The organism is Streptomyces sp. NPDC002889 (assembly GCF_042888425.1).
GTDB lineage: Bacteria > Actinomycetota > Actinomycetes > Streptomycetales > Streptomycetaceae > Streptomyces.
This window is the reverse complement of sequence record NZ_JBIAPT010000006.1, coordinates 129,384-187,054: the sequence shown is the minus strand read 5'-3', so window position 1 is coordinate 187,054 and position 57,671 is coordinate 129,384. Positions and strand designations below refer to the sequence as shown.

General features: G+C 71.0%; 41 protein-coding genes, 1 pseudogene and 1 riboswitch (1 of these 43 only partly in view). Of the genes and pseudogenes, 35 read left to right on the top strand and 7 right to left on the bottom strand.

Annotated elements, in window-relative coordinates:
* The first annotated feature begins 169 nt into the window (after positions 1 to 169).
* From ACFYWI_RS11175 to ACFYWI_RS11130, 10 genes and pseudogenes are all read left to right on the top strand, one after another.
* Positions 170 to 322: a hypothetical protein gene (locus tag ACFYWI_RS11175; RefSeq protein WP_389228774.1), complete on the top strand. Its 153-nt coding sequence runs from the start codon at positions 170 to 172 to the stop codon at positions 320 to 322.
* A 68-nt stretch (positions 323 to 390) separates the two neighbouring features.
* Complete coding sequence (locus ACFYWI_RS11170; protein WP_389229256.1) at positions 391 to 1,665, top strand: MFS transporter; 1,275 nt, start codon at positions 391 to 393, stop codon at positions 1,663 to 1,665.
* Positions 1,610 to 4,894 carry a type I polyketide synthase gene (locus ACFYWI_RS11165; RefSeq protein ID WP_389228771.1) on the top strand — a complete coding sequence of 1,095 codons (3,285 nt, stop codon included), beginning with the start codon at positions 1,610 to 1,612 and terminating at the stop codon, positions 4,892 to 4,894. The genes ACFYWI_RS11170 and ACFYWI_RS11165 overlap by 56 nt, the downstream gene beginning before the upstream one ends.
* A gap of 329 nt (positions 4,895 to 5,223) precedes the next feature.
* The gene (locus tag ACFYWI_RS11160; RefSeq protein WP_389228768.1) at positions 5,224 to 9,558 is read left to right on the top strand and encodes a MupA/Atu3671 family FMN-dependent luciferase-like monooxygenase; all 4,335 of its coding nucleotides are present in this window, start codon (positions 5,224 to 5,226) and stop codon (positions 9,556 to 9,558) included.
* Positions 9,555 to 11,123, top strand: coding sequence for a condensation domain-containing protein (locus tag ACFYWI_RS11155; protein ID WP_389228765.1), 1,569 nt, complete (start codon positions 9,555 to 9,557; stop codon positions 11,121 to 11,123). The genes ACFYWI_RS11160 and ACFYWI_RS11155 overlap by 4 nt, the downstream gene beginning before the upstream one ends.
* On the top strand, positions 11,120 to 12,412 hold the full coding sequence (locus ACFYWI_RS11150; RefSeq protein ID WP_389228762.1) for a M18 family aminopeptidase: 1,293 nt from the start codon (positions 11,120 to 11,122) through the stop codon (positions 12,410 to 12,412). Before ACFYWI_RS11155 ends, ACFYWI_RS11150 begins: the two co-directional genes overlap by 4 nt.
* 135 nt (positions 12,413 to 12,547) lie before the next feature.
* Entirely contained in the window at positions 12,548 to 13,213 is a 666-nt protein-coding gene (locus ACFYWI_RS11145) for a thioesterase II family protein (RefSeq protein WP_389229253.1), read from the top strand.
* Positions 13,210 to 14,040: an SDR family oxidoreductase gene (locus tag ACFYWI_RS11140; protein ID WP_389228759.1), complete on the top strand. Its 831-nt coding sequence runs from the start codon at positions 13,210 to 13,212 to the stop codon at positions 14,038 to 14,040. Before ACFYWI_RS11145 ends, ACFYWI_RS11140 begins: the two co-directional genes overlap by 4 nt.
* 100 nt (positions 14,041 to 14,140) lie before the next feature.
* Positions 14,141 to 14,968, top strand: a complete 828-nt coding sequence (locus ACFYWI_RS11135; protein WP_389228756.1) for a hypothetical protein — start codon at positions 14,141 to 14,143, stop codon at positions 14,966 to 14,968.
* A gap of 5 nt (positions 14,969 to 14,973) precedes the next feature.
* A pseudogene (locus ACFYWI_RS11130) lies at positions 14,974 to 15,798 on the top strand (non-ribosomal peptide synthetase); the annotation flags it as partial.
* Between the two features lie 13 nt (positions 15,799 to 15,811).
* Here the strand turns inward: ACFYWI_RS11130 and ACFYWI_RS11125 are convergent.
* The gene (locus ACFYWI_RS11125; RefSeq protein WP_389228753.1) at positions 15,812 to 16,366 is read right to left on the bottom strand and encodes a DUF7010 family protein; all 555 of its coding nucleotides are present in this window, start codon (positions 16,364 to 16,366) and stop codon (positions 15,812 to 15,814) included.
* A gap of 122 nt (positions 16,367 to 16,488) precedes the next feature.
* Positions 16,489 to 17,184, bottom strand: coding sequence for a type 1 glutamine amidotransferase domain-containing protein (locus ACFYWI_RS11120; protein WP_389228750.1), 696 nt, complete (start codon positions 17,182 to 17,184; stop codon positions 16,489 to 16,491).
* A 92-nt stretch (positions 17,185 to 17,276) separates the two neighbouring features.
* On the opposite strand from ACFYWI_RS11120, the gene ACFYWI_RS11115 reads away from it, so the two are divergent.
* The 3 genes from ACFYWI_RS11115 (at position 17,277) to gdhA (ending at position 20,059) form a co-directional block, all read left to right on the top strand.
* On the top strand, positions 17,277 to 18,245 hold the full coding sequence (locus tag ACFYWI_RS11115; protein WP_389228747.1) for a LysR family transcriptional regulator: 969 nt from the start codon (positions 17,277 to 17,279) through the stop codon (positions 18,243 to 18,245).
* Positions 18,246 to 18,315: 70 nt separating this feature from the next.
* On the top strand, positions 18,316 to 18,438 hold the full coding sequence (locus tag ACFYWI_RS11110) for a hypothetical protein (protein ID WP_389228744.1): 123 nt from the start codon (positions 18,316 to 18,318) through the stop codon (positions 18,436 to 18,438).
* Positions 18,439 to 18,703: 265 nt separating this feature from the next.
* A complete protein-coding gene (gene gdhA, locus ACFYWI_RS11105) occupies positions 18,704 to 20,059 on the top strand; it encodes an NADP-specific glutamate dehydrogenase (protein ID WP_389228741.1) in 1,356 nt (451 codons plus the stop codon).
* Between the two features lie 112 nt (positions 20,060 to 20,171).
* On the opposite strand, the gene ACFYWI_RS11100 is transcribed toward gdhA, so the two are convergent.
* From ACFYWI_RS11100 to ACFYWI_RS11090, 3 genes are all read right to left on the bottom strand, one after another.
* Positions 20,172 to 20,891 carry a DUF1775 domain-containing protein gene (locus tag ACFYWI_RS11100; RefSeq protein WP_389228738.1) on the bottom strand — a complete coding sequence of 240 codons (720 nt, stop codon included), beginning with the start codon at positions 20,889 to 20,891 and terminating at the stop codon, positions 20,172 to 20,174.
* 40 nt (positions 20,892 to 20,931) lie between these two features.
* Entirely contained in the window at positions 20,932 to 21,606 is a 675-nt protein-coding gene (locus ACFYWI_RS11095) for a hypothetical protein (RefSeq protein ID WP_389228735.1), read from the bottom strand.
* A 114-nt stretch (positions 21,607 to 21,720) separates the two neighbouring features.
* Positions 21,721 to 23,130 (bottom strand): short-chain fatty acyl-CoA regulator family protein, encoded by a 1,410-nt coding sequence (locus tag ACFYWI_RS11090; protein WP_389228732.1) that lies wholly within the window; start codon positions 23,128 to 23,130, stop codon positions 21,721 to 21,723.
* Between the two features lie 329 nt (positions 23,131 to 23,459).
* Here ACFYWI_RS11090 and aceA point away from each other — a divergent pair, with 329 nt between their 5' ends.
* The 6 genes from aceA to ACFYWI_RS11060 all read left to right on the top strand — a co-directional run bounded on the left by aceA (position 23,460) and on the right by ACFYWI_RS11060 (position 32,304).
* Positions 23,460 to 24,752, top strand: a complete 1,293-nt coding sequence (gene aceA / locus ACFYWI_RS11085) for an isocitrate lyase (protein ID WP_389228729.1) — start codon at positions 23,460 to 23,462, stop codon at positions 24,750 to 24,752.
* A 156-nt stretch (positions 24,753 to 24,908) separates the two neighbouring features.
* Positions 24,909 to 26,501, top strand: a complete 1,593-nt coding sequence (gene aceB, locus ACFYWI_RS11080) for a malate synthase A (RefSeq protein ID WP_389228726.1) — start codon at positions 24,909 to 24,911, stop codon at positions 26,499 to 26,501.
* On the top strand, positions 26,498 to 27,367 hold the full coding sequence (locus ACFYWI_RS11075) for a 3-hydroxybutyryl-CoA dehydrogenase (RefSeq protein WP_389228723.1): 870 nt from the start codon (positions 26,498 to 26,500) through the stop codon (positions 27,365 to 27,367). The genes aceB and ACFYWI_RS11075 overlap by 4 nt, the downstream gene beginning before the upstream one ends.
* Before the next feature lie 171 nt (positions 27,368 to 27,538).
* Positions 27,539 to 27,761, top strand: a riboswitch (cobalamin riboswitch).
* A gap of 163 nt (positions 27,762 to 27,924) precedes the next feature.
* Positions 27,925 to 30,249: a 5-methyltetrahydropteroyltriglutamate--homocysteine S-methyltransferase gene (gene metE, locus ACFYWI_RS11070; RefSeq protein WP_389228720.1), complete on the top strand. Its 2,325-nt coding sequence runs from the start codon at positions 27,925 to 27,927 to the stop codon at positions 30,247 to 30,249.
* A 217-nt stretch (positions 30,250 to 30,466) separates the two neighbouring features.
* A complete protein-coding gene (locus tag ACFYWI_RS11065; RefSeq protein ID WP_389228716.1) occupies positions 30,467 to 31,729 on the top strand; it encodes a sulfite oxidase in 1,263 nt (420 codons plus the stop codon).
* A 302-nt stretch (positions 31,730 to 32,031) separates the two neighbouring features.
* Positions 32,032 to 32,304: a hypothetical protein gene (locus ACFYWI_RS11060; RefSeq protein WP_389228713.1), complete on the top strand. Its 273-nt coding sequence runs from the start codon at positions 32,032 to 32,034 to the stop codon at positions 32,302 to 32,304.
* 3 nt (positions 32,305 to 32,307) lie between these two features.
* Here ACFYWI_RS11060 and ACFYWI_RS11055 read toward each other — a convergent pair whose 3' ends face one another.
* Positions 32,308 to 33,237, bottom strand: coding sequence for a carbohydrate kinase family protein (locus tag ACFYWI_RS11055; protein WP_389228710.1), 930 nt, complete (start codon positions 33,235 to 33,237; stop codon positions 32,308 to 32,310).
* 8 nt (positions 33,238 to 33,245) lie between these two features.
* Positions 33,246 to 34,280 (bottom strand): LacI family DNA-binding transcriptional regulator, encoded by a 1,035-nt coding sequence (locus ACFYWI_RS11050; RefSeq protein WP_389228707.1) that lies wholly within the window; start codon positions 34,278 to 34,280, stop codon positions 33,246 to 33,248.
* Between the two features lie 354 nt (positions 34,281 to 34,634).
* On the opposite strand from ACFYWI_RS11050, the gene ACFYWI_RS11045 reads away from it, so the two are divergent.
* From ACFYWI_RS11045 to ACFYWI_RS10970, 16 genes are all read left to right on the top strand, one after another.
* Complete coding sequence (locus tag ACFYWI_RS11045) at positions 34,635 to 35,909, top strand: extracellular solute-binding protein (RefSeq protein ID WP_389228704.1); 1,275 nt, start codon at positions 34,635 to 34,637, stop codon at positions 35,907 to 35,909.
* 99 nt (positions 35,910 to 36,008) lie between these two features.
* The gene (locus ACFYWI_RS11040) at positions 36,009 to 37,010 is read left to right on the top strand and encodes a carbohydrate ABC transporter permease (RefSeq protein WP_389228701.1); all 1,002 of its coding nucleotides are present in this window, start codon (positions 36,009 to 36,011) and stop codon (positions 37,008 to 37,010) included.
* Positions 37,011 to 37,032: 22 nt separating this feature from the next.
* Positions 37,033 to 37,944 carry a sugar ABC transporter permease gene (locus tag ACFYWI_RS11035; protein WP_389228698.1) on the top strand — a complete coding sequence of 304 codons (912 nt, stop codon included), beginning with the start codon at positions 37,033 to 37,035 and terminating at the stop codon, positions 37,942 to 37,944.
* Positions 37,945 to 37,992: 48 nt separating this feature from the next.
* Positions 37,993 to 39,657, top strand: a complete 1,665-nt coding sequence (locus tag ACFYWI_RS11030) for a glycoside hydrolase family 13 protein (protein ID WP_389228695.1) — start codon at positions 37,993 to 37,995, stop codon at positions 39,655 to 39,657.
* Positions 39,645 to 40,712: a LacI family DNA-binding transcriptional regulator gene (locus ACFYWI_RS11025; RefSeq protein ID WP_389228692.1), complete on the top strand. Its 1,068-nt coding sequence runs from the start codon at positions 39,645 to 39,647 to the stop codon at positions 40,710 to 40,712. The genes ACFYWI_RS11030 and ACFYWI_RS11025 overlap by 13 nt, the downstream gene beginning before the upstream one ends.
* A 386-nt stretch (positions 40,713 to 41,098) precedes the next feature.
* A complete protein-coding gene (locus ACFYWI_RS11020) occupies positions 41,099 to 42,790 on the top strand; it encodes a carbohydrate-binding module family 20 domain-containing protein (RefSeq protein ID WP_389228689.1) in 1,692 nt (563 codons plus the stop codon).
* 89 nt (positions 42,791 to 42,879) lie between these two features.
* The gene (gene pulA / locus ACFYWI_RS11015) at positions 42,880 to 48,285 is read left to right on the top strand and encodes a pullulanase-type alpha-1,6-glucosidase (RefSeq protein ID WP_389228686.1); all 5,406 of its coding nucleotides are present in this window, start codon (positions 42,880 to 42,882) and stop codon (positions 48,283 to 48,285) included.
* Positions 48,286 to 48,357: 72 nt separating this feature from the next.
* Positions 48,358 to 48,756 carry a cell division protein SepF gene (locus ACFYWI_RS11010; protein ID WP_389228683.1) on the top strand — a complete coding sequence of 133 codons (399 nt, stop codon included), beginning with the start codon at positions 48,358 to 48,360 and terminating at the stop codon, positions 48,754 to 48,756.
* Positions 48,757 to 48,831: 75 nt separating this feature from the next.
* Positions 48,832 to 49,989, top strand: coding sequence for an ATP-binding protein (locus ACFYWI_RS11005; protein ID WP_389228680.1), 1,158 nt, complete (start codon positions 48,832 to 48,834; stop codon positions 49,987 to 49,989).
* On the top strand, positions 49,986 to 50,333 hold the full coding sequence (locus ACFYWI_RS11000; RefSeq protein WP_389228677.1) for a nucleotide pyrophosphohydrolase: 348 nt from the start codon (positions 49,986 to 49,988) through the stop codon (positions 50,331 to 50,333). The genes ACFYWI_RS11005 and ACFYWI_RS11000 overlap by 4 nt, the downstream gene beginning before the upstream one ends.
* Positions 50,334 to 50,565: 232 nt before the next feature.
* Positions 50,566 to 51,087, top strand: coding sequence for a DUF6099 family protein (locus ACFYWI_RS10995; protein WP_389228674.1), 522 nt, complete (start codon positions 50,566 to 50,568; stop codon positions 51,085 to 51,087).
* A gap of 42 nt (positions 51,088 to 51,129) precedes the next feature.
* On the top strand, positions 51,130 to 52,053 hold the full coding sequence (locus ACFYWI_RS10990) for an LLM class F420-dependent oxidoreductase (RefSeq protein ID WP_389228671.1): 924 nt from the start codon (positions 51,130 to 51,132) through the stop codon (positions 52,051 to 52,053).
* Positions 52,054 to 52,111: 58 nt separating this feature from the next.
* Complete coding sequence (gene mmuM, locus ACFYWI_RS10985) at positions 52,112 to 53,017, top strand: homocysteine S-methyltransferase (protein WP_389228668.1); 906 nt, start codon at positions 52,112 to 52,114, stop codon at positions 53,015 to 53,017.
* Between the two features lie 153 nt (positions 53,018 to 53,170).
* Positions 53,171 to 54,682 carry a 3' terminal RNA ribose 2'-O-methyltransferase Hen1 gene (locus ACFYWI_RS10980; protein WP_389228665.1) on the top strand — a complete coding sequence of 504 codons (1,512 nt, stop codon included), beginning with the start codon at positions 53,171 to 53,173 and terminating at the stop codon, positions 54,680 to 54,682.
* Positions 54,679 to 57,264: a polynucleotide kinase-phosphatase gene (locus ACFYWI_RS10975; protein WP_389228662.1), complete on the top strand. Its 2,586-nt coding sequence runs from the start codon at positions 54,679 to 54,681 to the stop codon at positions 57,262 to 57,264. The genes ACFYWI_RS10980 and ACFYWI_RS10975 overlap by 4 nt, the downstream gene beginning before the upstream one ends.
* A gap of 210 nt (positions 57,265 to 57,474) precedes the next feature.
* On the top strand, positions 57,475 to 57,671 hold the start of the coding sequence (locus tag ACFYWI_RS10970) for an arginine deiminase (RefSeq protein WP_389228659.1). It continues 1,039 nt past the right edge of the window; 197 of the gene's 1,236 nt are visible here — the first part of the coding sequence; its start codon is at positions 57,475 to 57,477; the stop codon falls past the right edge of the window.

The window sequence follows — 57,671 nt, the reverse complement described above, 5'->3', positions numbered from 1 at the left end:
CGCAATTGCACGTCATGTTGGTGGAATGCTCGTGGTTCACAAGTGTGCAGATTACATTTGTGCGTTTGCCCCGCGCTGGGTCGCGCCGGACCTCTCGGCAAGCATGACGTGAAAGTGCTGGGCCGTGCACGAGGTGAAGACCGCACCCGGTGCGTCGAAAGGAGGAAGCATGCGTCACCTGATCCATGTCACAGTCCCCGTCGCCGTGGACGGTGTCGCTGTGCGCGGCTACGGCTCCTTCGACGGCGGCTCGGCCGGTGACGTTCGTGCCGACTCGGCCCGGGGCAGCCGCGTTCCGGCCGAAACCGAATCCCGGTCGTGACGCAGCTATGGCGCTACCGCATGCTGATCTGCGGGTACGCGGTCTCCTCGTACGGGACTTTCCTGAACATGGTGGCGCTGAACCTGTTCGTCTACACGACAACGGGCAGCGCGCTGGCCATGGGCCTGTTCATGGCGGTCCGGCTGGCCGCCGGTTTCGTGGCCGGCCTGGTGGCGGGTTCGCTGCTGGCCCGGGTCGCGGTGAAGCCCCTCATGTTCTGGGCCAATGTCGCCCAGGCGGCGACCATGTTCCTCCTGGTGCTGGCGCCGGAAGGGCTCGGCACGGCCGTCCTGTTCGTCGTCTCGGCCGTGGTGGGCGCCTTCAGCACCCTGTTCATGGTCGCGCTGCGCAGCTCCATCCCCGACATGGTCGGGGCGGACCGGCGCAGCTGGGCCAACTCGCTGATGGTCGGCGGGCGTTCACTGGCCATGGTGGCCGGTTTCGCCTCGGCCGGTGTCGTGGTGCCGCTGCTCGGCTTCACCGCCGCCTTTCTGACGGACGCGGCCAGTTTCCTGCTCTGCGCCGTGACGGTGCTGTGGCTGCCCGCGACGACGGCCCACAGGGCGGACCCGGCGGGGATCGGGACCGTACCGACACAGGACCCGAAGGAGACGCCGGATCGGCACGTGACGCCGGACCAAGAGGACGCGACATCGGGCGGGCGCCGGCTGCCGGTAGCGCTGACGGCTCTGGCGGCGGCGCCGCTGCTCCCCCTGATGGTCGGCCTGCGCGGCGCCGACGCACTCGGATCCTCGTCGCACAACGCGGCCCTGCCGGTGTACTCCAGCGCCCTCGACCCCGACGACCCCGCGGCGTTCGTCAGCCGGTTCTGGCTCTTCTGGGCGGCCGGAAACGTCCTGGCGCAACAGGTGATCCAGCGGTACGTCAAACGGACCGGGCGATCCGTCGGTGCGCTCGGCTTCGGCCTGGGCACCGTGGCGATGTCCTCGGCCTTCATCCTCGGCTTCGCCGGATTCCCGATGGCCGCCACCATCGTGATCGCCGTGGCCGCGGGGGCTGCCGACGGGCTCACCGAGGTCTCCTACACCTCACATCTGCAGACCCTGCCGGAGACTTTGCGCGGGCATGCGTTCGGCATCTCGGCCACCGTCGAGAACCTCGGCTTCGGTGTCGGCATGATCCTCGTTGCCGCCGCCCTGACCGCCGCATCGCCGTTCGCCGTCGTCGCCTGGTCGCACGGCGTCGCCATCGCCGTCGCAGTCGTGTTCCTCCTCGGGTTGCTGAGCCGGAGAAACACGCGGACGGAACAGGACCGGAAGGAAGCTCATGCCGGACAACCGCGTGGCTGTCATCGGGATGGCGCTGAGGTTCCCGGGGGCTGACACACCCGAGCAGTACTGGGCGGACATCAGGGCGGGCGTCTCGCACGTACGCCGCTTCACCGAGGCGGAGCTGGCCGCGTCGGGTCTCGCGCCCGAGGTCCGCCAGGCCCCGGACTTCGTCGGGGCCTCCGCCAGGCTGCCCGGCATCGACCGCTTCGACGCCACGTTCTTCGGAATGAGCCGCCGCGAGGCCACGCTCACCGACCCGCAGCAGCGAATCTTCCTGGAATGCGTCCACCATGCCCTGGAGGACGCCGGATACGCACAGCCCCACCCCACGGTCCGGATCGGCGTTCACGCCAGCACCGGCTACCGCCTCTACTCCCTGCACAGCTATCTGGCCGCGCAGCTCCCGGCCGAGAGCGCCACGGACGACTGGACGGCGGGCAAGCAGATACAGGTGGGCAACTACCCCGACTTCACCGCCAGCCGCACCGCGTTCAGGCTCGGTCTCACCGGCCCCGCCGTCAACGTGGCAACGGCCTGCTCCAGTGCGCTGGTCTCCGTGCACCTCGCCTGCCAGGCACTGCGCTACGGGGACGCGGACCTGATGGTGGTCGGCTCCTCGGCGCTGCATCTGCCGCAGGTGACCGGGCACCGCCACGTCAAGGGATCGACGATCTCCAGGACCGGAGCGGTACGGGCCTTCGACGCGGCGGCCGACGGCACCGTCGGGGGCAACGGCGTGGCGGCCGTCGTGCTCAAGCCACTGGAGCGCGCACGCGCCGACGGCGACACCGTGCACGCGGTGATTCTCGGCTCGGCGGTCACCAACGACGGTGCGGACAAACAGGGGTTCGCGGCGCCGGGCACGGTGGGACAGCGCGACGCGCTGCTCGGCGCCCTGCGCGCCGCGGGCGTGCCCGCGGACTCGATCGCCTATCTGGAGGCGCACGGCACCGGGACGCTGAAGGGGGATCCGATCGAGTTCTCCGCGCTCACCGAGGCCTTCCGGCGTTCCACGGCCCGGACCGGGTTCTGCGCCATCGGCTCCACCAAGCCGGCGATAGGCCATCTCGACAGCTGCGCGGGTCTGGCCGGACTCATCAAGACGATCCTGGTACTGCGCCACGGCGAGATACCACCCCTGGTCAATCTGTCCCGGCCCAATCCGGCGCTCGGCGTCGACGACAGTCCCTTTGTCCTGCCCACCAGGCTCGGCCCCTGGCCCGCGGGCATGACCGGCCCGCGAAGGGCAGGGGTGCACTCCATCGGGATGGGCGGCACCAACGCCCATGTCATTCTCGAGGAGGCACCGGCCCCCGCCCCACGCGGCACGGCGCCTGCCCGGCCCGTCCCCGCGCTGCTCCCGCTGTCCGCGCGGAGCCCGAAGGCCCTGGCCGAGTACGCCCGTTCGCTCCGCGACCATCTTCTCCGTCACCCCGGGACGGAACCCGCCGATCTGCTGCTCACCACCGCGCTGGGACGGCGCCGGCTGAGTCACCGGCTCGTGGTCACCGCAGCGCCCGCCGACCTGGCCGCCGCCCTCGGGACGTACCTGGAGGCCGCACAGCAGGAGGCCGGTACCCGCCGGGAGACCGTCGAGCCCCCCGGTGCCGCGCAAGGAGGGGCCGACCCCGCGCCGTGGGGCTCCGCGTACACCGTCGGCATCGTGCCGCAGGACACCGACGCGGGCCCGCGAACCGCGTTCCTCTTCAGCGGGCAGGGCAGCGGCCGTCCAGGGATGGCCGCCGAGATCGCCGCGCGCTTCCCCGTCGTGGCCGAGACCCTGGCCGAGTGTGCCGAGATCCACCACGACGAGACCGGCACCCGCACCTTCCACGACCGGCTGTGGACCGACACCGAACCCGGCTCGTGGGACACGGAGTTCGCCCAGCCCGCGATCTTCGCCCTGCAGGTCGCCCACGTACGACTGTGGCGGGAGCTGGGGGTGAAGCCCTCGACGGTCGCCGGTCACAGCGTCGGCGAGTACGCGGCTCTGTACGCGGCGGGGGCCCTCACCCTGGAGGACGGCCTGCGACTGCTGTGCCGACGCGGCCGGCTCATGCAACGGGACACCGCACCCGGCGGCATGATCGCCGTGTTCGCGCCGGAGGAACGGGTGCGGTCGCTGCTCCGGGACGTCCCCGGACTGGAGATTGCCGTCGTCAACGGCCCCGGCCACCACGTCGTGGCGGGTTCGAGGCAGGCCGTGGCGGCGGCCTGCGGCCGGCTGAGGGAACACGGGCACGCGGCGGAACCCCTCGCCGTCGACCGGGCCTTTCACACCGCCCTGCTCGACCCCGTGCTCGACGAACTGCGCGGCGCCGTCGAGAAGGCCGGCCTCCGGCCCACCCACACGGCGTTCGTCAGTGGACTTGACGGCGCGGTCCGGCCCGCCGGCTGGCTGCCCGACGCCGACTACCTCGTCCGGCAGGCCCGGCGGACGGCAGACTTCCACGCGGTGCTGCGGACGCTCGACCCGGCTTCGGCGGGCGGCGCCGATGTGCTGCTGGAGATCGGCCCGGACGCCCCGCTGAGCGGGATGGCCCGCCGTGTCCTGCCGACCGCGGTGGCCGTGCCGACCCAGCGCCACGGCAAGGCACTCGACACCCTCTGGGCCGCCGTGGCCGGCCTCTGGTGCACGGGCTCCGACATCGACTGGGCCGCGCTCCTCGAGGGCTGCGACGGCCGCCGGATCCCGCTGCCCACCTATCCGTTCCAGCGCCAGTCGTACTGGACGGGCCCACCACTGGACGAGTTCGACCGCACCACGGAGGACGGCATGACCGAACAGGCTTTACCGGACCGGGTCCTTGAACTGACCGCGCGCCACCTCGGCTACGCGCCCACGGAGATCGGGGCCGAGCAGTCGTTCGTCGCACTCGGCGCGGACTCCCTCCAGCTGATCGGCATGCTCCGGCAGCTGGAGCGCGAGTTCGGTGTCGAACTCGCCATGCGAGAGGTGCTGGAGGAAGCGGGCACGCCGGAGCTGACGGCGCGCCTGATCGCTTCCCGTAAGGCGGCACTTCCGGCGGAGCCGGCCGATGGGGCAGGTGACACGGGCGGGGCCGTGCCCTCGGGCGAAGCCCCCGCCACGCGTGTGCAGGTGGACGCGGAGCCCGTACCGCCCGCCGGTGACGCCGCTCCCGGGTACGCCTCACGAGCCGAGGTCGAGGAACTGGCCCGGCAGATACGTCAGTTGGCCGACGTGCAGACGCAGATGCTGGCCCAGCTCTCCGAAGCGGTCGCCCTGCTCACCGACGGCCGTCGTGCGGCGTCCCGATGAGCGGCCCGGACACGTCGGCCCAGGCGACGGCACGGGCGGTGGAGGCGTCCCGACGGCTGGCCGAGCAGCTGGCCGGGGCCCGGCGAACGTGTACCGCTGCGCCGACGGGCGGCACGCGCACTGCCGGGTCGGAACCCGCCTGCGGCCTGGGGCCCGCCGAGCCGGCACGCGCCTCATGGGCCGCCGAACCCGCCGACGCCCCGGGTACTGCCTCGCCCACACCCCCCTGCGATACCGCCGCGCCGGCCCACGGCCCGGGCATCCCCGAGTCGGAATCCGCCTCAAGGGCTGCCGCACCCTTGGGCGGCGCCGTCCCCGGCCTCGCCGTAATGCACGGTCCGCACGTCACGCTCCCCGTCGGTTCCGGCATGGCCGGGGACGGCGCCGGTGCCGCGCACCGGGCCCACACCGAGGATCTCGTACGCCGCTTCACCGAGCGCACCCGCACCTCCAGGGAACTGGTCCAGCGGCACCGCCCGGTGCTCGCCGACAGCCGTGCCGTGGTGGGCTTCCGCCGCGGCACCAAGGAGATGCTGTACCCGCTCGCGGCCCGCTCCGCGTGCGGCGCACGACTCACCGACGTGGACGGCAACGACTACACCGACATCACGATGGGCTTCGGCGCCCTGCTCTTCGGCCATGAACCGGAGTTCGTGACCGAGGCGGTCCGCCGCCACCTCGCCGACGGGCTGCGGCTCGGCCCCCGCTCCACCGAGACGGGCGAGGCCGCGGAGCTGCTGGCCGGTCTGACCGGCCTGGACCGCGTGGCTTTCGCCAACTCCGGCACCGAGGCCAACTCCGCGGCCGTCCGACTGGCCCGCGCCGCCACCGGCCGCGACCGCGTCGTCATGTTCCGCGGCTCGTACCACGGGCATGTCGACTCCGTGCTGGGCCGCCCGGGGCCGGACGGCCGCCAGGCGGTGCCGCTCTCCCGAGGCATCCCGGACAGCGCCGTCGCCGAGCTGATCGTCCTCGAGTACGGCAGTCAGGAGGCTCTGGAGGCCATCGACGCACTCGGTGACGGCATCGCCACCGTGCTCGTCGAACCGGTCCAGTGCCGCAACCCCGGTCTGAGGCCGGTGGAGTTCCTGCGGTCGCTGCGCGAACTCACCACCCGACGCGGCATCGTGCTCCTCTTCGACGAGATGCTCACGGGTCTGCGCCCCCATCCGCGCGGCGCCCAGCACCACTTCGGGGTCGTGCCCGACCTCGCCACCTACGGCAAGGCGCTGGGCAGCGGCTTCCCGATCGGTGCGATCGCCGGGCGCGCCGACATCATGGACGGTGTCGACGGCGGAGTCTGGCAGTACGGAGACGACAGCCGGCCGATGCGCGAGACCACCTTCTTCGGCGGTACGTACATCCAGCACCCGCTGTCGATGGCCGCCGCCAAGGCGGTGCTGACCCACCTCACGGAGCAGGGGCCAGGGCTCCAGGAGCGGCTCAACGCCCGCACCGGCACGCTCGCCGATGAGCTCAACACGTTCTTCGAGGACGAGGAGTTCCCGCTGGAACTCGCCCACTTCGGCTCGATGTTCCGGTTCACCCACCGTGCCGACATGGACCTGCTCTACTACCACCTGCTGCTGCGGGGCATCTATGTGTGGGAGTGGCGCAGCTTCTACCTGTCCACCGCCCACACCGACTCCGACACCGAGCGGATCAGCGACGCCGTCAAGGGCTCGCTGCGCGAGCTGCGACGGGGAGGATTCTTCCCCGCATCCCGCACGCGCCGACCGGCGGCCGTGTCCGAGCCCCGCGAGCGTCCCGCCCCGGACTTCGGTCTCTACTTCTTCGGCGACTACCCGGAGGACACGCCCTCGCCCGGCAGCGGGGCCGCCGGGAAGCGAGGGCCGGTGGACGACAAATACGGCCATCTCATCGAGACGGCGCGGTTCGCCGACACCCGGGGCTTCAGCACAGTGTGGCTGCCCGAGCGCCATTTCCACTCCTTCGGCGGCCTGTTCCCCAACCCGGCCGTCCTGGCGTCCGCGCTCGCCAGGGAGACCAGCCGTATCCGGCTGAACGCCGGGTCGGTGGTCCTGCCGCTGCACGATCCGGTCAGGGTCGCCGAGGAATGGGCGATGGCCGACAACCTCTCCGGCGGCCGGGTCGGCATCGGCTGCGCCACCGGCTGGCACGCGGGCGACTTCGTACTCCATCCGGACCGCTTCGAACGCCGCAAGGAGATCGCCTTCGAGCAGCTCGAGGAGGTACGGCGGCTGTGGCGCGGCGAACCGCTGCGCAGACGAACCGGCGAGGGCCGGGAGACCGACGTACGGATCCGGCCCCGGCCCGTGCAGGACATGCCGCCGATGTACCTCGCCACTTCCGGGCGGCGCGCCTCCTACGCCGAGGCGGCCCGGCGTGACCTCGGCGTCGTCACGAACCTGATGAACCAGAGCGTCGGCGAACTCGCGGAGAACGTCCGGCACTACCGCGAAGTGCGGGCCGAGCACGGACTCGATCCCGACGCCGGCCGGGTCACGGTACTGGTCCACACCTACCTCGCCGAGGACCACGCGGCGGCGCGCGCGGATGCCCTGGAGCCGATGAGCCGCTACCTCCGGTCCTCGTTGCAGATGCGGTCCGCCGCGACGGCGCTCGGCAGCAGCCCGCAGGACATTGCGACGGCGAGCGAGGACGACCTGGACTACCTGTTCCGGCGGGCTTACGACCGCTATTGCGACCAGCGGGCGCTGATCGGCACGCCCGAGAGCTGCTCCGGTCTCGTCGACGCCCTGCGGGCGGCGGGCGTCGACGAGGTCGCTGCCCTGGTCGACTTCGGCATGGCGCCGCAGCAGTTACGGGCGGGACTCGAGCAGCTGGACACGCTGCGCCGGCGCTACCACGACGACGCGACGCGGGAGGCGCCGGGCGGGACGGTGCGTACGGCTGCGGTGTCACCGGCCGCGGCGCAGGCGGCCGGACCGGACGCGCCCGAAGCGGGACGGATGGCCGGAGGGGACGGGCCCTGGGCGCCCGCCGCTGCACAAGGAGCGTCCGACGCGGCAGTCAGGTCCGTCACGGCCGAGTCCTTCACCCCGGGAGGGTCCCGGCGGCCGGAGGCGGATGCGGCAGCCGTCGTGCCCGGGCGGGCCGTTCCCGCCACCGCGGCGCAGCGGCGGCTCTGGCTCGCCTCGCGGCTCATCGGCAACCCCGCCGCGTACAACGAGATCCAGTCCGTGCGGCTGCGCGGCCGGCTCGACACGGCGGCCCTGCGTACCGCGGTCGACGCACTCGTCGCCCGGCATCCCGCGCTGCACACGGTCTTCCGTACGGGCGACGGGGACGAGCCGGTGCTCCAGGTCGTACGTCCCGGCCTGCGCAGCCCGCTGCGGGTGACCGACGCCCGGGGGCAGAGCGCCGACGGGGCGATCGCCGAGGCACAGCGCGAGGAGAGCGAGCGCCCCTACGACCTGGCCGAAGGGCCGCTGATCACACCCCGGTTGATCCGGCTCGCCGACGACGACCACGTGCTTCTCCTCGGGATGCACCACATCGTCACCGACGCGCACTCGGCCGAGACCGTCGCCGGGGACCTGCAGGAGCTGTACCGGGCAGCGGTCCAGCGGCGGACGCCGGTCTTCGAACGCCCGGCGGCCCTGCCCGGCGTGGACCCCGCGCCCGCCGGCTCCGCCGACGATCTGGCCTGGTGGCGCGAGCACATCGGCGAGAAGCCGCCGGTACTGTCGCTGCCCACGGACCGCCCGCGCGAGCGCACCGTCGGGGGCCGTGGCGGGGCGGTGGCCGTCCGGCTGGGGCGGGAGCGCACCGTGCGGCTCCAGGAGTGGAGCGGCAGGCAGGGCGTCACCCTCTTCGCGACGGTGCTCACCGCGTGGCAGATCGTGCTGCGCCGGTGGTCGGGGCAGGACGACTTCGTCGTCGGCACCACTTTCGGCCGCCGCAGCGAACGCACCCGCGGCTGCGTGGGCTTCCATGTCGCCCTGCTGCCGCTACGGGCCCGTTTGAGCGACGACACCGGACCGACCGAGGCCGTACGGGCCACCAGGGACATCCTGCTGGAGGCCGGTGAGCGGCAGTACGTCGACCTGGACGCCCTGCTGGCCGGCGGTCACCCGGATCCGGGCAACCCGCGCCCGCTGATCACCGTGTCGGCGGACCTCGGCACCGAGACACTCACCCGCCTCGAACTGCCCGGGCTGCGGGCCGAACCCGTCGAGGGCGGCACGACGTCGGCCCCGCTGGAACTCGCCCTGATGGCGATCCGCACAGCCGACGGTCTCGCGCTGCGCATCCGGTACGACGCGGATCTGTTCGACGCCGGCACCGTACGCGACTGCCTGGACGAGCTCGAGGGGGTGCTGGCCGCGCTGACCGACGGCAGCGCCGACCGGGTGGGCGACCTTCTGGCGCCGGCCGGCACCCAGGAGCTTCCGCAGCCGCCCGCGATCGCACCGGCCGCGGCCCTGCGCGAGGTCTGGGAGTCGGTGCTGGGGGTGGAGAACATCCCCGAGAGCGCCAACTTCTTCGACCTCGGAGGCAATTCGATCACCGCCATCCGGCTCGTCAACCGGGTGCGCGACACGTTCGACGTCGATTTTCCACTGGCCGACTTCTTCGCCGACGCGACGCTGCGCGCCATGGTCGAGCGACTGGCCGGTGAGCCCGCCGGTACCGCGCGTGTGCAGGGGGAACTGTGACCGGGCGCACCACGGACGTCGACGACCTGCTGCTCAGGCTGGCAGCACAGGACATCCGGCTGAGCGCCGGTCCGGGCGGCGTCCTGCGCTACGACGCGCCGCGCGCCGCCCTCACCGAGCGCCTGATCGAAGAACTACGCCTGAGCAAGCGCGAGTTGCTTGCCCGCCTCGGGGGCGACACGACGGGGCCGTACCGGGTGGTCGACCGGGCCCCGGTCAGCGACCAGCAGGCCCGGCTCATCGACGGTCACCACCGCGTGCCGCACTCCGAGGTGTGGAACATTCCGACGAGGGTCGGTCTCACCGGGGCCCTGGACCCGGACGCGATGCGGGCGGCCCTCGGCGAGTTGATCGAGCGGCACCATGCCCTGCACACCCGCTTCGTACAGGGAGCCGACGGAGCGTGGTGGCAGGAGGTGGTCGCCCCGCCCGTGCTCGAGCTGCCGGTCGAGGACCTCACCGGCCTCCCCGCCGAGGAACGCGCGCCGCACGCCGCGCAGTTGTGCCGGGCGGCTGCGATGCACAGCTTCGACCTCTCCGAGCCGGTCCTGCCCCACCTGAGGCTGATCCGGATCGAGCAGGACGAGTGGGCCCTGATGCTCGTCCTGCACCACATCTGCGCCGACGGCTGGTCGCTCTCGGTCGTCCTGGCGGAGCTCGCCGAGCTCTACACCGCGGCGGCCGCCGGCGCGCCCCATGGCCTCGCTGCCCCCACGGCCCAGGCGACGGACTACGCACGCCTCTCGCATGCCCGGCACGACCCCGGGGCCGAGGCGCGCAGGGCCGCGCACTGCGCCGCCTATCTGGACGGGGTGCCGTCCCGGACCGGCATCCCCACAGACCGCCCGCGGCCGGAGAAGCCGAGCGGCCGCGGAGGTACGGTCCGCGGCTCGATGTCAGCACGACAGCGCGCGGTGGTCGAGAGGTTCGCCGCAGAGCGGCACACGACGCCGTTCGCCGTCGCCGCGTCCGCTCTCGGGGTCTTCCTGGCACGGCTCTCCGGGGAGCGGGACCTGCTGCTCGGCGTGCCGTACGCCAACCGGGAGGGCACGGCGTTCGAGACGCTCGTCGCCATGACCTCCACGGCCATCATGGTCAGGGTCCAGGTCGACCCGGACGAGACCTGCGCGGCCCTCACCGTCCGTACAGGCTCCGGAGCCCTGGACGCCATGGTCCATGTGCTGCCCACCGCGCGCATCATGCAGGCGATGCGGGACGCCGGCGCGCGCGATGTCCCCGACCGGGTACCCCACATCCTGGCCTTCCAGAACTCGGTCGACACGGACATCGAGATTCCCGGTCTCCGCGTCGAGGTGACGGACCTCGCGCCACCGCTCTCGCGCGCCGAGCTGAGCTTCGGACTCGCACCGCACCGCGACCGCGCACAGGGCTACCGGACCTTCCTCGAGTACTCCGCCGACCTGTGGGACCCGGACACGGCCGAACAGCTCCTCGCCTCCTACACCACCCTGCTGGACGCGTTCTGTTCCCGTCCCGACGCCCGGGTCGGATCTCTCTTGCAGCCCCTTGGAAAGCAGACCCCCGGAAAGGCGGACACCGCATGATCCCGAGCCCTCACCGTACGCACGGCGACGACCTGATCTCCTTCGTCCGGGCCAGCCCTTCGCCCTATCACGCCGTGGCCGAGGGGGCCCGGCGCCTGGAGAAGGCCGGGTTCCGCGCGCTGCGCGAGACCGATGACTGGAGCGATGCGACGGGCGGCTGTTACGTCGTCCGCGGCGGTGCGCTGATCGCCTGGTACGCGCTGCCCGACGCGCCTGCGCACGCCCCGTTCCGGATCGTCGGCGCCCACACCGACTCCCCGAACCTGCGGGTCAAGCCGGCACCGGACACCAGCTCGGTGGGCTGGCGGCAGATCGGCGTGGAGGTCTACGGCGGTGTCCCGCTTAACAGCTGGCTCGACCGCGACCTGGGCATCTCGGGCCGCCTCGCCCTGCGCGACGGGACCAGCCGCCTCGTCTGTGTCGACGAGCCTTTGCTGCGCGTGCCGCAGCTGGCGATCCATCTCGACCGGACCGTCAACGAGGGACTCGCCCTCGAGCGGCAGCGGCACACCGCTCCCATCTGGGGGCTGGGGGGCACCGAGCAGGGGGCCCTGCTGAGCCGGGTGGCCGACGAGGCGGACGTGGACTTCTACGAAGTGCTCGGCTGGGACCTGATGCTCCACGACGTGCAGCCGCCCGGGTATCTGGGGGCCAGGCAGGAGTTCCTGGTCTCCGCCCGCCTGGACAACCTCGTCTCGGTCCACGCCGGGGTGACCGCGCTGGCCTGCGCGGCGGACCGGGAGCCTGCCCGGATCCCCGTTCTCGCCGCCTTCGACCACGAGGAGGTGGGCAGCGGTTCGGAGAGCGGGGCGCAGAGCGCTCTGCTGGAGCGGATCCTGCGGCGTTCGGTCGCCGCCCGGGGCGGCTCGCGGGAGGACTGGCACCGGGCCGTGGGGGGCACCTTCGCGCTCTCCGCCGACATGACGCACGCGGTCCACCCGAACTATCCGGAGCGCCATGACCCGGACCACCGGCCACTGCCCAACGGCGGGCCGGTGGTGAAGGTGAACGTCAACCAGCGCTACGCCACCGACGGCAGGGGCCTCGCCGCCTTCGCCGCCGCCTGCGAGCAGGCAGGCACGCCCTGGCAGTCGTTCGTCTCCAACAACGCTATTCCCTGCGGCACTTCCATCGGTCCCCTGATGGCCACCCGGATGGGCATCTCCACCATCGATGTGGGGGTGCCCGGTCTGTCGATGCACTCCACGCGCGAGCTGTGCGGCACGGAGGACCCCTGGCTGCTGGCCCGCACACTCACCGAATTCATCACGGCCGACCCGGCGGTCTGACGGAGGGCCGGCCCCGACGCAGTCGCCGGCGAGATCACTGCCGCCTTCCCGCCCCCGGACAACGGAGAGACCCCACCTGTGGACGAGACCATCCTGATCTGCCTGCCCTTCGCGGGCGCCGGAGCGTCGTTCTTCATGCCCTGGCAGGCCCAGGCACCCGACGGCATCCGCGTGCTGCCGGTGCAGCTGCCGGGCCGCGAGGAACGCTTCACCGAGCCTCCGCACACCGACGCGGCCACGGCCGTCGACGAGGTGTACGCCCGGTTGGCGGGCAAGCTCCGCGACGGGGCCCCGGTCGCCGTCTTCGGCCACAGCATGGGTGCGGTGCTCGGCTACGAACTCGCCCGCCGGCTGGAGGCAGACCCCCGAGTGCGCTTCGAGCGGCTCGTCGTCAGCGGAGCCCCCGGCCCCTGGACCCGCCGCACCGAGCAGGCGCACACTCTGGCCGACGACGACTTCATGGCCCGGGTCCGCACGTTCGCCGGATACACGCATCCGGCGCTGGACGATCCGGAGATGCGCGAACTGCTGTTGCCCGTGCTGCGTGCGGACGTCCACATGCACGAGACGTATCTGCCGTCCTCGGCCCGGCCGCTCTCCGTGCCGGTGACCTCCGTCCGGGGCCGCGTCGACCAGCTCGTCAGCGCCGTCGAGGCCGCACAGTGGTCGCGCGCGACCACGGGCAAGCTGACGACGCCGGAAGTCGCCGGCGGGCACATGTACCTCACCGGGAGCGCGGACCGGCTGCTGGAGCTGATCGCGGCGGAACTGGGCACCACCGGGGAAGCGGTGCGGCGGTGACCGGGCGACTGTCCGGCAAGGCGGCCCTGATCACCGGAGCGGCCCGCGGTCTTGGGCGTGCCTGCGCCGTCGCCTTTGCCCGTGAAGGAGCGGACCTGATGCTCCTCGACGTGGCGGGCGACCTGCCCGGTGTGCCCTATCCGCTGGGTTCGGCGAGCCAGCTCGCGTACACCGCCGAAGTCTGCCGGGACCAGGGCGTGGCGGTGCACACCCGCCAGGTCGACGTGCGCGACCTGGCGCAGGTGGAGGCGGCGACGGCCGACATGGTGGCCCGCTACGGAAGGGTCGACGTGCTGGTCAACAACGCCGGGATCGCGGCCCCTTCGGGGAAGGCGGCGCATGAGATCGACGAGCACGAATGGCAGCTGATGATCGATGTGGATCTCTCCGGCGCCTGGCGCACCATCCGGGCGGCCGGCGGCCGGATGACCGCACAGGGATCCGGCAGCATCATCAATGTCGCGTCCACCGCGGGGCTCGTCGGCTACCGCCACTTCGCCGGCTATGTCGCCGCCAAGCACGGGCTGATCGGCCTGACGAAGGCCGTCGCGCTCGACTACGCGCCGCGCAAGGTGCGGGTGAACGCCCTGTGCCCCGGTTCGGTCCGCGACGACCCGCAGGTGGAGGGGCGGATGCTCGCGGAGATCGCCAGGTCCCTGGAGGTACCGGTCGCCGAGTACGAGGAGACCTTCGTGCAGGCCCAGCCGATGAACGCCCTCATCGATCCCGGGGACATCGCCGCCGCGGCCGTCTTCCTCGCCTCGGACGAGTCCCGGCAGGTGACCGGCAGCGTTCTGAGCGTCGACGGCGGCTTCACTGCCCGCTGACCCTGGAGAGCCATCGGTGTCATCTTCCGCCGCCCCGTGAGCCCTTGCCCGGCTTCTTCCGGCAGGTACCCCGCCGGCCGCCCACTGCCATGCGCTGACGGTGCGGCTGGCGGCCGACGCCGACGCCGACGGACTCGGCCGTACGCTTCGCTCCGCGTTCCGCCGGTGGTGGCCCGACCACGCAGTGGGGCACACCACCCTGTGGAGCGAGCCGGTGCCCGCCGCCGCCGACAGCGAGCTCGCCGGCCGTCGGCTGCGGGCCGAGACACATCGCCGAGTGGGCGCACCGGGCCCGGTGTTCCGGGCCGTTCTGCTGCGTTACGCCGACGGGCCCGCCGATCTGGTCCTGGTCGCCCACCGCGCCGCTCTGGACGGCCCCTCGCTGCGTCTGATCGCCGACGTGGTGCTCGGCCGGCTCGACGCCTGGCAGGTCACGGTGGCCCCGGCCGTCGTGGGAGGCTCCGCCGGCGGCCCGGTGGCCGCCGGCCGCGGGCCCCGGATCGAATGGGCGACCGGTGACCCGCGCGCCGGGGAGCGCACCGGGGTGGTGAGCGTGCCCCTGCCGCCCGAGGCGTCGCCGGCCCTTCTCGTCGCTGCCGCGGCCGTCGTCCTCGGACGCCACGAGAGCCGGGAGACCCCGCGGATCGGCGTGGTGACCAGTCCGCCCGGCCGCCCGCATCGCGTGCTCGGCGCGCTGGACGAGGTGTGGGTCCATACGGCCGACCTCGGTCAGGCGCGCACTCTGCGAAGGATCTTCCGGCCGCCGTGTGCAGTCGGCCGACGAGTCCGGGTCAGGAGGACCGGGGTGCGGACGGGGCGAAGGCGTGCGACGGGGACGGCCTCGCCGTCGGCGTGCTCCCGTCGGTCCTTCGTCCCGATACCGAGGCGATGCGTGAACTGCGCTGTCAGGAAGCCCCGTTCCCGCTGACGCTGGCGCTGCCCGGCTGGTATCTGTACGTGCTCGACGGGCGGGGCCGTCCGGTGCCGGCGGGCGTGGCGGGCGAGGTCTGCGTCGGCGGCGCGGGCGTGGCCCTGGAGTACCTGGGCCGTCCGGAGCTGACCGCCGAGCGGTTCGTCCCCGATCCGTACCGCGGGGGCCGGATGTACCGCAGCGGCGACCTCGGCAGACTCCTGCCCGACGGCTCGCTGGAGCACCTGGGACGGCTGGACAACCAGGTCAAGGTGCGTGGCTTCCGTATCGAGCTCGACGAGATCCGCACCGTACTGCTGGACGATCCGGTGGTCTCGGCGGCCGCGGTGGTACTCGGCGGCGATCCGCGCGGGGACGCGGCAGGAGTCCGTATCGACGCCTACGCGGTGCTCGACGGAGCGGACACCGAGGCGGTACGGCGGCGGGCGGCGAGGCTGCTGCCCGACTACATGGTGCCCACCACGCTGACCGCCCTCACCGGGCTGCCGCTCACCGCGAACGGAAAGCTCGATCCGAAGGGACTGCCCGAGCCCGCACAGCCGGCCGTCCCGCCTGCCGGGACCCGGGCTCTCCCCGCGCCTGGACGGGAAGCGGCCGGCGCGGACCCGCTGAGCGCCGCCCTGCTCGAGGTCTGGGAAGCCGTGCTCGGGGTTCCCGTGGGGCCGGACGACAACTTCTTCGATCTGGGTGGCAATTCCCTCTACGCGGTGCGCATCGCCGCGGCCCTGCGCGAGCGCGGACTTCCGGCGCTCTCCCTGCGCCGGCTGTATCTGACGCCGACGGTGCGGGCCCTGAGCGCTCGTCCGCGGCCGGATGGCCAAGGGTGAGCCGAGGGCGGCCTCAGCCGCGCACGGCGACGTGGAACGAGGACGCCCACAGAACGACTGCGGCTCCGGCACCGACCACGACCCGCGCGGTCTCCCCGGTCGTGCCGGCCGTCGCGACGACGAAGCCCACGACCGCGACGGCCGTCAGAAAAATGGCCGTCCACGTGTACTGCCGCTGGTCGAAGAGGCGGGCCAGCGGAAAGAAGTGCAGCCCCACGACCAGACAGATGCCGGGCGGGATCAGATCGGGGTGGGCGGACGCGTTGGAGGCGGCGATCACCGCGAGGATCGCCACCACTTCGGCGGCGTTCACCAGGCCGACCCCGCGGTTCCACTTCGCGGGCAGCCGCACCACCCGCGTGATCGGCCGGGTGGCGCCGCGGAAGGCCAGGGCCACGGCCGCGACGGTCAGCGCGGCGGCCACCACTGCGACGGTGACCGAGACAGCCATCGCGGGGATTCCGGAACCGGCGGCGAAGGCCCACACCAGGGCAAAGACCGCGAGGACCGTGGCCCCGCGCCGGCGCAGATTCCGGGTGAGGGTCAGGCACTCCGTGTCCGTGGTCATGGCCGGAGCGTACTGCCCACTGCGTCCGGCTGCTTCCGATCAACTGCCCGCACGCGGTGCCGACCTCGCTGCAAGGCCGCCACCGCGTGTCCGGCGCGAGTGCCGACCGTCCGGGGAAGTCGTCAGCCCAGCGCCTTCAGGACCTTGGCAGCCAGAGGGGCGGAGGAGGCCGGGTTCTGACCGGTGACCAGGTTGCGGTCGACGACCACATGCGGGGCCCACGGCTCGCCTTCCTGGAAGTCGGCGCCGAGCTCCACGAGACGGTCCTGGAGCAGCCACTTGGCCCGGTCGGCGAGACCTGCCTGGGTCTCCTCGGCGTTGGTGAATCCGGTCAGCTTGTAGCCGGCGAACGGCGAGGTGCCGTCGCTGCCCCGGGCCGCGAGCAGCGCGGCCGGGCCGTGACAGACCACGCCGAGCGGCTTGCCCGAGGCCAGCGCCGCGGTGAGCAGATCGCCGGAGCGGGTGTCGACCGCCAGGTCCTCCATCGGGCCGTGGCCGCCGGGGTAGAAGACGGCGTCGTAGTCCGCGAGGTCGACGTCCTCGAGCTTCGCCGGCTGCTGCAGTTCGGTCACCGCCTCGAGGGCACGCGCCACCTTGTCGGCGCCGTCCTGGCCGCCGTTGACCGTGGGGTCCAGACTCGCCCGGTCCACGGTCGGTACGACGCCGCCGGGAGTGGCGACCACGATCCGGTGGCCGGCCGCCGTGAACGCCTCGTAGGGGGAGACGACCTCCTCGGCCCAGAAGCCGCTGGGGTGCTTGGTGCCGTCGGCCAGCGTCCAGAAGTCTGCGCCGGTCACGACGAAAAGTATGTTTGCCATGCCTCGACGGTAGGCCGCCCATCGATAGGAATCCAATAGGGGATTCACTGCCTGCCATTGGAAAACCAATGGCTTGGCGTACAGTGCGCCCTATGAGGCACAAGGATTCCGATGGCTTCGACGGGTCCGCAGGACCACGCAGGGCGGCCGCCGGCGCACCCATGGACCTGAATCTGCTGCGCACCTTCCTCGCCGTCTACAGGTCCGGATCCTTCACCGCAGGGGCCCATCTGCTCGGTCTTTCCCAGCCCACGGTGACCACCCAGATCCGCTCGCTGGAACGGCAGCTGGGGCGTGAGCTGTTCGAGCGGCTGCCGCGCGGAGTGGCCCCCGCCCCGCTCGCCGACGAACTCGCCGCCCGGATTGTCGGCCCGCTCGACGCGCTCGCCGCCGTCACCGGCCAGGCGGGACCGGACGAGGCAGGGACCGCGGAGCCCGTTCATCTCGCCGGCCCCGCCGAGCTGCTGTGCGTACGCGCGCTCCCCGCGCTCGCTCCGCTCGTCCAAGGCGGCGTGAGCGTGCGCGTGACCACGGGGCTCACCGACCCGCTCCTGGACGAACTGCGCTCCGGACGTCACGACCTGCTCATCGCCACCCACCGGCCGCGCGGGCGGGCGCTGACCGCCGTACCGATGACGGACGAGGAGTTCGTCCTGGTCGCCGCACCCGCCTGGGCCGAGAGGATCGGCGGACCCGACCGGACGGCCGTCGACGGGCCCGCGGCGCTGCACGGCATCCCTCTGATCAGCTACGCCGAGGACCTGCCCATCGCCCGCCGCTACTGGCGGCACGTCTTCGGCAGACGCCTCACCGGCCAGGCCGCCGTGACCGTCCCCGACCTGCGGGGCGTGCTCTCCGCGGTCGTGGCGGGTGCCGGTTTCACCGTGCTGCCCCGCTATCTGTGTCTGGACGAACTCGCCTCCGGCGCGCTGGTACTGCTCCACGAACCCCGGGACCCGCCCATCAACACCGGCTACCTCGTCCAGCGCCCCGGCTCCTCCGGGAACCCTCATGTCGCTCTCGTGCGTGACCACCTCCTCCAGGCCGCGCGGACCTGGTAGCGGACCTCTCGTGCCGTCGGGGGCGGCTTGTTCCGGACCTGCCCGGCCGCTCTGGCTCGACACCGCGAGCATGTACGGCGGCACCTACCTCGCCGGCCCCCGCTGGGCCGTCGGAGCCAGGAAGGATGTCCTGACCACGCTGCGCACCAAGCTCGGCGGCGAGCTGACGCAGCTCACGGGCATGAACTCCTGAGCCGATAATCAGGCCCCGAACCCGTCCCGCTGCCCGTCCGGGTTCAGGCCTGAGCGGGTCGCGGACACGGGCCCGGCGCTCCTGGTACTGCTTCGGTCCAACGCGGCTTCAGCGGCGGTGCCACGACGGCCGCGACAGGACGACCGATACGGTCGTCGACTGAACGGCGAGGGCGACCTGGCCGTACTGATCGCCGGCAACGACACCAGGCCCGCCACCACCGCGGCCCGGCCGTCATCCGCCGTCAGGGCAGGAAGGGACATCTGTGACACTGTCATCCTCGACCGACCGACTGGATTCGCTGCGCGCCGAACTCGAGCGCCTCAACCCCGCCCAGCCGGAATTCCATCAGGCAGCACGGGAAGTGCTCGAGAGCCTGGCCCCCGTGTTCGCCGCGCGTCCCGAGTACGCGCAACCAGGGCTCATCGAGCGGATCTGCGAGCCGGAGCGGCAGATCATCTTCCGGGTGCCCTGGCAGGACGATCGCGGTGACGTGCACGTCAACCGGGGATTCAGGGTGGAGTTCAACAGCGCCCTCGGCCCGTACAAGGGCGGCCTGCGGTTCCACCCGTCGGTGAACCTGGGCGTCGTGAAGTTCCTCGGTTTCGAGCAGATCTTCAAGAACGCCCTCACCGGTCTCGGTATCGGCGGGGGCAAGGGTGGCAGCGACTTCGATCCCCGGGGCCGTTCGGACGCCGAAGTCATGCGCTTCTGCCAGTCGTTCATGACCGAACTCCACCGGCACATCGGCGAGCACACCGACATCCCGGCCGGTGACATCGGCGTCGGCGGCCGGGAGATCGGCTATCTCTTCGGCCAGTACCGCCGCATCACCAACCGCTGGGAGGCGGGCGTCCTCACCGGCAAGGGCCAGGGCTGGGGCGGCTCGGCGATCCGCACCGAGGCGACCGGCTACGGCAGCGTGCTCTTCGCCGCCGAGATGCTGCGCATGCGCGGGGAGGAACTCGAGGGCCAGGCAGCCGTGGTCTCCGGCTCCGGCAATGTCGCCATCCACACCATCGAGATGCTCCACCGCCGCGGCGCCCACCCGCTGACCTGCTCCGACTCCGGGGGCTGCATCGTGGACGAGAAGGGTATCGACCTCGAACTCCTCAAGCAGATCAAGGAGGTCGAGCGGACACGGGTCAGCGAGTACGCCAAGCGCCGCGGTTCCTCCGCCCGTTACGTGCCCGGCGGCCGGGTGTGGGACGTGCCCGCGGACCTCGCCTTCCCGTCGGCCACGCAGAACGAGCTCGCCGACGACGACGCGCTCGCCCTCGTACGCAACGGGGTCAAGGCCGTCGCCGAAGGCGCCAACATGCCGACGACCCCGGAAGCGGTGCGCACCCTGCAGGACGCGGGTGTGGCCTTCGGCCCGGGCAAGGCCGCCAATGCGGGCGGTGTCGCCGTCAGCGCCCTGGAGATGCGCCAGAACGCCGCACGCGAGTCATGGACCGCCGCGCGGGTGGAGGCCGAACTCTCCGTGATCATGAGCGACATCCATCGGATCTGCCACGAGACGTCCGAACGTTACGGGGCGCCCGGCGACTATGTGACCGGCGCCAATATCGCGGGGTTCGAGCGGGTCGCCGATGCCGTGCTCGCCCAGGGGCTCATCTGACCCGTCACGCCGGCCGAGTACCGCCGTGCCGTACGGGACCCGCACGGCACGGCGAGAAGGACGCGGCGGCCGGGAGCGGAGTCACCGCTCCCGCCCCGTACCCGCAACTGCTCTACGCCGAGGCGCTGTTACGACGCCGCGACCACAGCGCGACACCCGCACCCACGAGGGCGACGGCCGCGACCGCGCCCACGACGAGGCCGGTGCCGTTCCCGCCGTCGTCCTGCTTCGTCGCCTCCGCCGGCTTCGCAGCGGAAGGTGTCGGCGTGGTGGCGCTCTGCTCGGGCGAGGACTCGGCGCTGGCGCTCGGACTCGGTGTGATCGGCCTGGCGCCCCGCGCGGCGGGCTCCAGCTTCAGTACCGGAGCGGGGTTGTCCGCCTGTTCGCCGTCGCCCGGTGTTTCGATCCATCGCGCGACGTTGCCGTCGCCGTACGTCTCGACGGTCTTGAACACCAGCGACGTCGCATCGGGCAACTGCCGTACGACGATGCTGTGCTCGGCGTCCGTACCCGTCTTCAGGGCGGTGCCGCCCACGGTGTAGCCGTCCTCGGTGGTCGACAGCTTCCAGCCCTTCGGGGCTTCCTCGAGCGCGACCGCATCCGGCTTGATGCCCTCGGGCAGGACGATCCGCAGCTCCTTGATGCCCGCGGTGTCCGACTCGGCCTCGGAGGTGAAGGTCAGGGTGACGTTCTCGGCGAGCGCGCGGGCCTCGGACGCGGTCACGTGGGCGTGCGCGGCCGCTGTGGTCGCCCCGGCGACGACGGTGACCACGGCCGCCGCGGCAACCAGGCCCAGCCGGCGGACGGTCAGGTACATGCGTGGTGTGTTCATGGATGTACGGATCTCTCGGTTCGGCGCGGATCAGCGCGGATCAGCGCATGACAGGGGGAAGGCCGGCGGAGCGCACCGCCGACGGTGGCCCCCTGCGCACCAGGACATGAACGAGCTGCCTCCGCACCCGGGACGGATCGCGGACGACGGGCAGCGGCAGCCCTCTACCCCCGGCCGTGCCTCCCGACCGCAGCGACAGCCGCCCCGCCGCCGCGGCCAGCGCCGCGGTCGCCGATCCGATCAACCGGTCGATGAGGGACGGCAGTTCGGACAGCCGCCGGTCGGCGCGCTGCATCAGCACCGCGACTGTCACGGCCGCCACCGCATGCGCGACGAGCATCATGGAGGCACTGTGATGCGACGGGTACTGCGCACCCGTCGCCCGATGGGTCTCATGGGCCGGCTCTCCGGCCCGGGAGCTCACCGGCAGGGACAGGGCGCGGTGCAGCACCAGTTGCGCGGCGAGGGTCGCCGCCAGCGCCGGCGCGGGTTTTCGGACACGCCCCGCACCCGGCAGGACGGCCAGGAGGACCGCGGCCGTCGCAGCCGTCAGCCGCGCCCACTGCACGGCGTCCCCGGACCCCAGATGATGGCCGACCGTGGCCAGGACCGAGCTGATCACCGTGAAGAGCCCGGCCCTCAGCCACCGCTCGCTCCGCCGGGCGGCCGGCGGGGAGCAGATCACGGAGGCCAGGGATGCTTCGGGTGAGGTCATGCCGCGCCCATCATCCATGTCCCCGCCCGCGCCCACCGCCACAACCCCGCAATACGTATCCGCAGGCCCGGCGGCTCGGCCGCGCGATCCCGCGCGGCGGCCCGGCAAGGCGCCTCAGCGCGGACCGTCCGCCACCGGATACGGCACGAAGGTGCTGCTGCGCTCGTCGATCGCCAGCGGCCGCCCGAGCGGCGGAACCGCACGCTGCGGGCAGTCCACCCGTTCGCAGATACGGCAGCCCATGCCGATCGGGGTGGCGGCGGAGGCGTTGTCGAGGTCGAGCCCGTCGGAGTAGACGAGCCGTCCCGCATGGCGGATCTCGCAGCCGAGCCCGATCGCAAAGGTCTTGCCGGGTTCGCCCCAGCCGCCACGGTGGCGGGTGACGGTGCGGGCGGTCCACAGATGGCGCTGACCGTCGGGCATGGCGGCGATCTGGACATGGATACGGCCGGGCGCTGCGAACGCCTCGTACACATTCCACAAAGGACAGGTGCCGCCGGCCCGGGAGAAGTGGAAGCCGGTGGCGGACTGCCGCTTGGACAGGTTGCCCGCCCGGTCGACCCGGACGAACGAGAACGGCACACCGCGCAGCCGCGGCCGCTGGAGGGTGCTCAGCCGGTGGCAGACGGTCTCGTAGCCCAGCCCGAACCGGTCGGTGAGCCGCTCGATGTCGTAGCGCAGTTCCTCGGCGGCACCGTGGAAAGCGCGGTACGGCAGGATCAGTGCGGCGGCGAAGTAGTTGGCGACCCCGATCCGCGCCAGCGACCAGCTCGCCGAGCCCTCCTCGTGGTCCTGCGAGGCGAGGCGCGACAGCTCGTCGTCGTACTCGAGCAGGGCGAGCTGGGTGGCCATGCGGAAGGCCTGCTGGCCGGGGCGCAGCCGGGCCGACAGATGCAGGACGCGGGCGGCGGGGTCGTAGCGGTGCAGTCGGTCGGAGTCGGCGGCGATGCGTACTCCGTGCTGCTCGGTGAGCCGGGCCGACAGGGCCCGCAGCACCTCGCCGGGGCGGATGCCGAGCGCGCCCGCCAGCTCTTCGGCCGCGGTGTCGGCGTCGTGCAGATAGTTCTGCCGACGGTAGAAGAACTCGCGGATCTCCTCGTGGGGCGAGCGCGGTGCGGTGGGCGGGGTGGCGTCCGCACGGCCCTCGGCGGCCTCGGCCAGTTGCTCGGTCAATTCCTGGTTGCGCCGCCCGAGGTCCAGCAGGACGGCGGCGACCGACGGCAGCCGGGAGACCAGTTCGGACAGATCGCCGGGGGACACCCGGGCCGTGGCGAGATCGTCGGCGAGCGCTTCGCGCAGACCGGCGAGGACACGGCCGGTGTCCCGTTCGGAGAAGAAGCCCGGGTCCACGCCGAACGCCTCGGTCAACCGCAGGAGTACGGGCACGGTCAGCGGCCTGGAGTCGTGCTCCATCTGGTTCAGATAGCTCGGCGAGATGGCCAGCACCCGGGCCAGCTCTGCCTGGCTGAGCCGCCGTTCCTCGCGCAACCGGCGCAGTCTCGCTCCCGCGTACGTCTTGCCCATGGCAGCGAGTGTAGGCCTCAGTGAGCCCAGTCCAGCATTGGCAAGGTTGGCACAATGGAGAGGGAAGATTCGCAAAGGTTGGCATGCGTCCCTGCTTGATGGCACTCAGTGCCACTGTCAGAGTCGTGCTGCGGCCCGCCGGACCCGGCGACCAAGCCGGAACTTCGGGCGCGATTTCATGCCCTGACGTCGCACATCCCGGCATCCCGGCACGGCGACTCCGGCGCATTGCTCACCGCTCCACACACCGGGCGGGGATCGGCGGGCCGCACAGCATACGAAGGAGCATGTCCTTCGCACCCTTTACAGAACATCACCGGGAGACGGTCATGGCGCAGACAGGGACAACGGCGGCTCAGCAGGCCGAGCAGTTGGCGCAGCAATGGGCGACACAGCCGCGCTGGCAGGGTGTGGAACGCACGTACACGGCCGAGGAAGTGGTCCGGCTGAGTGGCAGCGTCCGCGAGGAGCACACCCTGGCCCGGCGCGGCGCCGAGCGGCTGTGGCGGCAGCTGCACGAGCAGGACTACATCCATGCGTTGGGCGCCCTGACCGGTGGCCAGGCCGTGCAGCAGGTGAAGGCGGGCCTGCAGGCGATCTATCTCTCCGGCTGGCAGGTCGCGGCCGATGCCAACCAGGCCGGCCACACCTACCCCGACCAGAGCCTCTACCCGGTCAACTCGGTTCCACAGGTGGTCCGTCGGATCAACAACGCGCTGCTGCGTGCCGACCAGATCGCCACCGCGGAGGGCGGCACGGACACCACGGACTGGCTGGCCCCGATCGTCGCCGACGCCGAGGCCGGCTTCGGCGGACCGCTCAACGCCTTCGAGCTGACCAAGGCCATGATCGCCGCCGGTGCCGCGGGTATCCATTACGAGGACCAGCTGGCCTCCGAGAAGAAGTGCGGACACCTCGGCGGCAAGGTCCTCGTGCCGACGGCCCAGCACATCCGCACCCTCAACGCGGCCCGTCTCGCGGCCGACATCGCCGATGTGCCGACGCTGATCGTGGCTCGTACGGACGCGCTCGCCGCGAACCTGCTGACCAGTGACGTGGATGAGCGCGACGCGCAGTTCGTGACGGGGGAGCGCACCGCCGAGGGCTTCTACCGGGTGCAGAACGGCATGGCTCCGGTCATCGCCCGTGGTCTCGCCTACGCCCCGTACGCCGACCTCATCTGGGTCGAGACCGGCACCCCGGATCTGGCACAGGCCCGCGAGTTCGCCGAGGCCATCCACGCCGAGAACCCCGACCAGATGCTGGCGTACAACTGCTCGCCGTCCTTCAACTGGAAGGCCGCCCTGGACGACGACCAGATCGCCAAGTTCCAGCGGGAGCTGGGCGCGATGGGCTATCGCTTCCAGTTCATCACCCTGGCCGGCTTCCACTCCCTCAACCACGGCATGTTCGACCTGGCCCGCGGCTACGCCGAGCACGGCATGACCGCCTACGTCGACCTGCAGGAGCGCGAGTTCGCCGCACAGGCCCAGGGCTTCACCGCGGTCAAGCACCAACGCGAGGTCGGCACCGGCTACTTCGACCTCGTCTCCACCGCCGTCAACCCCGCCTCCTCAACCACAGCGCTGAGCGGCTCCACCGAGGAAGAGCAGTTCCACTGAGCCCCATCAGTGCCGGTCCCGTCCGCGGCCGGGACCGGCAGCTCCTCCGGCCTCGACGCGAGGCGCGGCACCCGCACGTCAAGCGAACCCGTGTCCAGGTGGGGGCCGGACGGCCGTCCCCGTCCGGCCCGCACCACTCCCGCTGAGGAGTACCTCATGTCCACCACCGCACTGACCGGTCGTATCCAGGTCCTCGGCGCACCCGGCGACCGCTTCGACGAGATCCTCACACCCGAGGCTCTGGACTTCATCGCCCGCCTCGACGCCGCCTTCGCCGGCCGTCGCTTCGAGCTGTTCGCCGAGCGGCGGCGGCTGGCGGGCCGGCTCACCTCCGGCTTCCCGCTCGACTTCTCCCGCGCCACCACGGGCATCCGCAACGACCCCGACTGGCGGGTCGCCCCGCCCGGCCCTGGCCTGACCGACCGCCGCGTGGAGATCACCGGACCGCCCGACCGGCGGACGGTGGCCGATGCCCTGACCTCCGGTGCCCAGGTGTGGATGGCGGACTTCGAGGACGCCACCTCGCCGACCTGGGACAACATTGTCGGCGGTCAGCTCGTCCTGCTCGACGCCGTCGAGCGGCGCATCGGCTTCACCACCCCGGAGTGCGGGAAGCGCCGGTTCGGCGACGACCTCGCCACGATCATGGTCCGCCCCCGCGGCTGGCACCTCACCGAAAAGCATCTGGTGATCGACGGCCGTCCGCTGTCCGCGTCCCTCGTCGACTTCGGCCTGTACTTCTTCCACTGCGCCCAGCGGCAGATCGACGCGGGCCAGGGGCCGTACTTCTACCTCCCCAAGCTGGAGCACCGCGACGAAGCCCGCCTGTGGAACGACGTGTTCGTCCTCGCCCAGGACCTCCTGGACATCCCGCGCGGCACCATCCGCGCGACCGTTCTCATCGAGACCGTCACCGCGGCCCTGGAGATGGAGGAGATCCTCTTCGAACTGCGCGAACACAGCGCAGGACTCAACGCGGGCCGCTGGGACTACCTCTTCAGCCTGATCAAGAACTTCGCCCACCGCCCCGACTTCACCCTTCCCGACCGGGACCGGGTCACCATGACCGCCCCGTTCCTGCGGGCCTACACCGAACTCCTCGTGCGCACCTGCCACAAGCGCGGGGCCCACGCCATCGGCGGCATGGCCGCACACGTGCCCGTCCAGGACGCCACGGCACAGGAATCCGCACTCGCCAGGGTCCGGCTCGACAAGGAACGTGAGGCGGAGGACGGCTTCGACGGCACCTGGGTGGCCCACCCGGCACTCGTCCCCCTCTGCCGCGACATCTTCGACGGCGTCCTCGGCGGCCGGCCCCACCAGCTCGACCGCACGCGCGAAGACGTCGACGTCGGCGCCGATGACCTCCTGGCCGTCCGCCGCACTTCAGGCCCGCCCACGCCGGACGGTGTCCGTTCCAACGTTGCGCTCGCCCTGCGCTACTTCGATGCCTGGCTGCGCGGCCAGGGCGCCGTCCCCCTGGACGGCCACATGGAGGACGCCGCAACCGCCGAAATCGCCCGCAGCCAAGTCTGGCAGTGGCTACGACACGGCGCCGTCGACCGCGACAGCGTTCTCGCGATCCTGGATGAGGAGATCGCGGCGCTCGGCCGGGAGTACCCCTGGGCCCGCGTCGAGGAGGTCCGCGAGATCTTCGAACGCACCGCCCTCGCCAGGACGCTGCCCGAGTTCTTCACCACCGACGCCTACCCCCGCCACCTCGTCCGACGATCGGAAGTACAGTCATGAACGGATCCCTCACACGGGTCGGCGTCGTCGGCGGCGGGCAGATGGGCGCCGGAATCGCCGAAGTCTGCGCCCGCGCCGGGCTGGACACCGTGGTCTGCGAGGCGGACACCACCGCCGCGCGCGGCGCTCGGGAACGGGTGGCTGTCTCCCTCGAACGCGCCGTCCAGCGAGGCAAGCTCGACCGTATCTCCGCCGAGGACGCCCTTGCCCGGCTCGTCTTCAGCGGCAGCCTCGACGACCTGGCCGACCGGCAGCTCGTCGTCGAAGCCGTCGTCGAGAACGCCGAGGCGAAGACCGAGGTCTTTGCCGCGCTCGACAAGATCGTCGAAGATCCGGAGGCGATCCTGGCCACCAACACCTCATCCATCCCGGTCATGCGCCTGGGCATGGCAACGAACCGCGCCGACCGCGTGCTCGGCCTGCACTTCTTCAACCCGGTACCCGTCCTGCCGCTGGTGGAGGTTGTGGCATCCCTGCACACCGCGCCCGACGCGGTGACGGCAGTCGAGGAGTTCGCGACCAGCACGCTGCGCAAGACAGTGGTCCGCTCCCAGGACCGGGCCGGCTTCGTCGTCAACGCCCTGCTCATCCCTTACCTCCTCTCCGCGATCCGTATGGCCGAGTCCGGCTTTGCCACCGCCACCGACGTAGACGCAGGGATGGAGCTCGGCTGCGCCCATCCGATGGGGCCGCTCAAGCTGGCGGACCTGATCGGCCTGGACACCGTCGCGGCCATCGCGGAGTCGCTGTACGACGAGTTCAAGGAACCCCTCTACGCCCCGCCACCGCTGCTCCAGCGGATGGTCGAGGCGGGGCTGCTCGGCCGTAAGTCGGGCCGGGGGTTCCACACCTACGACCGGGGCTGAGGGGCCCGGGTTCGCCGCCGGGGCCGAGGGGCCCAGGCTGCTGTGGAGCGGGGCGCGGAGCGGTGTGACCGAGCTGCCCCGCGCCCTGCTGTGTTGTCCGTGGCTGAGCAGCATGTCTCAGATCACCGCCGGAATGTGAACGGTTGTATCCGCGCTCGAGGGCTGCCCTCTAGGCTGGCAGGCGCAGCTGGTTCGCCCTGTCATCCAGATGGGAGCGTCGTAAGAGGGAACCCGGTGTAAATCCGGGACTGCCCCGCAGCGGTGAGCGGGAACGACCGCCGTCATACGCACTGGGCCCGGCCGGGTCTGGGAAGCGACGGCCAGTAGGAGTCCGCCGGGAGACCGGCAGACGTGCCCGCGAGTCCGAAGACCTGCCCGTTGCCCGTGCGCGACCGATCGCGTGCGGAGATCCTGGCGACCTCGAGGGAGGGTCGGCGTGCATACCAGACGGACGGCCGCGCGAACGGCGCGAGACCGTGCCGTCCGGTTCGTCACCTCTTCGCGTTCTCTGCCCGTCGCCGGGTGCCACAGGAGACATACTCGCGAAGGAGAGTTCCTTGACCAGCAAGTCCGCAGCCGCGGCAGCACGGGCCACCGTGTACGGCTACCCCCGTCAGGGCCAGAACCGTGAACTGAAGAAGGCTGTCGAGGGCTATTGGAAGGGCCGCGTCACCGCCGATGCCCTCCGGGAGACCGCCGCCGGGCTGCGCCGCGCCAACTGGCAGCAGCTGACCGGGGCCGGCATCCACGAGGTGCCGACCGGTGACTTCTCGTACTACGACCACGTCCTGGACATCAGCGTGATGGTGGGTGCGATCCCCGCCCGCCACCGTGCCGCCGTCGAGGCAGGCTCCCTGGACGGCTACTTCGCGATGGCCCGCGGCACCCAGGACGTGGCGCCGCTGGAGATGACCAAGTGGTTCGACACCAACTACCACTACCTGGTCCCCGAACTCGGCCCCGACACCGTCTTCACCGCCGACTCCACCAAGCAGGTCGCCGAGCTGAAGGAGGCCCTCGCGCTCGGTCACACCGCCCGGCCGGTACTGGTCGGACCGGTCACCTATCTGCTGCTGGCCAAGCCCGCACCCGGCGTCGCCGCCGACTTCGAGCCGATCACTCTGCTGGACCGGCTGCTGCCGGTGTACGCGCAGGTGCTCGCCGATCTGCGGGCCGCCGGCGCCGAGTGGGTGCAGCTGGACGAGCCCGCTCTCGTGCAGGACCGCACCCGCGCGGACCTGAACGCCGCCGCCCGCGCCTACCGCGACCTCGGTGGTCTCGACGACCGGCCCAAGCTGTTGGTCGCCTCCTACTTCGACCGTCTCGGCGAAGCCCTGCCCATCCTCGCCAAGGCCCCCGTCGACGGTCTCGCGCTGGACTTCACCGATGCCGCCGCGGCCAATCTCGACGACCTGGCCGCAGTAGGCGGGCTGCCCGGCAAGCGCTTGGTCGCCGGAGTCGTCAACGGCCGCAACATCTGGATCAACGACTTCGAGAAGTCCCTGTCCACTCTCGGTACGCTCCTCGGCCTCGCCGACCGGGTCGATGTCGCGGCCTCCTGCTCCCTGCTGCACGTGCCGCTCGACTCCGCGGCCGAGCGCGACATCGACCCCCAGATCGCCCGCTGGCTCGCCTTCGCCCGCCAGAAGACCGCCGAAATCGTCACCCTCGCCCGCGGCCTTGCCCAGGGCACGGAAACCGTCGCGGCCGAACTCGCCGCCAACCGAGCCGACCTGGCCTCCCGTGCCGGCTCGGCACTCACCCACGACCCCGCGGTCCGCGCCCGGGCATCGGCCGTCACCGACACCGATGGCCGCCGCTACCAGCCGTACCCCGAGAGGGCCGCCGCCCAGCGCGCCCACCTCGGGCTGCCGCTGCTGCCCACGACCACCATCGGCTCCTTCCCCCAGACGACTGAACTGCGCGCCGCCCGGTCCGATCTGCGCGCGGGAAGGATCGACGTCGCCGGCTACGAGGAGCGCATCGAGGCGGAGATCCGCGAGGTCATCTCCTTCCAGGAGAAGACCGGTATCGACGTCCTGGTACACGGTGAGCCCGAACGCAACGACATGGTGCAGTACTTCGCCGAGCAGCTGACGGGGTATCTCGCCACGCAGCACGGCTGGGTCCAGTCCTACGGCACCCGCTGCGTCCGCCCGCCGATCCTGGCCGGTGACATCTCCCGCCCCGAGCCGATGACACTCCGCTGGACGCGTTACGCCCAGTCGCTCACCGACCGCCCGGTCAAGGGAATGCTCACCGGCCCGGTCACCATGCTCGCCTGGTCCTTCGTCCGCGACGACCAGCCGCTGGGCGACACCGCACGCCAGGTCGCGCTCGCCCTGCGCGACGAGGTCAACGACCTGGAAGCGGCGGGCAGTTCGGTCATCCAGGTCGACGAGCCCGCGCTGCGCGAGACGCTCCCGCTCCGGGCCGCCGACCACGGGGCGTACCTGGCCTGGGCGACGGAGGCGTTCCGCCTCACCACGAGTGGCGTACGCCCGGACACCCAGATCCACACCCACATGTGCTACGCCGAGTTCGGGGACATCGTCCAGGCCATCGACGACCTCGACGCCGACGTCATCAGCCTGGAAGCCGCCCGCTCCCACATGCAGGTCGCCGGTGAACTGAGCACGGCGCGTTACCCGCGCGAGGTCGGGCCTGGCGTGTACGACATCCATTCGCCTCGCGTACCGGGCCGGGACGAGGCCGCGGACCTGCTGCGCAAAGGGCTTGCGGCGATCGGGGCCGAGCGGCTGTGGGTCAACCCCGACTGCGGGCTGAAGACCCGTGGCTGGCCGGAGACCAGGGCATCGCTGGAGAACCTGGTCGCGGCAGCCCGCCAGGTGCGTGACGAGGTGGGGGCCACCGGTTCCTGACCGTGCGCTGCCGACCGGGTCGGGGACCGGCCATGTCCCCGGCCCGGCCGGGCCGCCCCGTCCGCCATGGACAGCCCCGTGTTGCGGACGCGTTGCGGCTTCATGGCCTTTGCGGCGGTGCGCTTCCAGGCGTCCGGAAACGGCCTCTACCGTCCGTATCAGGCAGCCGGAACCCTGGGGGTGACGTCCCCGCCCGGCTCGCACCTGTGGAGTGTTCATGTCGTTCGTGCCCCTGTCCGAGTCCGCCTACGACCGCAGGCGGCTTCGCCAGTGGACCCGCGGCAGCGCCAGAACATCCGGGATCGACCGCCGGGACCTGATGAAACTGGTCGCCGCCGCATCCGCGGCGGTACCGCTCGGCCTGGCTGCCGGCCCGGCCGGCGCGGTGCCCGCCGCCGTGGCCGCAGGCATTGTCAAGCCCCTGCCGCCGGAACTGTTCACCATCCGCGGCACCAACGCCGAGACCAACTTCGCCTCCCTGCGGGGCACGGGACTGCACACCCCGGCCGACCGGTTCTTCGTACGCAACCACACCGTGACGCCCCGCATCGAGGCCGCCGACTGGCGACTCGGCGTATGGGGCAGCGGACTGACCGGCCCCGGGGTGCACTTCACCTGTGACGACCTGCGCGCCCTGCCTGCGGTCACCCGTACCGCATTCGTAGAGTGCGCGGGAAACGGCCGCAGCTTCTACACGACCCAGCAGGGGCAGCAGGTCAGCGGCACCGCGTGGACACTCGGAGCCATCGGGGTCGCGCGCTGGCGCGGTGCCCGGCTCGGCGATGTGCTGCGCAGGGCCGGCATCTCCCCGGGCGCCGTGGACGTGCTGCCGCGCGGCCTCGACGACGAGGTCGTCAGCGGCGGGATCAATCTCGGCCGGGTCCGCAGGCCGCTGCCGGTGGCCAAGGCACTGGACGACGTCCTGCTCGCCTACGAGATGAACGGCGAGCCCCTGCCGCCCGATCACGGCCATCCGGTCCGGCTGATCGTCCCCAACTGGGTGGGCATCTCCTCGATCAAATGGGTCGGCGACATCGAGGTGAGCGCCGAACCGCTGTACACCCCGTGGAACACCGACATGTACCGGCTGTTCGGCGCCGGACATCCGGCCGGGGGCAGCGCCCCGCTGACCCGGCAGGGTCTCAAGAGCGCCTTCGAGCTGGCCGCGGGGGCGATCCTTCCCGTCCACCGCGAGGTCGAGCTCACCGGCCGCTCGTGGTCCGGAGGAGCGCCCGTGCGGAAGGTGGAGATCAGCACCGACGGCGGCCGGTACTGGTGCCCGGCGCGGCTGCGCGACACCCCGCGCAGGGGCAGTTGGGTGCGCTGGTCGGCCGGGTGGGTGCCGCGGCGCCGGGGACCGGCCGTACTGCTGGCCCGTGCGACGGACGCGACGGGACGCACCCAGTCCGAGGTGGCGGTGCACAACACCCAGGGCTATCTCTTCGACGCGGTGGTGCGGCACCCGGTGACGGTCGACTGACCGGTGCCCCGGATCCCCTGACGGGCTACGGGCCTGGGTGGCGTCCCTGATTCAATGTGCCGTCGGCCAGAGGCAGGACGCGGCAGATGCGGAAGACCACGACAGGTGTCGCGGCGCCGGCGGCGCGAGCCGGGGCTGGGCGGGGCGGACCGTTGAACCCGGGGACGAGGAAATGATCACTGTTCGATCGTTCGACCGCTGCGACGAGTGGGCCCGGTTCGACCCGGCGACGGGAGATCTCGCACCGGTGCGGCGGCGGGGACCCGGCGGGGGAGTACGGCGAGCTCGCCGGCGTCCGGCTGGTGCTCTACCGGGCCCGGGGCGTTCTCCGGCCGCGCCTCGCGGAGCGGGACGTCGTCGCCGACGGGGATCTGGAGACGCGCCACGAGCGGGACGGTGACCGCTGTCGGCCGACCGTCGGCAGCATGTCCGTCGAGTACCCGGTGCCGGAGACCGTCGTCGACCCGGCCGAGGACCCGACGCCCTTCGTGGCGGCCGAGCACTTCGACCTGGGGCTGTTCGTGGTCAATGTGCTCGGCGACCCGGCCCGCCGGGAGATCGTGTACCGGCGGTGACCGTCACCGGCCGGCGGCACGCGCGCAGGCGGCGCGCAGCCCCGGCCGGTCGATGAACTCGGTGTGCGTGCCGGCCGAGGCGCAGGCGAAGGCCCCGGAGACCGAGCCGGCCAGCACGCACTCCTCCACCTCGCCCCCCTCCAGGAGCGTCTGCAGGAACGCGGTGACGAACGCGTCCCCCGCACCGTTGGTGTCGACGACGGGCCGTTCGGGGCGCACCGCCGGGAAGTGCCGTACGTACTGCTCGCCGCGCACCAGCAGGTGGCAGCCGTCGGCGCCGTCGGTGGCCACCACCAGCCGTGCCCGGCCCTCGTCGAGGATCGTGTGCAGCACGTCGTCGAGCCGGTCGTGGATCGCGGCGGCGCTCAGGAAGACGTAGTCGGACGCGAGGGCATAGGTGCGGTGGTGCGGATTGCGGCCGTCCCAGTCGTGCAGATCGGTGGAGCTGCTCACCCCGAGCCGGCGGATGTCCTCGTACATGTCCCGGTTGTGGCCGACGATCGACAGATGGACATGGCGGGCGCGCTCCAGATACGGCAGGTAGAAGGCGCGCGGCAGCCGTAGATCCGCCGGGTGACGGCCGTCGTAGAAGGAGAAGCGGCGGCCCTGGGGGTCGACGAGGTTGACCCCGCGGGGGGTGCCGTGCGGCGAGTGGACGTGGCTGAAGTCCAGGCCGCTCCGGGCATACGCGGCGAGCACCGCCCGGCCCTGCGCGTCGTCGCCGAGGAAGTCGATGAACTTGGTGGCAAGGCCCAGCGCATGGAAGCCCAGCGCCACACCGTTGCCCGTGTGCGCCACGTAGTCGTGCACCGGGGGTACGAACACCGAGTCCCCGGGCGGCAGTTCAAGAGCCTCCACCCGTACGATCGTGTCCACTCCGGCGCCACCGACCACCAGCATGTCGAGATCGGGTGCCCTCACGTCAGTGTTCATGCCGGTGTTCACTCCGCGACAGCAGCCCGCTTGGCACCGGAGGAGGTCGATCCGCGCACCACCAGCTCCGGCATGAAAACGAACTCGCTGTGCGGGGCAGGCGTACCGCCTATCTCCTCCAGCAGGGCACGGACGGCCGCCTGCCCCATGGCCTGGACGGGCTGGCGGATCGTGGTCAGCGGGGGATCGGTGAACGCTATGAGCGGCGAGTCGTCGAAACCGACCACGGAGATGTCCTTCGGGACGTGCAGCCCCTGCTGGCGGGCGGCCCGGATCGCGCCGAGCGCCATCATGTCGCTGGCGCACACGACGGCGGTGCAGCCCCGGGCGATCAGCGCGGTGGCCGCGGCCTGGCCGCCCTCCAGCGTGTAGAGGGAATGCTGGATCAGCTGCGCGGACTCCTCGGGTGTGAGCCCCAGCCGCTCCTTCATACCGAGCTGGAACCCCTCGATCTTGCGCAGCACCGGAACGAACCGCCTGGGGCCCAGTGCCAGACCGATGCGGGTGTGACCGAGCGAGACCAGATGCGTGACCGCGAGCTGCATCGCCGCCCGGTCGTCGGGGGAGACGAAGGGGGCCTGCACATGCGGAGAAAAGCCGTTGACAAGGACAAAGGGGACGCCCTGGCCGCGCAACTGGTCGTACCGCTGCATATCGGCGGTGGTGTCGGCGTGCAGACCGGACACGAAGATGATCCCGGAAACGCCGCGGTCCACCAGCATCTCGGTGAGCTCGTCCTCCGTGGACCCGCCCGGCGTCTGGGTCGCGAGCACCGGCGTGTAGCCCTGGCGGGTCAGTGCCTGTCCGATGACCTGGGCGAGCGCCGGGAAGATGGGATTGTCCAGCTCGGGGGTTATCAGGCCGATCAGGCCGGCGCTGCGGCGGCGCAGCCGCACGGGCCGCTCGTAGCCGAGGACGTCGAGCGCGGCAAGGACGGACTCGCGGGTGGCCGCGGCCACACCGGGCTTGCCGTTGAGTACGCGGCTGACTGTGGCTTCACTGACCCCCGCCTGGGCTGCGATGTCGGAGAGCCGCGCGGTCATGGGAGGGGACTGTACCTGTCGCGTGTCGGCTTGCCCACCGGATACGGGATCTGCGGCTTCGTGCGACATCGGGGACTTGCGCGCCATGAACGACCCCTTTCGGACGGTCAGGACAGAAACGTAACAGGCCTGCAAACTCTTGCGGAAGGCTTGCGAGGGTCGTCGAGGGCGGCGCAACCTGGGGAAGGCGCAGGTGTCAAGCGATGCACCGGCAACTCTCCGGACACACGGATGTAACGATCAATCGGCCTTGCAGAAATTTGCCGCAAGGTCTTTCGGATAGTTTTCAGCCCTGTTACGTTCCTCGACGAATCGGCGCCGCGATGGAGCGGTCCCCTCGTTGAAGGAGTTCACATGCGACGTGGCATAGCGGCCACCGCGCTGACCGCGACCTTGGCGCTTGCGGTAACGGCTTGCGGCGGCGACAGCGACAACGGTTCGAAGGGCGAAGGCGGCCCCGTCACCATCACCTGGTGGGACACCTCCAATGCCACCAACGAGGCGCCCAACTACAAGGCCCTGATCTCGGAGTTCGAGAAGGCCAACAAGGACATCACCGTCAAGTACGTGAATGTCCCCTTCGACCAGGCGCAGAACAAGTTCCAGACCGCGGCCGGCAGCAAGGGCGCGCCCGACGTGGTCCGTGCCGACGTCGGCTGGACCGCCAACTGGGCGAAGTCCCAGTTCCTCGCGCCGCTGGACGGCACCGAGGCGCTGAAGAACTCCGAGGACATCACCCCGGCCCTGCTCAAGCAGGCCCAGTACGAGGGCAAGACCTACGGTGCGCCGATTGTCACCGACTCGCTCGCGCTCATGTGGAACAAGGAACTGCTGAAGAAGGCCGGCGTCGACAAGGCGCCCACGACCTGGGACGAGCTGAAGAAGGTCTCCAAGGCCGTCGCCTCCAAGACCGACGCCGAGGGCTTCTGGCTGAACAAGGCCGGCTACTACCAGATGCCGTTCCTCTACGGCGAGGGCGTCGACCTGATCGACTCCGAGGGCAAGAAGATCACCGTCAACTCGGACAAGGCCGTCAAGGCCATCGAGACCAGCAAGAGCCTGCTGGCCGCCGACGGTGTCGCCAAGCTCGATGTCTCCGCCGACTCCTACGCCCACATGCAGGACGCCTTCACGACCGGCAAGGTCGCCATGATCGTCCAGGGCCCGTGGGAGCTCACCAACATATACAAGGGCGCTGCCTTCAAGGACGCGGCGAACCTGGGCATCTCCACGGTCCCGGCCGGCTCGGCCGGCAAGGGCGCCCCGATCGGCGGCCACAACCTGTCCGTCTACGCCGGCTCCGACGCCGCCCACCAGAAGGCCGCGCAGAAGTTCGTCGGCTTCATGACCTCCGCCGAGAGCCAGGCGAAGATCGCGCTGAAGAACAGCACCCTGCCGACCCGTACCTCCGCCTACACCGCCGAGGTCAAGGCGCTGCCCGGCTTCGCCGACATGCAGACGGTTCTGGCCGAGGCCGGTAAGGCGCGCGGCTCGGACCCGAGCTACAGCTCCCTGTACACCGACTTCGAGACCAACGTCACCAAGGTCCTCCAGGGCAAGGCCGACGTGAAGAAGGGTCTGGACGACACCGCCGCGGCCTACAAGAAGCTGCTGAAGGACTACTCCTGATCCTCACGGCCGGCCCGCCCCGCCTGACCGGGGCGGGCCGGCCGTGCAGCCGTACCCCCCAACCGACCCCCGCAGGAATCTGCCGAGAAGGTGCCGAAGATGACCGTCGCCGTCGAGGGTGCTACCCGAAAGGGTGGGCGTGGTGACGCCCCGCGCCCCGGGCTCTTCGCCCGTATGAAACTGTCGTACGAGAAGCACTGGTACGCCTGGGCCATGGTGGCTCCGGTCGTCCTCGTGCTCGGCGTGCTGGTGCTCTACCCGCTCATCCGCGGCATCTATCTGTCGATGACCGACGCCACCAGCCTCAACGTGGGCCGGACGATCGGTGTCAACGAGATCCCGGACGCCTTCTCGTTCGTCGGCGCGGACAACTACACGGAGATCCTCTCCGGCTCCGACGGCCAGTTCTGGCCGCACTTCACCTGGACGATCGTGTGGACGATCGTCTGTGTCGCGTTCCACTACGGCATCGGGCTCGGCCTCGCGATGCTGCTCAACCGCAAGCTGCGCGGCCGCACCTTCTACCGGCTCGTCCTGATCCTGCCGTGGGCGGTGCCCACGTTCGTCACCGTCTTCTCCTGGCGGCTGATACTCGCCGACGAGGGCGGCATCCTGAACGCCGCGCTCGGCTGGCTTCATCTGCCGCAGCCCGGCTGGCTCAGCGACGTCTTCTGGCAGCGCACCTCCGCGATCATGGTCAATGTCTGGGTCGGTGTGCCCTTCATGATGGTCTCGCTGCTCGGCGGACTGCAGTCGATCAACACCGATCTGTACGAGGCCGCCGAGATGGACGGCACCACTCCCTGGCAGCGCTTCCGCCATGTCACGCTGCCCGGCCTGCGCTCGGTCAGCTCCACCGTGATCCTTCTCGGCATCATCTGGACGTTCAACCAGTTCGTCGTGATCTTCCTGCTGTTCGGCGCGACCGGTGCACCCGAGGCCCAGATCCTCGTCACATGGGCCTACCGCCTCGGCTTCGGCCAGGATCCGCGCGACTACGCCGGATCGGCGGCCTACGGCGTGATCATCCTGTCGATGCTCATCGTCTTCGCCTCCTTCTACCGGCGCTGGCTCGCCCGCAACGAGCAGACCGCCGCCTGAGACACGAAAGGACGCCACCGACATGAGCATCACGACCGAACGCCCCGCGGCGGCCACCGCGGCGAAGACCGCAGCACCCGGCGGCCGCGGCCGCGAACGCCGCCGCGGACAGCGCAGCTTCGGCGCCTCCGTCGCCATCCACGCCACCCTGATCGTGGCGAGCTTCATCGCCTTCTTCCCGGTCGGCTGGATCGCCTGGATCTCGCTCGGCCCGGACAAGACGGACTTCCTCCACCCGGACGAGATCGCCGGCAAGATCAGCCTCGAGAACTACTCGGCCGTGCTGAACGACACCGAGTTCCTCCAGTGGTTCGTCAACTCGCTGATCGTGGCGCTGGGCACCTGTCTGCTGGGCGTGTTCATCGCCGCCAGCGCCGGCTACGCCGTCTCCCGGATGCGCTTCCCCGGCCACCGCCAGCTGATGTGGACCTTCCTGGTCACCCAGATGTTCCCGGTCGCCATCCTGATGGTCCCGCTCTACAAGATCGTCGCGGACCTGGGTCTGCTGGACACCTACGGGGCGCTCATCCTGGTCTACTGCACCACGGCCGTCCCGTACTGCGCCTGGCTGCTCAAGGGCTACTTCGACACCATCCCGCACGAGATCGACGAGGCCGGCCGGGTCGACGGACTGACCCCCTTCGGCACCTTCTACCGGCTGATCCTGCCGCTCGCCCGGCCGGGCCTGGCGGTGGCCGCCTTCTACACCTTCCTCACCGCGTGGGGCGAGGTCGCCTACGCATCGGTGTTCATGCTCAGCGAGGGCAAGTACACCCTGTCCATCGGTCTGACCACCTTCGTCAGCCAGTACGACACCCAGTGGGACCTGATGGCCGCGACCGCGGTGCTCATCGCCCTGCCGGCGTCGCTCGTCTTCTACCTCGTCCAGCGCCATCTGGTCACCGGCCTCACCGCCGGCGCGGCGAAGTCCTGACGCGCACCCCCACTTGTTCCCGTCCGCCATCTCGTACTCAGGGAAGACATGACCCAGCACCTCGCTGCCCCCACGCACACACTCGACGGCACCCGACCGGGCTGGTGGCGCGACGCGGTGATCTACCAGGTCTATCCGCGCAGCTTCGCCGACGGGAACGGCGACGGCATGGGCGATCTCGACGGTGTACGCAGCCGGCTGCCGTATCTGAAGAACCTCGGCGTCGACGCCGTCTGGCTCAGCCCCTTCTACGCCTCCCCACAGGCCGACGCCGGCTACGACGTCGCCGACTACCGTGCCATCGACCCGATGTTCGGCACCCTCCTCGACGCCGACGCCCTGATCCGCGACGCCCACGAGCTGGGCCTGCGCATCATCGTCGACCTGGTCCCCAACCACTCGTCCGACCAGCACGAGTGGTTCAAGCGCGCGCTCGCCGAGGGCCCCGGCTCCGCACTGCGCGAGCGCTACCACTTCCGCCCCGGCAAGGGCGCGAACGGTCAGCTCCCGCCCAACGACTGGGAATCCATCTTCGGCGGCCCCGCCTGGACGCGCACCGAGAACCCGGACGGCACCCCTGGCGACTGGTATCTGCACCTCTTCGCGCCCGAGCAGCCCGACTTCAACTGGGACCACCCGGCCGTCGCCGACGAGTTCCGCTCGATCCTGCGCTTCTGGCTGGACATGGGCGTCGACGGCTTCCGCGTCGATGTCGCCCACGGCCTGGTCAAGGCCGAGGGTCTGCCCGACATCGGCGGCCACGACCAGCTGAAGCTGCTCGGGAACGACGTCATGCCGTTCTTCGACCAGGACGGCGTGCACGACATCTACCGCGCCTGGCGCAAGATCCTCGACGAGTACCCGGGGGACCGGATCGCCGTCGCCGAGGCCTGGACGCCGACCGTGGAGCGCACGGCGAACTACGTACGCCCCGACGAGCTGCACCAGGCCTTCAACTTCCAGTACCTCGGCACCGCCTGGGACGCCACCGAGCTCCGCTCGGTCATCGACCTCTCGCTCGCGGCGATGCGGCCCGTCGGCGCCCCCGCCACCTGGGTGCTCTCCAACCACGACGTCACCCGGCACGCGACCCGGTTCGCCAACCCGCCCGGTCTCGGCACCCAGATCCGCGACGCCGGGGACCGGGAGCTCGGCCTGCGCCGGGCCCGTGCGGCGACGCTGCTGATGCTGGCGCTGCCCGGCTCCGCGTACCTCTACCAGGGCGAGGAGCTCGGTCTGCCGGACGTCACGGACCTGCCCGACGAGGTGCGCCAGGACCCGTCGTTCTTCCGCGCGGCCGGTCAGGACGGATTCCGCGACGGCTGCCGGGTGCCGATCCCGTGGACCGCCGAGGGCTCCTCGTACGGCTTCGGCAGCGGCGGCAGCTGGCTGCCGCAGCCGGACAGCTGGGGCGGACTCAGTGTCGAGGCGCAGACCGGTGACCCGGACTCGACCCTGGAGCTGTACCGCAGCGCGCTGGCCGTGCGCCGCGAGCAGCCGGGACTCGGCGAGGGGGACGCGGTGAGCTGGCTGGACGCCCCCGAGGGTGTGCTCGCCTTCCGCCGCGAGGGCTTCGTCTGCACCGTGAACACGACCGGCAAGGCGGTCTCCCTGCCGGCGTACGGTCAACTGCTGCTGGCCAGTGCCGCGGTCGCCGTGGACGGCGGCCGGGTGGATCTGCCCGCGGACAGCACGGTGTGGTGGGCGGTGTGACGGTTCCGCTGCCGCGGGGTGCCGACAACGGCACCCCGCGGCTTTCGGACATCGCGGCCCAGGCCGCTGTCAGTGAGGCCACCGTCAGCCGGGTGCTCAACGGCAAGCCCGGAGTCGCGTCCCCGACCAGGCAGCGGGTGCTGGCCGCGCTCGACGTCCTCGGCTATGAACGGCCGGTACGCCTCAAGCGGCGCAGCGCCGGTCTGGTCGGTCTGGTGATCCCTGAGCTCACCAACCCGATCTTTCCGGCGTTTGCCCAGGTCATAGAGCAGGTGCTGGCCGGGCACGGCTACACGCCGGTCCTGTGCACCCAGATGCCGGGCGGTGCCACCGAGGACGAGCTGGTCGAGCAGCTGGTGGAGCGTGGTGTCACCGGCATCGTCTTTCTCTCCGGGCTGCACGCGGACACCACCGCCGACGCCTCGCGCTATGTCCGGCTGTCCTCCCGTGGGGTCCCGTTCGTCCTCATCAACGGTTACAACGAAGCGGTCGACGCGCCGTTCGTCTCGCCCGACGACCGTTCGGCCGCGCGGATGGCCGTCTCGCATCTCGCCGAACTGGGGCATGAGCGCATCGGTCTCGCCATCGGGCCGACCCGCTATGTGCCCTCCCGCCGCAAGGCGGAGGGCTTCACCGACGCCCTGCACACGGTGCTCGGTGTGCCGCGTCAGGAGGCCGAAAACCTCATCCAGCGCACGCTGTTCTCCGTCGAGGGCGGGCAGGCGGCGGCCGGACTGCTGATGGATCAGGGCTGCACCGGGATCGTCTGCGGCAGCGACCTGATGGCGCTGGGTGCGATCCGCGCGGTGCGTTCGCGGGGCCTGGATGTGCCGGGGGATGTGTCCGTGGTCGGTTTCGACGACTCCCCGCTGATCGCATTCACCGACCCGCCGCTGACGACCGTGCGCCAGCCCGTCAAGGCGATGGCGACGGCCGCGGTGAACGCGCTGATCGAGGAGATCCAGGGAAACCCGGTGCACCGCACCGAGTTCGTCTTCCAGCCCGAGCTGGTCGTCCGCGGTTCCACGAGCCAGCGGCACGATCGGCGCAGCTGATCAAGGATGCCCGGGGCCTGCCCTGTTGAGGGCGGCGGGGTCTGAAGTGGCCCCGGGCCTCCCCGGCTTGAGAACCGGTCCGGCCGGCCGGGCGCGTAGGGCCCGGCAGGGCCGGGTCCCCCGGCCGGCCGGACCGGCGTCGTGGGTGAACGTAACACCCCTGCAATGACTTGCGAAAGAGTTTGCGGTCACGAAACGGCCATGTTCCTGCGCCGTCACCGGAGTGTGCTCAAGGGCTTGACCTGTGCGCGGCAGAACCGTACGGTCTCGACCGCAATCAGTTTCAGACTTCTTGCAGCAAGAATCGTCAAAGGCCTTGCGGACATGGCGCGTTGTCGTACGAGGCTTCCCCCTCGCATCCGCACCTCCCCCGAAGAGGAGGATTCATGGCCCGCAGAACCGTGGCCGCTGCACTCGCCACCCTGGCGGGAGCCGCTGTGGCCGTCACGGCCCCCACCTCGGCCCAGGGCACGCCGCCCGGCGAAAAGGACGTCACCGCCGTGATGTTCGAGTGGAACTTCGCCTCGGTGGCCAAGGCCTGCACGGACCAGCTCGGTCCCGCCGGCTACGGCTACGTCCAGGTCTCGCCCCCGCAGGAGCACATCCAGGGCTCGCAGTGGTGGACCTCGTACCAGCCCGTCAGCTACAAGATCGCGGGACGGCTGGGCGACCGCGCGTCGTTCCGGAGCATGGTCAGCAGCTGCCACACGGCAGGCGTCAAGGTCGTCGTCGACACTGTCATCAACCACATGGCCGCCGCCTCCGGGACGGGTACCGGCGGCTCCTCGTACACCAAGTACGGCTACCCCGGCCTGTACTCGTCGCCCGACATGGACGACTGCACCGCCCGGATCAGCAACTACCAGGACCGGGCCGACGTCCAGAACTGCGAGCTGGTCGGTCTCGCCGACCTCGATACCGGCGAGGAGTACGTCCGCACCAGGATCGCCGGCTATATGAACGACCTGCTGAGCCTCGGCGTCGACGGCTTCCGTATCGACGCCGCCAAGCACATGCCCGCCGCCGACCTCGCCGCCATCAGGGCGAAGCTCACCGACACCGGCGTGTACTGGAAGCAGGAAGCCATCCATGGCGCCGGCGAGGCGGTCTCCCCGAGCGAGTACCTCGGCAACGGCGACGTCCAGGAGTTCCGTTACGCCCGCGACCTCAAGCGCGTCTTCACCAGCGAGAACCTCGCTTATCTGAAGAACTTCGGCGAGGGCTGGGGCTACATGGCCTCCGGCAGGTCCGCCGTCTTCGTGGACAACCACGACACCGAGCGCGTCGGCGACACGCTCACCTACAAGGACGGTGCCAACTACACCCTCGCCGGTGTCTTCATGCTGGCCTGGCCGTACGGATCGCCCGATGTCCACTCCGGCTACGAGTGGTCCGACAAGGACGCGGGGCCCCCGGCCGGCGGCAAGGTGAACGCCTGCTACAGCGACGGATGGAAGTGCCAGCACGCCTGGCGCGAAATCTCCTCGATGGTCGCCTTCCGGAATGTGGCCCGCGGCCAGGGCGTCACCAACTGGTGGGACAACGGCGGCGACCAGATCGCCTTCGGACGCGGCGACAAGGCGTACGTCGCCATCAACCACGAGGCCTCGCCGCTGACCCGGACCTTCCAGACCTCGCTGCCCGCCGGCACCTACTGCGACGTGCAGAGCAACCGGACCGTCACGGTGAACGATTCCGGCCGGTTCACGGCGACGCTCGGCCCCGACACCGCGCTCGCCCTGCACACCGGGGCCGTGACCTGCAGCGGCGACTCCACCCCCGCCACCAGTGGCGCGTCGTTCAACGTCAACGCCACCACCGTGGTCGGCCAGGACATCTACGTCACCGGCAACCACTCGGCGCTCGGCAACTGGAACACCGGCAGCGCGCTCAAGCTGGACCCGGCGGGCTACCCCGTCTGGAAGCTCGACGTGACGCTGCCCGCGGGCATGTCGTTCGAGTACAAGTACCTCCGCAAGGACGGCTCGGGCACTGTCACCTGGGAAGGCGGCATCAACCGCACCGCCACCGTCCCGGCCTCGGGCAAGGTCACGCTGAACGACACCTGGCGCGGCTGACACCCGCCTTCGCAACCGCCGCCCCGTCTCCCGTCTGCGCGTACGGGGCGGCACCCCCTCTCCACCACCCTCTCGAGGAGAACCCCGCCTTGATACGCCCCCGCCCGCACCTGCGCAGAACGGTGGCCGCCGTCGCGGCGGTCACCCTCGCGGCGCTGGTCCCCGCCGTCCCGGCGGCAGCCGTGCCCGAGCCGCCCGCGCCGCCGTCGGACCGGGCGCTCGCCGCCCAGCCCGCGCGCCACGATCTGACCCGCGAGCAGTTCTACTTCGTCCTGCCCGACCGGTTCGCCAACGGTGACCCGAAGAACGACCGGGGAGGGCTGACCGGCACCCGCCTCGCCACCGGGTACGACCCCACCGACAAGGGCTTCTACCAGGGCGGCGACCTCAAGGGACTCACCGGCAAGCTCGACTACATCAAGGGGCTCGGCACCACCGCCATCTGGATGGCGCCGATCTTCAAGAACCAGCCGGTGCAGGGTGAGGGCAAGGATGCCTCGGCCGGCTACCACGGCTACTGGATCACCGACTTCACGCAGGTCGACCCGCACTTCGGCACCAACGCGGACCTCGAGAAGCTGATCGACAAGGCCCATGCCAAGGGCATGAAGGTCTTCTTCGACGTCATCACCAACCACACCGCCGATGTCGTCGACTACAAGGAGAAGTCGTACGGCTATCTGTCCAAGGGCGCCTTCCCCTATCTCACCAAGGACGGCGTGCCCTTCGACGACAGCGCCTACGCAGACAGCACCGACGGCGCCAGGGACTTCCCGAAGACGGACCGCGACTCCTTCCCGCGCACGCCCGTCGTCCCCGAGGCCAAGAAGAACCTCAAGGTCCCGTCCTGGCTCAACGACCCGACGATGTACCACAACCGGGGTGACTCGACCTTCGCCGGCGAGTCCTCCGCGCACGGCGACTTCGTCGGCCTCGACGACCTGTGGACCGAGCGTCCCGAGGTCGTCGAGGGCATGGAGAAGATCTACCAGCGCTGGGTGCGCGACTTCGGCATCGACGGCTTCCGTATCGACACCGTCAAGCACGTCAACACCGAGTTCTGGACCCAGTGGGCCACCGCGCTCGACACCTACGCCGCCGAGCGCGGCCGGGACGACTTCTTCATGTTCGGCGAGGTCTATTCCGCCGACCCGGCCATCACCTCGCCATATGTGACCCAAGGCCGGCTCGACGCCACCCTGGACTTCCCGTTCCAGGACGCGGCCCGCACCTACGCCTCCCAGGGCGGCTCCGCGGCCAAGCTCTCGCAGCTGTTCGCGCAGGACTACCGCTACACCACCGACAAGGCCAATGCCTATGAGTCGGTGTCCTTCCTCGGCAACCACGACATGGGCCGCTTCGGCACCTTCCTCAAGCAGGACAACGCCAAGGCCGACGACGCGGAACTCCTCGAGCGCTACCGGCTCGCCAACGAGCTGATGTTCCTGACCCGCGGCAACCCGGTCGTCTACTACGGCGACGAACAGGGCTTCACCGGCGCGGGCGGCGACAAGGACGCCCGCCAGACCCTCTTCGCCTCCAGGACCGCCGACTACCTCGACGACGACCAGCTCGGCACCGAACGCACGCACGCCTCGAGCGCGTACGACGCGAAGCACCCGCTGTACCGGCAGATCGCCGCGCTCTCCGCGCTCACCAAGGCCCACCCGGCGCTGCGCGACGGCATCCAGACCGAGCGCTACGCAGCGGACGGCCAAGGCGTGTACGCCGGCTCCCGTACCGACGCGAAGTCGAGGACCGAGTACGTCGTCGCGGTGAACAACGCGACCGAGCCGAAGACCGTCGACATCCCGACCGGCTCCGCCGCCATGAAGTTCCGTACGATCTACGGCGGTTCCGCAACGGTCGCCAGCGGCTCCGACAAGAAGATCACCGTCACCGTTCCGGCACTGTCCTCGCTGGTGCTGCGAGCGGCCGGCCCGCTCGCGGCTCCGGCGGACAAACCCGCGATCACCCTCAAGGCCCCGGCCGCGGGCGCCACCGGAACCGTCGAGATCGCCGCGGACGTGGACGGCGGACAGCTCGGCCGCGTCGTCTTCGCCGCCCAGGTCGGAAACTCCAAGTGGCAGGTGCTCGGCTCGGCCGACCACGCCCCCTACAAGGTCACCCAGCACATCTCCGACAAGGTCCCGGCCGGAACCACCCTGCGCTACAAGGCCGTTGTGGTGGACAGCGCCGACCGTACGGCAAGCGCCACGGCGGCCACCACCAGCGGCGCGCCCGCCGTGGAGCAGCCGCCGTCCGCCGTCCAACGGGACTACGCGATCGTCCACTACAAGCGCACCGACGACAACTACGCCGACTGGGGCCTGTACACCTGGGGCGACATCGCCGACGGCGAAGGCACCACCTGGCCCGCGGGCAAGCCGTTCACCGGCCGCGACGCCTACGGCGCCTTCGCCTACGTCAAGCTCAAGCCCGGCGCCTCCTCCGTCGGCTTCATCGCCGTCGACAAGGACGGCGTGAAGGACGTCGACGCCGACCGCTCCATCGACCTCTCCAAGACCGGTGAGGTATGGATCGAGCAGGGCAGGCCGGAGGTCAGGAACTCCGCGCCCGAGGGCGCGTACCCGCCCCAGGACACCACCAAGGCGGTCCTGCACTACAAGCGCGCCGACGGGGACCACAGCGGCTGGGGCCTGCACACCTGGACCGGCGCCGCGTCGCCCACCGACTGGTCCAAGCCGCTCGAGCCGGTGCGTACCGACGCCTACGGAGCGGTCTTCGAGGTGCCACTGGCCGCCGGAGCCACCTCGCTCAGCTACATCCTGCACAAGGGCGACGAGAAGGACCTGCCGTCCGATCAGTCGCTCGACCTCAAGGCCAACGGCCACGAGGTGTGGCTGCTCGCCGGGCAGGAGAAGTACCTGCTTCCGCAGCCCAAGGGCGGCGGCGCGGCCCTCGACCTGTCCAAGTCCCACGCCGTCTGGATCGACGCGAACACCCTCGCCTGGAAGGGCAGCGAAGCCGCGGCATCCAGCCAGCTGCTCTACTCCCGCGACGGCTCGATCGCCGTCAAGGACGGAGCACTGACCGGTGACGCCCGCTGGCTGCGGCTGAACAGATCGGAGCTGACCGACGCCCAGAAGGCGAAGTTCCCGCATCTGAAGGCGTACCCCGCCTTCAGCGTCGACCCGCGCGACCGGGACCGGGTCCGGGAGGCGCTCAAGGGCCAGCTGGTGGCCACGCAGCGCTCCGCCACCGGCGCGGTGCTCACCGCCACCGGGGTGCAGATCGCCGGAGTCCTCGACGACCTGTACTCCCCGAAGGCCACCACGGCCGAGCTCGGCGCGACCTTCGACCGCAAGGGTGTGCCCACCCTGCGGCTGTGGGCGCCGACCGCCCAGCAGGCCACGCTCGAGCTCGACGGGAAGACCGTCGCCATGCGCCGCGACCATGCGAGCGGCGTCTGGTCGGTCACGGGAAGCAGGTCCTGGAAGGGAAAGACCTACCGCTACGCGGTGAAGGTGTGGGCGCCCAGCGTCCAGCGGATCGTCACCAACAAGGTCACCGACCCCTACTCGGTCGCGCTGACCGCCGACTCCGAGCGGAGTGTCATCGCCGACCTGCGGGACAAGTCCCTCGCCCCGTCCGGCTGGTCGACGCTCAAGAAGCCGGCCGCGCTCCCGCTGCGGGACGCACAGATCCAGGAGCTGCACATCCGCGACTTCTCGATCGCGGACCCGACGGCCGACAACAAGGGCACGTATCTGGCCTTCGCCGACAAGGACAGCAAGGGCTCGAGGCACCTGCGTGACCTCGCCGCCGCAGGCACGTCGTACGTCCACCTGCTGCCGGCGTTCGACATCGGCACCATCCCCGAGAAGAAGTCCGACCAGCAGCAGCCCGACTGCGACCTGTCGGTCTACGCTCCCGACTCCGACGAGCAGCAGGCGTGCGTGGCCAGGGCCGCGGCCAAGGACGCGTTCAACTGGGGCTACGACCCCTTCCACTACACCGTCCCCGAAGGCTCGTACGCCACCGACCCGGACGGGACCCGGCGCACCGTCGAGTTCCGCCGGATGGTCCAGGCGCTGAACCAGGACGGGCTGCGCACCGTCATGGACGTCGTCTACAACCACACGGTGGCCAGCGGCCAGGCGGACAGGTCCGTGCTCGACAAGGTCGTGCCCGGCTACTACCAGCGGCTGCTCGCCGACGGTACGGTCGCGACCTCCACCTGCTGCGCCAACACCGCGCCCGAGAACGCGATGATGGGCAAGCTCGTCGTCGACTCGATCGTCACCTGGGCCCGGGACTACAAGGTCGACGGCTTCCGCTTCGACCTGATGGGCCACCACCCGAAGGCCAACATCCTCGCGGTGCGTGCCGCGCTCGACGAGCTGACCCTCGCCAAGGACGGAGTGGACGGACGGAAGATCATCCTTTACGGCGAGGGCTGGAACTTCGGCGAAATCGCTGACGACTCCCGCTTCGTCCAGGCCACCCAGAAGAACATGGCGGGCACGGGCATCGCGACCTTCTCCGACCGGGCACGGGACGCGGTCCGCGGTGGTGGCCCGTTCGACGAGGACCCGGGCGTGCAGGGCTTCGCCTCCGGTCTGTACACCGACCCCAACTCCTCGTCGGCGAACGGCACCCGGGAAGCGCAGAAGGCCCGGCTGCTGCACTACCAGGACCTCATCAAGGTGGGCCTGTCCGGGAACCTGGCCGGCTACTCCTTCACGGACACCACCGGCCGTACGGTCAAGGGCTCCGAGGTCGACTACAACGGTTCCCCGGCCGGTTATGCCGCCGTCCCCGGCGACGCGCTCGCCTACGCGGACGCGCATGACAACGAGTCGCTGTACGACGCCCTCGCCTTCAAGCTCCCGGCCGACACCTCCCCGGCGGACCGGGCGAGGATGCAGGTGCTCGCGATGGGCACCGCGGCGCTGTCGCAGGGGCCCGCGCTCTCCCAGGCGGGCACGGACCTGCTGCGTTCCAAGTCGCTGGACCGCAACTCGTACGACAGCGGGGACTGGTTCAACGCGATCCACTGGGACTGCCGCGACGGCAACGGCTTCGGCCGCGGCCTGCCGCCGGAGGCCGACAACAAGTCCAAGTGGGGATACGCCAAGCCGCTGCTGACCGCGCCGGCACTCACCGTGGGCTGTGCACAGATCGACGGCGCCTCCGCCGCCTACCGGGACCTGCTGAGGATCCGCGGCACGGAGCAGGCGTTCAGCCTGAGCACCGCCGGCCAGGTCCAGTCCGCGCTCTCCTTCCCGCTGTCGGGCAAGGGCGAGACCCCGGGCGTGATCACCATGCGGCTCGGTGACCTCGTGGCCGTCTTCAACGCCACGCCGGACCGGCAGACCCAGCGGATCGAGGCGCTCGCCGACCAGGCCTACACCCTTCACCCCGTGCAGCGCTCCGGTGCCGACGAGGTGGCGAAGTCCTCGTCGTACGAGAGGAGTTCGGGGACCTTCACGGTCCCCGCGCGCACCGTGGCGGTCTTCGAACGCGGCTGACCGTCATAAGTCCTCGCCCCCTCACCCGTGTCGCTGTTGGGCCGAACGGGTGAGGGGCGCGAGGATGGACGTATGAGTAGGTACGAGAGGTATGACGTGACCGACGAGCAGTGGGAGGGCCTGGCCCAGGTCGTGCCGCTGCGCGGGCGCAACGAGTGGCCGTCGCGAGTCGATCACCGCACCGTCCCCCAGGAGTACGAGGCCGCGGAGCAGCGTCGCTTCGTGGTCCTCAGGGTGCAGGTCTTCGCCGACGCGCGCGAGGTCGCCGAGTACCTGGTCAACCGCATCCCGGTGCTGCTCGATCTGACGAGCGCCGACACCGAAGTCGCCAAGCGCATCCTGGACTTCAGCAGCGGTGTCGTCTTCGGGCTGGGCAGTGGGATGCACCGGGTGGACCGCAGCGTCTTCCTGCTCGCGCCCGAGGGCACGGAGGTAGAGGGAATCGCGGCGACCGCGGTCCCTCATTCATAGGGGCCGTCCCTCATTCGTAGGAAGGGCACGGCGGCGGAACGGTTCGGCGTACCGGGGCTGCGTACCGTCCCGTTCATGGACCCCACCACAGCTCGCAGCGGCGTGCAGACCGCCCGCCCCACCGTCACCGAACTGCGGCTCTCCGCCTTCAGAGCGCACCGGAACGCCGCGTTCCGACTGGGGCCCCTGACGCTCTTCGCGGGGGCGAGCGGCAGTGGCAAGTCGAGCGTGCTGCAGGCGTACGAGGCCCTGGCGCGGCTGGGTGCGGGGGAGGAGCTGACCGCGGCCTTCCCCGACCCGGCCGGGTGCGTTCCGGAATGGGCGGCGGCCGACCGCCAGGGGCGGCGCGGATTCCGGATCGGCTGCACCGTCGAGGGTCCGGCCGGCACCGTCCGGCTCGATCTGGCCGTGCAGGCCGAACCGGAACTGCGCGTGGTCGGCGAACGGCTGACCGGCGACGGCCGGACCCTGCTGAGCACCGCGCTGCGGGACCCCGGCCGCACCACGGTTCAGGCCGCCTGGCACACCGCCGGATCCGCTGCCGTCACCCGCGCACCGCTGCCGGGCGACCGGCTCGGCACCGCCCTGCTGCCGCTGCGCGTCGCGGGCAAGACCCAGGGGCAGTTGCAGGTGCTCGCCGCCGCGGAACAGGTCGTGCTGGCACTGCGCTCCGCCTTCGTCTGCGATCCGCAGCCGCATCGCATGCGCGGGCCGGTCGCGGCCGGCGCGGCGGGCGCGGGCCGGCTGCGCCGCGGCTGCGACAACCTCGCCGAGGTTCTGCACCGCACCCGCAGCGAATGCGCCATACGGCATGCGCGGCTCGCCGCCGCGGCGCGTGCGGGGTGTGCCGGGGAGGTGGCGGACCTGGCCGTTCAGGAGCTGCCGGACGGTACGGTGCAGGCGCTGCTCGGCCGGGGCGGCAGCCGGGCGGACACACCGGTGGGGCGGCTCGGCGAGGGCGAGTTGAGGTATCTCGGGCTTGCGCTGGTGCTGCTCACCGGGCCGGGGGTGCTGGCGATGGACCAGGTGGACGAGGTGCCGACGGCGTACCAGTCGCTCACGGTGCTCGCCGACGGCTTCGACCGCTGCCTCGACGCGGCGCAGACGCGTGAACTTCTCACTCTGGCCGCGGAGATGTGCGCGCGGGGGCACATCCGGCTGGTCGGAACGCTCGCCGATGCGTCGGGCGCGCGCGGGATCGGCGGTGCGACAGTGGTAGACCTGGTGCCGTGACGACAGACGACGCGCCGGACGAGAGCCCACTGGACGTGGTGGGGCTGCAGCGCAGGCTCGCCGAGTTCGCGGCGGCGCGGCACTGGGAGCCGTACCACACCCCCAAGAACCTGGCGGTCGCGCTGAGCGTCGAGGCCTCCGAACTCGTCGAGATCTTCCAGTGGTTGACGCCGGAGCAGTCGGCGCGGGTGATGGAGGAGGAGGGCACGGCGCACCGGGTGCGGGACGAGGCGGCGGACGTTCTGGCGTATCTCCTGCAGTTCTGCGAGGTACTCGGGATCGACGTGCTGGCGGCACTCTCCGACAAGATCGACCGCAATGAACTGCGCTTCCCGGCGAAGTGACGGCGAGGTGACCGCCGACCGAAGCGGACCGAAGCGGACTGTTGTGGACCGCCCGGGGACCGCTGCGCGGGTGGCCCCCGGCAGATCGTTGTCACTCTATGGAGTTGCCGAGTTTTCCACAATGGCCGTGCTGTCCACAGATTTCGGAATTCCCCTGGCTTTTCGGCTCAAGCGGCTTCACTCTGGGTAATGAACTGAGTGGGCAGAAAGTCGTACGAACGGGGGTGCGTACATGGACGCGGAACGGCTCGTCACGATCAGCCGAGATGCCCTGGCCGAGAGCCGCGAGGTGCCGGACGTCGTGGCCGAGGCCTGGCAGGCCCAGGCTCTCGCACAGGCGATCGGCAGCAAGATCGCCCTGTGCGGGCCGCCGGGACTGAGAGGCGAGGCGCGGGCGCTGAGCGAGATCGGGGGCCGGGCCTGCGGAGTGCTTGATCATCCGATGGTGCGCAGCGGCGGGGTGCGAGCCGCGCAGCTGACCCAAGTGGCCGATATGCACGCTGCGCTGACCGCGCTGCATGCGCTGCTGGGGGAGGTGGGGATGGCGCTCGTCGGCGTGGCCTGCGCCACCGACGACGAAGGTCTCTACTGGCAGTGCATCGAGGCGATAGACGCAGCCGACGAGTCGAGCGACCGGGTGCGCGGCATGCTGCGCAGGCTCGCGGCGCACGAGAGCGACCGGCCTCCTGACACCGTGCGGGGCAGGGCGGGCCCGGCACGGCCGGTCGCGGAGATGGGGCCGGCCGGCCCCTGACGCCCCGCGACGCCGCGAGGGCCGACGGTGCAGGATGGATGTATGGATCTTCGAATCTTCACCGAGCCCCAGCAAGGTGCGAGCTACGGCACCCTGCTGACCGTCGCCAAGGCCGCCGAGGACCTCGGCTTCGACGCCTTCTTCCGCTCCGACCACTATCTGAGCATGGGCGCCTCCGACGGACTGCCCGGCCCGACCGACGCCTGGATCACCCTGGCCGGCCTGGCCCGCGAGACCAAGCGCATCCGCCTCGGCACACTGATGACCGCAGGGACGTTCCGTCTTCCCGGAGTGCTGGCCATCCAGGTGGCACAGGTCGACCAGATGTCCGGCGGCCGGGTCGAACTGGGCCTTGGAGCCGGCTGGTTCGAGGAGGAGCACAGGGCGTACGGCATCCCGTTCCCCCAGGAGAAATTCGCGCGGCTGGAGGAGCAGCTGGCGATCATCACCGGACTGTGGGCCACGGAGGCCGGCAAGACGTTCTCGTACGAGGGCGAGTACTACCAGCTGACCGACTCGCCCGCCCTGCCGAAGCCCGCCCAGCCGAAGGTGCCCGTGCTGATCGGCGGTCACGGGGCGATCCGCACCCCCCGCCTCGCCGCGCAGTACGCCGACGAGTTCAACATCCCGTTCGCGTCGGTCGAGGACAGCGAGCGCCAGTTCGGCCGGGTGCGAGCCGCCGCCCGGGCCGCCGGGCGCGCCGCTGACGAGCTGGTGTACTCGACCGCCCTGGTCGTATGCGTGGGCAAGGACGACGCGGAGGTGGCGCGCCGTGCCGCCGCCATCGGACGGGAGGTGGACGAACTGAAGGCGAACGGACTTGCGGGCTCGCCCGCCGAGGTCGTGGACAAGATCGGGCGCTATGCCGCGATCGGATCGTCCCGGATCTACCTCCAAGTCCTGGACCTCGACGACCTCGACCATCTGGAGCTGATCTCGTCCCAGGTCCAGTCCCAGCTCGGCTGATCCGCCGAGACTCGTCCCGCTGAGGCGCCGTGCGCCGAGGCCGACACGAGGAGCTCCTGTGAAGCCCGTCCGCAGCCTTGCCGCCGCGCTCGCCGACGAGGTCGTCCTGCTCGACGGCGGCCTGTCCAACCAGCTTGAGGCGCAGGGCTGCGATCTGTCCGACGACCTCTGGTCGGCGCGGCTGCTGGCCGACGATCCACAGGAGATCGAGGCAGCGCACACGGCGTATGTACGGGCGGGCGCACAGGTGCTCATCACCTCCGGCTACCAGGCCACCTTCGAGGGATTCGAGCGGCGCGGTATCGGGCGCGAGGAGGCAGCGGGACTGCTCGGACGGAGTGTCGAGCTGGCCCGCACGGCGGGGGAGGCGGCGCGTCATGAGGTGTGGGTCGCCGCCTCCGTCGGGCCGTACGGTGCGATGCTCGCGGACGGCAGCGAGTACCGGGGCCGCTACGGGCTGAGCGTGCGGGAGCTCGAACGCTTCCACCGGCCGAGGATCGAGGTCCTGGCGGCGGCGGAGCCGGATGTCCTGGCCCTGGAGACCGTGCCGGACACGGACGAGGCCGAGGCGCTGCTACGGGCGGCCGCCGGATGCGGGGTGCCGGTCTGGCTGTCGTACACCGTCGCGGGCGGCCGTACCAGGGCCGGGCAGCGGACGGCCGACGCCTTCGCCCTGGCCGCCGGCCGGGACGAGGTGATCGCGGTGGGGGTGAACTGCTGCGAGCCGGCCGAGGCAGCCGCAGCGGTGGAGCTCGCGGCAGCGGTGACGGGCAAGCCGGTCGTCGTCTACCCCAACAGCGGAGAGCAGTGGGACCCCGTGGGGCGGACCTGGCGCGGGGGCTCGCTGTACGACCCGGCACGCGCGTGCGACTGGCAGGCGGCCGGGGCCCGGCTGGTCGGCGGCTGCTGCCGGGTGGGACCGGACCGGATCGGCGAACTGGCGCGGCTGCTGGGCAAGGAATGACCTCCGGCCGCCCGGGCTTCAGCGGCACAGGGCAGAACGGGTGCGGACCAACGGTCGCCATCCGGGAGCCGCCGTGGAGCGCGCACAGAGCCCACGCGTGCGACGAGCGAAAACCCCTGGTGGGGGCAGTCGAACCGGGCGATACTCGGACGCGTGTTCCTGACGATCAGTACGACCGGTACCCCGGAGCGTCCCGCGACCGATCTCGGCCATCTGCTGCACAAGCATCCAGAGAAGGCGCAGACGTTCTCCACCTCGCACGGCACGGCGCATGTCTTCTACCCCGAGGCGTCCGTCGAGCGGTGCACCGCCGCGCTGCTGCTGGAGGTGGATCCGGTGGCGCTGGTGCGGCGCGGCAAGGGCAAGGGCCGCGGCGGCGCGCCCGACTCGGCGCTCGCGCAGTATGTCAACGACCGCCCGTACGCGGCGTCGTCCCTGCTGTCCGTCGCGATGAGCACGGTGTTCAAGAGCGCCCTGCGCGGTGTGTGCGCCGCTCTGCCCGAGCGCGCCGATGCCCCGCTTCCCCTGCGTATCGTGGTGCCTGCCCTGCCCGCCCGCGGCGGCGCCGAGCTGGTCCACAAACTGTTCGGCCCCCTGGGCTGGACGTCGGTCGAGGCACGGCCGGTGGCGCTGGACGAGCAGTTCCCCGAGTGGGGAGACTCCCGCTATGTGCAGCTGGCGCTCGAGGGCGAGCTGCGGCTCTGTGACGCCCTGCGGCAGCTGTATGTGCTGCTCCCGGTGCTCGACGACGCCAAGCACTACTGGGTGGCGACCGACGAGGTCGACAAGCTGCTGCGGGCCGGTGAGGGCTGGCTGGCGGACCACCCCGAGCACAAGCTGATCACCAGTCGCTATCTCTCGCGCCGCTGGGGACTGACCCGGCAGGCGATGGACCGCCTGGAGCTGGTGCGCCTGGCCGAGGCCGACGACCTCGACGTCGAGGACGTGGACAACGCCGTGGACGAGACCACGGACACCGAGGAGCGGCCGGTCCCGCTCGCCGAGCAGCGCAGGGGTGCCATCCTCGAAGCGCTGCGGGCCGCGGGCGCGAGCCGGGTGCTCGACCTGGGCTGCGGCCAGGGCCAGTTGGTGCAGGCGCTCCTCAAGGACATCCGCTTCACCGAGATCGTCGGAGTCGATGTCTCGGTGCGAGCGCTGACCATCGCCGGTCGCCGGCTCAAGCTGGACCGTCTCGGCGAGCGCCAGGCCGCGCGCGTCACACTGCTGCAGGGCTCCCTCACGTACACCGACAAACGGCTCACCGGATACGACGCAGCCGTGCTGAGCGAGGTCATCGAGCATCTCGACCTGCCGAGGCTGCCGGCCCTGGAGTTCGCGGTGTTCGGGTCCGCCCGTCCACAGACGGTGCTCGTGACGACCCCGAACGTGGAGTACAACGTCCGCTGGGAGACGCTGCCCGCAGGGCATGTGCGCCACGGCGACCATCGGTTCGAGTGGACCCGAGGGGAGTTCAGCGCCTGGGCCGCGGCGGTTGCCGAGCGGAACGGCTACGAGGTGCGGTTCGTGCCCGTCGGCCCCGACGACCCCGAGGTGGGGCCGCCCACGCAGATGGCCGTGTTCGAGAAGGCCGACAAGACAGAGACCGGCAAGACCGGCAAGACAGAGAAGACCGGGAAGAGCGAGAAGGAGGCGAAGGCCGCATGACCAGCACCACCCCCAGCACCGCCGGCACCACACCGGGCGGCCGTCGGCTCCCGGTGACCGACCTGTCCCTCGTCGTCCTCGTCGGCGCCAGCGGATCCGGCAAGTCCACCTTCGCCCGCAAGCACTTCAAGCCCACCGAGGTCATCTCCTCCGACTTCTGCCGCGGGCTCGTCGCCGACGACGAGAACGACCAGAGCGCGAGCGGTGACGCCTTCGACGTCCTGCACTACATCACCGGCAAGCGGCTCGCCGCAGGGCGGCTGACCGTCGTCGACGCCACCAACGTGCAGTCCGAGAGCCGCCGCCGGCTGGTCCAGATCGCGCGGCAGCATGACGTCCTGCCCATCGCGATCGTCCTCGACCTGCCCGAAGACGTCTGCATCGCACGCAACGCCGCACGCCCCGACCGCGCGGACATGCCCCGCCATGTCATCCAGCGCCACCGGCGCGAGCTGCGCCGCTCACTGCGCGGACTGGAGCGCGAGGGTTTCCGCAAGGTGCACATCCTGCGCAGCGTCGGGGAGGCCGACCGCGCCGAGATCGTCCTCGAGCGCCGCTACAACGACCTGCGCCACCTCACCGGCCCGTTCGACATCATCGGCGACATCCACGGTTGCCGCTCCGAGCTGGAGACCCTGCTCGCCAGACTCGGCTATGTCGACGGGGCACACCCCGAGGGGCGCACCGCCGTCTTCGTCGGTGACCTCGTCGACCGCGGGCCCGACAGTCCCGGTGTGCTGCGCCGCGTCATGGGCATGGTCGCCGCGGGCACCGCCCTGTGCGTGCCCGGGAACCACGAGAACAAGCTCGGCCGGTGGCTCAAGGGACGCAACGTCCAGCACACCCACGGCCTTGCCGAGACCATCGAACAGATGGAACGGGAGGACGCCAGGGACCCGGCGTTCCGCGAGCAGGTGCGGGAGTTCATCGACGGGCTCGTCAGCCACTACGTGCTCGACGAGGGCAAGCTGGTCGTCTGCCACGCGGGACTGCCCGAGAAGTACCACGGCCGTACCTCCGGGCGGGTCCGCTCGCACGCGCTGTACGGGGACACCACCGGCGAGACCGACGAGTTCGGGTTGCCGGTGCGCTACCCCTGGGCGGAGGACTACCGGGGGCGCGCCGCGGTCGTCTACGGCCACACCCCGGTACCCAGCACCTCGTGGATCAACAACACCATCTGCCTGGACACCGGTGCCGTCTTCGGCGGCAGGATGACCGCGCTGCGCTGGCCGGAGCGTGAACTGGTCGACGTACCGGCCGAGAAGGTCTGGTACGAGCCGGCCAAGCCGCTGGTCACCGAGGCGCCGGGCGGTCGTGAGGGCCGTCCGCTGGACCTTGCCGATGTGCAGGGACGTCGGGTGGTGGAGACCCGCCACATGTCCCGGATCGGTGTACGCGAGGAGAACGCCGCGGCGGCGCTGGAGGTCATGAGCCGCTTCGCGGTCGACCCGCGGCTGCTGACCTACCTGCCGCCGACGATGGCCCCGACCGCCACCTCGAAGGAGGAGGGCTATCTGGAGCACCCTGCCGAGGCCTTCGCCCAGTACCGGGCCGACGGCGTCGGCAAGGTCGTCTGCGAGGAGAAGCACATGGGCTCGCGGGCCGTGGTGCTGGTGTGCCGGGACGCGGCCGCCGCGCGGGAGCGGTTCGGCGTGGACGGAGCCACGGGTGCCCTGTACACCCGTACCGGACGGCCGTTCTTCACTGATTCCCTCAGCGGCCCCGACGTCACCGAGGAGATCCTCGGCCGACTGCGTACGGCGATTTCCGAAGCCGGACTGTGGGAGCAGCTGACCACCGACTGGCTGCTGCTGGACGCCGAGTTGATGCCGTGGTCGCTGAAGGCGTCCGGACTGCTGCGCTCGCAGTACGCGGCGGTCGGCGCCGCCTCCGGCGCGGTGCTGCCGGATGCCACAGCCGCCCTGGAGGCCGCCGTGGCACGCGGTGTCGGCGTTGACGGGCTGCTCGCCCAGCAGCGTGAGCGGGCGGCCGACGCGGCCGCGTTCACCGAGGCGTACCGGCGCTACTGCTGGACGACCGACGGTCTCGACGGGGTGCGGCTGGCGCCGTTCCAGATCCTCGCCGCCCAGGGCCGCTCGCTCGCAGCGGTGCCGCACGACGAACAGCTCGCCTGGCTGGACCGGCTGGTGGAGCACGACCCCACCGGCCTGCTCCAGGTCACCCGACGGCTGATCGTCGACACGGGCGACGAGGATTCGGTGCGCGCCGGGGTCGACTGGTGGCTGGAGATGACCGGACGCGGCGGCGAGGGCATGGTCGTCAAGCCGCTGCAGGCGCTCGCGCGGGACGGGAAGGGCCGGCTCGTGCAGCCGGGTATCAAGGTCCGCGGCCGTGAGTACCTGCGGATCATCTACGGTCCCGAGTACACCCGCCCGCACAACCTGGAGCGGCTGCGGGGCAGGTTCTTGAACCACAAGCGCTCCCTCGCGCTGCGCGAGTACGCCCTGGGCCTGGAGGCTCTGGACCGGCTGGCCGACGGGGAGCCGCTGTGGCGCGTCCACGAAGCGGTCTTCGCGGTACTGGCCCTGGAGTCGGAGCCCGTCGACCCACGGCTGTGACCGTGGCCGTGACCGCGCGTCAGTGAGTGGCGGGCGTTACGGGGAGGCACCGTCAGTGCCTCCCCGTAACGCCTGCCGGCCGAAGGAGCGCCCGCCGTCGAGCCGCGACAGGGGGCACGGCGGCAGCACATGGCCTGACGTCACCGGTCCGATGCCACAAGGTCAGCCGTTCGCCGGGTGAACGGCGTCCCGCGCGGTGAGGATGGAGGCATGGGATTTCATGTCGACTCCGAGACCGGGCGGCTGCGCCAGGTCATCCTGCACCGGCCCGATCTCGAGCTGAAGCGGCTCACCCCGAGCAACAAGGACGCACTGCTCTTCGACGACGTTCTCTGGGTGAGGCGCGCCCGGCAGGAGCACGACGGGTTCGCGGACGTGCTGCGCGACCGTGGGGTGGAGGTGCACCT

Coding starts and splice junctions, on each gene's coding strand:
- ACFYWI_RS11045 (WP_389228704.1), top strand. CDS start 34,635: ATGCGACGTGGCATAGCGGCCACCGCGCTGACCGCGACCTTGGCGCTT.
- ACFYWI_RS11120 (WP_389228750.1), bottom strand. CDS start 17,184: ATGGCAAACATACTTTTCGTCGTGACCGGCGCAGACTTCTGGACGCTG.
- ACFYWI_RS11100 (WP_389228738.1), bottom strand. CDS start 20,891: ATGAACACACCACGCATGTACCTGACCGTCCGCCGGCTGGGCCTGGTT.
- ACFYWI_RS10990 (WP_389228671.1), top strand. CDS start 51,130: ATGGATCTTCGAATCTTCACCGAGCCCCAGCAAGGTGCGAGCTACGGC.
- ACFYWI_RS11110 (WP_389228744.1), top strand. CDS start 18,316: ATGTACGGCGGCACCTACCTCGCCGGCCCCCGCTGGGCCGTCGGAGCC.
- ACFYWI_RS11065 (WP_389228716.1), top strand. CDS start 30,467: ATGTCGTTCGTGCCCCTGTCCGAGTCCGCCTACGACCGCAGGCGGCTT.
- ACFYWI_RS11050 (WP_389228707.1), bottom strand. CDS start 34,280: ATGACCGCGCGGCTCTCCGACATCGCAGCCCAGGCGGGGGTCAGTGAA.
- ACFYWI_RS11035 (WP_389228698.1), top strand. CDS start 37,033: ATGAGCATCACGACCGAACGCCCCGCGGCGGCCACCGCGGCGAAGACC.
- ACFYWI_RS11165 (WP_389228771.1), top strand. CDS start 1,610: ATGCCGGACAACCGCGTGGCTGTCATCGGGATGGCGCTGAGGTTCCCG.
- ACFYWI_RS10995 (WP_389228674.1), top strand. CDS start 50,566: ATGGACGCGGAACGGCTCGTCACGATCAGCCGAGATGCCCTGGCCGAG.
- ACFYWI_RS11010 (WP_389228683.1), top strand. CDS start 48,358: ATGAGTAGGTACGAGAGGTATGACGTGACCGACGAGCAGTGGGAGGGC.
- ACFYWI_RS11150 (WP_389228762.1), top strand. CDS start 11,120: ATGATCCCGAGCCCTCACCGTACGCACGGCGACGACCTGATCTCCTTC.
- ACFYWI_RS11125 (WP_389228753.1), bottom strand. CDS start 16,366: ATGACCACGGACACGGAGTGCCTGACCCTCACCCGGAATCTGCGCCGG.
- ACFYWI_RS11170 (WP_389229256.1), top strand. CDS start 391: ATGGTGGCGCTGAACCTGTTCGTCTACACGACAACGGGCAGCGCGCTG.
- ACFYWI_RS11005 (WP_389228680.1), top strand. CDS start 48,832: ATGGACCCCACCACAGCTCGCAGCGGCGTGCAGACCGCCCGCCCCACC.
- ACFYWI_RS11115 (WP_389228747.1), top strand. CDS start 17,277: ATGAGGCACAAGGATTCCGATGGCTTCGACGGGTCCGCAGGACCACGC.
- aceA (WP_389228729.1), top strand. CDS start 23,460: ATGGCGCAGACAGGGACAACGGCGGCTCAGCAGGCCGAGCAGTTGGCG.
- ACFYWI_RS11040 (WP_389228701.1), top strand. CDS start 36,009: ATGACCGTCGCCGTCGAGGGTGCTACCCGAAAGGGTGGGCGTGGTGAC.
- ACFYWI_RS11020 (WP_389228689.1), top strand. CDS start 41,099: ATGGCCCGCAGAACCGTGGCCGCTGCACTCGCCACCCTGGCGGGAGCC.
- ACFYWI_RS10975 (WP_389228662.1), top strand. CDS start 54,679: ATGACCAGCACCACCCCCAGCACCGCCGGCACCACACCGGGCGGCCGT.
- ACFYWI_RS11145 (WP_389229253.1), top strand. CDS start 12,548: ATGCCCTGGCAGGCCCAGGCACCCGACGGCATCCGCGTGCTGCCGGTG.
- ACFYWI_RS11030 (WP_389228695.1), top strand. CDS start 37,993: ATGACCCAGCACCTCGCTGCCCCCACGCACACACTCGACGGCACCCGA.
- ACFYWI_RS11055 (WP_389228710.1), bottom strand. CDS start 33,237: ATGAACACTGACGTGAGGGCACCCGATCTCGACATGCTGGTGGTCGGT.
- ACFYWI_RS11090 (WP_389228732.1), bottom strand. CDS start 23,130: ATGGGCAAGACGTACGCGGGAGCGAGACTGCGCCGGTTGCGCGAGGAA.
- ACFYWI_RS11075 (WP_389228723.1), top strand. CDS start 26,498: ATGAACGGATCCCTCACACGGGTCGGCGTCGTCGGCGGCGGGCAGATG.
- aceB (WP_389228726.1), top strand. CDS start 24,909: ATGTCCACCACCGCACTGACCGGTCGTATCCAGGTCCTCGGCGCACCC.
- ACFYWI_RS11160 (WP_389228768.1), top strand. CDS start 5,224: ATGCACGGTCCGCACGTCACGCTCCCCGTCGGTTCCGGCATGGCCGGG.
- ACFYWI_RS11095 (WP_389228735.1), bottom strand. CDS start 21,606: ATGACCTCACCCGAAGCATCCCTGGCCTCCGTGATCTGCTCCCCGCCG.
- ACFYWI_RS11175 (WP_389228774.1), top strand. CDS start 170: ATGCGTCACCTGATCCATGTCACAGTCCCCGTCGCCGTGGACGGTGTC.